The 48,823-nt window shown below is 69.4% G+C and carries 34 protein-coding genes and 1 pseudogene (1 of these 35 only partly in view); 24 read left to right on the top strand and 11 right to left on the bottom strand.

The window, feature by feature from the left end; translation table 11 throughout:
- Positions 1-296: 296 nt before the first annotated feature.
- On the top strand, positions 297-2,369 hold the full coding sequence (locus BLU84_RS22315) for a carbon starvation CstA family protein (protein WP_074872325.1): 2,073 nt from the start codon (positions 297-299) through the stop codon (positions 2,367-2,369).
- Positions 2,369-2,590 (top strand): YbdD/YjiX family protein, encoded by a 222-nt coding sequence (locus tag BLU84_RS22310; protein ID WP_074872322.1) that lies wholly within the window; start codon positions 2,369-2,371, stop codon positions 2,588-2,590. The genes BLU84_RS22315 and BLU84_RS22310 overlap by 1 nt, the downstream gene beginning before the upstream one ends.
- Positions 2,591-2,968: 378 nt before the next feature.
- On the opposite strand, the gene BLU84_RS22305 is transcribed toward BLU84_RS22310, so the two are convergent.
- The 4 genes from BLU84_RS22305 to BLU84_RS22290 all read right to left on the bottom strand — a co-directional run bounded on the left by BLU84_RS22305 (position 2,969) and on the right by BLU84_RS22290 (position 9,524).
- On the bottom strand, positions 2,969-3,643 hold the full coding sequence (locus BLU84_RS22305; protein ID WP_074872320.1) for a hypothetical protein: 675 nt from the start codon (positions 3,641-3,643) through the stop codon (positions 2,969-2,971).
- Between the two features lie 156 nt (positions 3,644-3,799).
- Complete coding sequence (locus BLU84_RS22300) at positions 3,800-5,059, bottom strand: DUF819 family protein (RefSeq protein WP_074872318.1); 1,260 nt, start codon at positions 5,057-5,059, stop codon at positions 3,800-3,802.
- Positions 5,060-5,359: 300 nt separating this feature from the next.
- Complete coding sequence (locus BLU84_RS22295; RefSeq protein ID WP_074872316.1) at positions 5,360-7,441, bottom strand: alpha/beta hydrolase family protein; 2,082 nt, start codon at positions 7,439-7,441, stop codon at positions 5,360-5,362.
- Positions 7,442-7,565: 124 nt separating this feature from the next.
- Positions 7,566-9,524 carry an OPT family oligopeptide transporter gene (locus tag BLU84_RS22290; RefSeq protein ID WP_074872494.1) on the bottom strand — a complete coding sequence of 653 codons (1,959 nt, stop codon included), beginning with the start codon at positions 9,522-9,524 and terminating at the stop codon, positions 7,566-7,568.
- A 460-nt stretch (positions 9,525-9,984) separates the two neighbouring features.
- On the opposite strand from BLU84_RS22290, the gene BLU84_RS22285 reads away from it, so the two are divergent.
- On the top strand, positions 9,985-11,763 hold the full coding sequence (locus BLU84_RS22285) for a peptide MFS transporter (RefSeq protein WP_074872314.1): 1,779 nt from the start codon (positions 9,985-9,987) through the stop codon (positions 11,761-11,763).
- A 202-nt stretch (positions 11,764-11,965) separates the two neighbouring features.
- Here the strand turns inward: BLU84_RS22285 and BLU84_RS22280 are convergent, their stop codons facing one another.
- The 7 genes from BLU84_RS22280 to rfbB form a co-directional block, all read right to left on the bottom strand.
- The gene (locus tag BLU84_RS22280) at positions 11,966-14,056 is read right to left on the bottom strand and encodes an alpha/beta hydrolase family protein (RefSeq protein WP_083383018.1); all 2,091 of its coding nucleotides are present in this window, start codon (positions 14,054-14,056) and stop codon (positions 11,966-11,968) included.
- A gap of 128 nt (positions 14,057-14,184) precedes the next feature.
- Positions 14,185-15,324, bottom strand: coding sequence for a hypothetical protein (locus BLU84_RS22275; protein ID WP_074872311.1), 1,140 nt, complete (start codon positions 15,322-15,324; stop codon positions 14,185-14,187).
- Entirely contained in the window at positions 15,321-15,854 is a 534-nt protein-coding gene (locus BLU84_RS26800) for a hypothetical protein (protein ID WP_139175194.1), read from the bottom strand. Before BLU84_RS26800 ends, BLU84_RS22275 begins: the two co-directional genes overlap by 4 nt.
- Positions 15,855-15,890: 36 nt before the next feature.
- Positions 15,891-16,808, bottom strand: coding sequence for a dTDP-4-dehydrorhamnose reductase (gene rfbD / locus BLU84_RS22265; protein ID WP_233431206.1), 918 nt, complete (start codon positions 16,806-16,808; stop codon positions 15,891-15,893).
- A 2-nt stretch (positions 16,809-16,810) separates the two neighbouring features.
- Positions 16,811-17,368, bottom strand: coding sequence for a dTDP-4-dehydrorhamnose 3,5-epimerase (gene rfbC, locus BLU84_RS22260; protein ID WP_074872305.1), 558 nt, complete (start codon positions 17,366-17,368; stop codon positions 16,811-16,813).
- Positions 17,369-17,420: 52 nt separating this feature from the next.
- Positions 17,421-18,305, bottom strand: a complete 885-nt coding sequence (gene rfbA / locus BLU84_RS22255) for a glucose-1-phosphate thymidylyltransferase RfbA (RefSeq protein WP_074872302.1) — start codon at positions 18,303-18,305, stop codon at positions 17,421-17,423.
- A 25-nt stretch (positions 18,306-18,330) separates the two neighbouring features.
- Positions 18,331-19,383 carry a dTDP-glucose 4,6-dehydratase gene (rfbB, locus tag BLU84_RS22250; protein ID WP_074872300.1) on the bottom strand — a complete coding sequence of 351 codons (1,053 nt, stop codon included), beginning with the start codon at positions 19,381-19,383 and terminating at the stop codon, positions 18,331-18,333.
- A gap of 207 nt (positions 19,384-19,590) precedes the next feature.
- Here rfbB and BLU84_RS28895 point away from each other — a divergent pair.
- From BLU84_RS28895 to BLU84_RS22155, 21 genes and pseudogenes are all read left to right on the top strand, one after another.
- A pseudogene (locus tag BLU84_RS28895) lies at positions 19,591-19,830 on the top strand (DUF6053 domain-containing protein); the annotation flags it as partial.
- A gap of 77 nt (positions 19,831-19,907) precedes the next feature.
- Positions 19,908-20,084 (top strand): DUF6053 domain-containing protein, encoded by a 177-nt coding sequence (locus tag BLU84_RS28890; RefSeq protein WP_425479435.1) that lies wholly within the window; start codon positions 19,908-19,910, stop codon positions 20,082-20,084.
- A 426-nt stretch (positions 20,085-20,510) separates the two neighbouring features.
- Positions 20,511-21,575: a sigma 54-interacting transcriptional regulator gene (locus BLU84_RS22245; protein WP_233431204.1), complete on the top strand. Its 1,065-nt coding sequence runs from the start codon at positions 20,511-20,513 to the stop codon at positions 21,573-21,575.
- A gap of 631 nt (positions 21,576-22,206) precedes the next feature.
- Positions 22,207-22,473 carry a hypothetical protein gene (locus tag BLU84_RS22240; RefSeq protein ID WP_074872297.1) on the top strand — a complete coding sequence of 89 codons (267 nt, stop codon included), beginning with the start codon at positions 22,207-22,209 and terminating at the stop codon, positions 22,471-22,473.
- Between the two features lie 64 nt (positions 22,474-22,537).
- A complete protein-coding gene (locus tag BLU84_RS22235; protein WP_074872295.1) occupies positions 22,538-24,424 on the top strand; it encodes a phage tail sheath family protein in 1,887 nt (628 codons plus the stop codon).
- Between the two features lie 31 nt (positions 24,425-24,455).
- On the top strand, positions 24,456-24,980 hold the full coding sequence (locus BLU84_RS22230; protein WP_074872293.1) for a phage tail protein: 525 nt from the start codon (positions 24,456-24,458) through the stop codon (positions 24,978-24,980).
- A gap of 10 nt (positions 24,981-24,990) precedes the next feature.
- Positions 24,991-25,758 (top strand): hypothetical protein, encoded by a 768-nt coding sequence (locus BLU84_RS22225; RefSeq protein WP_083383017.1) that lies wholly within the window; start codon positions 24,991-24,993, stop codon positions 25,756-25,758.
- Positions 25,755-26,615 carry a hypothetical protein gene (locus tag BLU84_RS22220; RefSeq protein WP_074872290.1) on the top strand — a complete coding sequence of 287 codons (861 nt, stop codon included), beginning with the start codon at positions 25,755-25,757 and terminating at the stop codon, positions 26,613-26,615. The genes BLU84_RS22225 and BLU84_RS22220 overlap by 4 nt, the downstream gene beginning before the upstream one ends.
- Positions 26,612-27,904 (top strand): Pvc16 family protein, encoded by a 1,293-nt coding sequence (locus BLU84_RS22215; RefSeq protein WP_074872288.1) that lies wholly within the window; start codon positions 26,612-26,614, stop codon positions 27,902-27,904. The genes BLU84_RS22220 and BLU84_RS22215 overlap by 4 nt, the downstream gene beginning before the upstream one ends.
- A 14-nt stretch (positions 27,905-27,918) precedes the next feature.
- Positions 27,919-29,997: an ATP-binding protein gene (locus BLU84_RS22210; RefSeq protein WP_074872285.1), complete on the top strand. Its 2,079-nt coding sequence runs from the start codon at positions 27,919-27,921 to the stop codon at positions 29,995-29,997.
- A complete protein-coding gene (locus tag BLU84_RS22205; RefSeq protein WP_074872283.1) occupies positions 29,994-30,272 on the top strand; it encodes a hypothetical protein in 279 nt (92 codons plus the stop codon). The genes BLU84_RS22210 and BLU84_RS22205 overlap by 4 nt, the downstream gene beginning before the upstream one ends.
- A complete protein-coding gene (locus BLU84_RS22200; RefSeq protein ID WP_074872281.1) occupies positions 30,269-38,620 on the top strand; it encodes an eCIS core domain-containing protein in 8,352 nt (2,783 codons plus the stop codon). The genes BLU84_RS22205 and BLU84_RS22200 overlap by 4 nt, the downstream gene beginning before the upstream one ends.
- Complete coding sequence (locus tag BLU84_RS22195; protein WP_074872279.1) at positions 38,617-39,471, top strand: eCIS core domain-containing protein; 855 nt, start codon at positions 38,617-38,619, stop codon at positions 39,469-39,471. Before BLU84_RS22200 ends, BLU84_RS22195 begins: the two co-directional genes overlap by 4 nt.
- Positions 39,472-39,478: 7 nt before the next feature.
- Entirely contained in the window at positions 39,479-40,141 is a 663-nt protein-coding gene (locus BLU84_RS22190) for a hypothetical protein (protein WP_074872277.1), read from the top strand.
- 36 nt (positions 40,142-40,177) lie between these two features.
- Positions 40,178-40,501, top strand: coding sequence for a hypothetical protein (locus tag BLU84_RS22185; protein WP_074872275.1), 324 nt, complete (start codon positions 40,178-40,180; stop codon positions 40,499-40,501).
- 3 nt (positions 40,502-40,504) lie between these two features.
- Entirely contained in the window at positions 40,505-41,635 is a 1,131-nt protein-coding gene (locus tag BLU84_RS22180; protein ID WP_074872272.1) for a hypothetical protein, read from the top strand.
- A 41-nt stretch (positions 41,636-41,676) separates the two neighbouring features.
- A complete protein-coding gene (locus BLU84_RS22175) occupies positions 41,677-42,219 on the top strand; it encodes a phage baseplate assembly protein V (protein WP_074872270.1) in 543 nt (180 codons plus the stop codon).
- Positions 42,220-42,229: 10 nt separating this feature from the next.
- The gene (locus tag BLU84_RS22170) at positions 42,230-42,595 is read left to right on the top strand and encodes a hypothetical protein (protein WP_074872267.1); all 366 of its coding nucleotides are present in this window, start codon (positions 42,230-42,232) and stop codon (positions 42,593-42,595) included.
- A gap of 20 nt (positions 42,596-42,615) precedes the next feature.
- Positions 42,616-42,972, top strand: coding sequence for a GPW/gp25 family protein (locus tag BLU84_RS22165; protein WP_074872264.1), 357 nt, complete (start codon positions 42,616-42,618; stop codon positions 42,970-42,972).
- A 42-nt stretch (positions 42,973-43,014) separates the two neighbouring features.
- Positions 43,015-45,543: a putative baseplate assembly protein gene (locus BLU84_RS22160; RefSeq protein ID WP_074872262.1), complete on the top strand. Its 2,529-nt coding sequence runs from the start codon at positions 43,015-43,017 to the stop codon at positions 45,541-45,543.
- Positions 45,540-48,823 carry the 5' portion of a putative baseplate assembly protein gene (locus tag BLU84_RS22155; RefSeq protein WP_074872259.1) on the top strand. It continues 157 nt past the right edge of the window, so the window shows 3,284 of its 3,441 coding nt (coding positions 1-3,284); the start codon lies at positions 45,540-45,542; the stop codon falls past the right edge of the window. The genes BLU84_RS22160 and BLU84_RS22155 overlap by 4 nt, the downstream gene beginning before the upstream one ends.

Raw genomic sequence — 48,823 nt, 5'->3', positions numbered from 1 at the left:
GCGCACTGGCCCGAAGCCCCTGTAGGAGCGGCGCGAGCCGCGACCGCGACCTCGCAGTTGCGTCGCAAGCGCCGTTTCGCGGTCGCAGCTTGCGCAGCTCCTACAGTCGGGCATCCAGCCAACGCTGCGGCGGCCCGCCCCACCCGCCCAGCCGCCCGGGATCGCACCGCCAACGGCCCGCATCGGGCGCCTAAGACCAAAGTATCAGCCGCTTTCGCGCGCCTTTGCCGCGCTGCGCATTGACCCGCCCCGGTCCAGGGGCGACGCTTCCGGGGGTCTTGTCCGGGAGGGTCGTCATGAAAAATGGGCTGGGTAAACTGGGCTGGGCGGCCCTGGCCGTGCTCGGGGCGTTCTGCCTCGGCGTGGTCGCGCTGCGGCGCGGCGAACACATCAACGCCTTGTGGATCGTCACCGCCGCGGTGTCGATCTATCTCGTCGCCTATCGCTACTACTCGCTGTTCATCGCCGACAAGGTGATGCAGCTCGACCCGACCCGGGCCACGCCCGCGGTCATCAACAACGACGGCCTGGACTACGTGCCGACCAACAAGCACGTCTTGTTCGGCCACCACTTCGCCGCCATCGCCGGCGCCGGCCCGCTGGTCGGCCCGGTGCTGGCCGCGCAGATGGGCTACCTGCCCGGACTGCTGTGGCTGATCGTCGGCGTGGTGCTGGCCGGCGCGGTGCAGGACTTCATGGTCCTGTTCGTGTCCAGCCGCCGCAACGGCCGCTCGCTCGGCGATCTGGTGCGCGAGGAGATGGGCCGCATCCCCGGCACCATCGCCCTATTCGGCGCGTTCTTGATCATGATCATCATTCTCGCGGTGCTGGCGATGATCGTGGTCAAGGCGCTGGCGGAAAGCCCCTGGGGCATGTTCACGGTGATCGCGACCTTGCCGATCGCGGTGCTGATGGGCGTGTACATGCGCTACATCCGGCCGGGCAAGATCGGCGAGATCTCCGTGGTCGGCCTGGTGCTGCTGTTGCTGGCGATCTGGTACGGCGGCAAGGTCGCCGCCGATCCGGTGCTGGGCCCGGCCTTCACCTTCACCGCGACCCAGATCACCTGGATGCTGATCGGCTACGGCTTCGTCGCCGCGGTGCTGCCGGTGTGGCTGGTGCTGGCGCCGCGCGACTACCTGTCGACCTTCCTCAAGATCGGCACCATCGTCGGCCTGGCCATCGGCATCCTGATCGTCATGCCCGACCTGCGCATGCCGGCGCTGACCCAGTTCACCGACGGCAACGGCCCGGTGTGGAAAGGCGGGCTGTTCCCGTTCTTGTTCATCACCATCGCCTGCGGCGCGGTCTCCGGCTTCCACGCGCTGATCTCCTCGGGCACCACGCCCAAGCTGCTGGCCAATGAATCGCACATGCGCTACATCGGCTACGGCGGCATGCTGATGGAATCCTTCGTCGCGATCATGGCCCTGGTCGCCGCCTCGGTGATCGACCCGGGCGTGTACTTCGCCATGAACAGCCCGGCCGCGCTGGTCGGCAGCGACGTGCACACGGTCGCGCAGACCATCACCAGTTGGGGTTTCAACGTAACGCCGGAAGTGCTCAACGCCACCGCCGAGGACATCGGCGAACACACCATCCTCGCCCGCGCCGGCGGCGCGCCGACGCTCGCGGTCGGCATCGCCCAGATCCTGCACAACGTGCTGCCGGGCGAGAACACGATGGCGTTCTGGTATCACTTCGCGATCCTGTTCGAAGCGCTGTTCATCCTCACCGCGGTCGATGCCGGCACCCGCGCCGGGCGCTTCATGCTGCAGGATCTGCTCGGCAGCTTCGTGCCGGCGCTGCGCCGCACCGAGGCCTGGGGCCCGAACCTGCTCGCCACCGGCGGCTGCGTCGCGATGTGGGGTTATTTCCTCTACCAGGGCGTGGTCGACCCGCTCGGCGGCATCAACACCTTGTGGCCGCTGTTCGGCATCGCCAACCAGATGCTCGCCGGCATCGCGCTGATGCTGTGCACGGTGGCCTTGTTCAAGATGAAGCGCGACCGCTACGCCTGGGTCACCATCGTGCCGACGGTGTGGCTGCTGATCTGCACCACCTTCGCCGGCCTGATCAAGATCTTCGACTCCAACCCGGCGGTGGGCTTCCTCGCCCAGGCCCGCAAGTACAGCGACGCCATCGCCCGCGGCGAAGTGACCGCGCCGGCCAAGAGCATCGAGCAGATGCACCAGATCATGGTCAACAGCTACGTCAACACCGGTTTGACCGCGCTGTTCCTGTTCGTGGTGTTCAGCGTGCTGGTGTACTCGCTCGGCGCGATCATGAAGGCCCGCGCCAACCCGCAGCGCAGCGACCGCGAATCGCCGTACGTGGCGCTCAAGCCGCACGAAATGGAGGGCGTGTGATGGGCACCGCACTGGTTCCGGTCGGCCAATACCAATCGTTCAAGCGCGCCTGGCGGCGCATCGTGCAGACCGCGCGGCTGTGCTGCGGGGTGCCGGACTACGACAACTACGTGCGCCACCTGATGGAGAAGCATCCGGAGCGGCCGATTCCGGATTACGCGACGTTTTTTCGCCAGCGGCAGGAAGCGCGGTATGGCGGGGGGCGGATTGGGTGCTGTTGAGGTCGTTGCGGCGCGGTACTTAGGAAACGACAAGGGCCGCCTTCGGGCGGCCCTTGTCTTTGAGGGGTGCACGCTTTTTTAGAGCGGCATGCCTCTCTCCTACCGTCATTCCCGCGAACGCGGGCTCTGCTTTACTTCGGCGGAGCCGAACATCCAGGACTTCACTGCAGCACAACTCTGAAGTCTCTGGATTCCCGCCTTCGCGGGAATGACGGTAGGAGAGGTTTGCGTTAGCCCCAGAAAACGACGCTGCCTCGCGATCTCCCTGTAGGAGCGGCGCGAGCCGCGACCGCGAAACCGCAGTGGCGTCGTAAGCGTAGTGTCGCGGTCGCGGCTCGCGCCGCTCCTACAGTCGGACATCCAGCGAGCGCACCGCGCCTATTCGCATTCCCAACGCGGAACCACGGCGAAGCGCGCGGACTCGAACGCCGGATAGACCGACAACGCCCGCTCGGCGACATCCTCATCGATCATCCCCGTGGAATCGTCCTCCACCGGCTCGGCAGCCGCCGCCAGCGCGCGCAACGCATTCGCCGCCGCTTCCGGCAGGTAACCGGCGGCGGCCGCAAAGTCGGCCAGCACGCAGTCGCGCGCCTGCGCCGGAGAAAAATCGTCCAGCAGATGCTCGAAGTCGAGCGCGCTTTCCACCAGCCGGGCGAATACGAACTGCTCGAAGGACGCCGCCTCCATCGCGCTGTCGCCGCGGTCGTGCCAGATCATGCCGGCCCCGGCCGCCTCGCCCGCGGCGGTGCGCATCAGGCAATAAGCATCGCCGGCGCCGGAGATCGCGAACGGCAGGAACGCGCGGCCGTCCTGGAAGCGCGGATGCAGCCATTCCTCGGCGATCCGCGCCGCCTGCGCCGCGTCGATCCATTCGAAGTCGTAGACGCTGGACAGCAGCGGCTGCGCGCGCAACGTGTACTCGCGCCAGTTCGCCTGCCAGTCCTCGCGGCTCGCGCCGTAGCGCGTGCATCCGTCGGCCAGCAACCGCGCCAGCATCGGCGGCAGGGCGATGCCGCAGTGCGCGGCCAAGGTTTCGAAGGTAGGCGTCATGCATGTGCTCCCCTATCGGCGAACAGTATGCGCCCAGCCGCGACGCTGTCTCGCGCGCCCCCTGTTGGAGCGGCGCGAGCCGCGACCGCGACACCGCGCTTGCGTCGTAGGTGCGGTGTCGCGGTCGCGGCTTGCGCCGCTCCTACAGGAGGGACTTCAAGCCGGCGACGCGCCGGCGAGCGAGCGCAGGGTGATGCCGACGAGATAGGCCAGGCCGGTGCCGGTCGCATAGCCCAGCGTGCCGAGCAAGGCGCCGACCGGCGCCAGCGAGGGATGGAAGGCCGAGGCCACCACCGGCGCCGAGGCTGGCCCGCCGATGTTGCTTTGCGAGCCGATGGCGAAATAGAACAGCGGCACTTTCAGCAAACGGCCCACGCCCCACAGGATCGCGATGTGCACGGCGATCCAGATGATGCCCAGCGCGAACAGCCAGGGCTTGTCGAGCAGCGCCAGGATGTCCATCTGCAGGCCGATGCAGGCGATCAGGAAGTACAGCAGCAGGCTGCCGATCTTCGACGCGCCGGCACCTTCGAGTTCGCGCGCGCGGGTGAAGCTCAAGGCCAAACCTGCGAAGGTCGACACCGCCACCACCCAGAAGAACGGCTCGTGCAGGCTCACCGTGCGCGCCCACGACACGTTGGCGCCGAACCAGGCCGAGAGCGGCCCGGCCACCGCATGCGCCAGGCCGACCACGCCGAAGGCGATGCCGATGATCATCGCCAGATCGGTCAGGCTGGCCACGCGTTCGTGCTGGGCGCGGAAATCCTCGATCCGGCGTTTGAGTTCCTCGATGCCGCTGACGTCGGCGCCGCTGCGCGCGTCGATGGCCTGGGCGCGGCTGGCCATAAAGATCAGCGCCGCCATCCACACATAGCCCACGCCGACGTCGACCACGGCGAACTGGCCGAAGGTGGTCGCGTCGACCTGGAAGATCTCCTTCATCGCCAGCATGTTGGCGCCGCCGCCGATCCAGCTGCCGGCCAGCGCAGCCATGCCGCCCCAGGTATCGCCGGCCACGGTTTCCGGGTGCACCTCGCGCATGACCACGAAGGCGACCACCGCGCCGAGCATCACGCTGAGCGAGGACACCGCATACATCAGCAGCAGCTTGGGGCCGAGCTTGAGCACGCCCTTGAGATCGATGGTCAGGGTCAGCAGCACCAGCGCCGCCGGCAGCAGCACGCGGCTGGCGACCGGGTTGTAGAGCTTGGTGTTGTTGCCGTCGACCAGGCCGATGGTGTTGTAGATGCCGGGAATGAAGTAGCACAGCAGCAGCGCGGGGACGAAGGTGTAGAACTTCTTCCAAAAACCGGTCTGCTGCGCGGAAGTCCAGAACACCAGGCCCAGGGTGGCGGCGATCAGGCCGAGGACGACGATGTCGTTGCTGATGAGCGCCGTGCGGGCGGTGTCGGGCATTCGGGGTTCCCCCTGGGCGTAGGCGACCTCGCTTTTACTTCGGAACGGCGCCGGCGGGCAAGGGCCGGTGGTGTTGGGGCGCGAGTTCAGGTGGCGGCTGTCGCGTAGCTGTCGCCCGAAGCCCCTGTAGGAGCGGCGCAAGCCGCGACCGCGAAACCACGCATACGTCGCAAGTGCGATGCCGCGGTCGCAGCTCGCGCAGCTCCTACAGTCGGATACGAATCTACGCTGAGATCGGATACAAACAAAAACACGAAGGCCGCCCGGAGGCGGCCTTCGTGCATGCACGGCACTGTGCGCTTACTGACCGATGTGCTGCTTCAGCCAGCCGTTGACCGTGTCGTGCCACAGCACGCTGTTCTGCGGCTTGAGCACCCAGTGGTTCTCGTCCGGGAAGTACAGGAACTTGGACTCGATGCCCTGGCGCTGCAGCGCGGTGAACACGCCGATGCCCTGCTCGACCGGGATGCGGAAATCCTGCTGGCCGTGGATGACCAGCATCGGCACCTTCCAGTCCTTGACGTGGTTGACCGGGTTGAACTTCTCGTACGCCGCCGGCTTGTCGAACGGCGTGCCGCCCTGCTCCCACTCGGTGAACCACAGCTCTTCGGTGGCGTAGCCCATCATGCGCTGGTCGAACACGCCGTCGTGGCTGACCAGGCACTTCCACGGCTGGTTCCAGTTGCCGGCGATCCAGTTGACCATGAAGCCGCCGTAGGACGCGCCCAGCGCGCAGGCCTTGTCGCCGTCGAGGAAGGAATACTTCTTCTGCGCCGCGGCCCAGCCCTTTTGCAGGTCTTCCAGCGGACGGTCGCCCCAGTGCTGGCTGATCGCGTCGGTGAAGGCCTGGCCGTAACCGGTGGAGCCGTGGAAATCGATCATCACCACCGCATAGCCTTGGCCGGCGTAGGTCTGCGGATTCCAGCGATAGCTCCAGCCGTTGCCGAAGCTGCCCTGCGGGCCGCCGTGGATCAGGAACGCGACCGGATACTTCTTGCCTTCCTGGTAATTCCACGGCTTGACCACGTAGCCGTAGACGCTGTCGCCGTTCCAGCCCTTGAACTCGAACTGCTCGAAGTCGCCGAACTTCACGCCCGGCAGGATCTCCGACGCGCTCGGGGTGATCGCGCGCTCCGGCTCGCCGTCGAGGCCGCCGACGAAGATCTGGTCGCCGCTCTTGAGCGTGTTGCGGGTGAAGGCGAAGGTCTTGCCGGCCAGCGTCGGCGAATTCACCGTGCCGTCGGCGATCAGGCGGGTGGCCTTGCCGCTGGCGATGTCGACGCCGAACAGCGGCTGCTGGCCGAGGTCTTCGGTGGTGGTGTAGATGGTCTTGCCGTCGGCCGACAGCACGATGTTGGAAGCCGAGCGATCCCACTGCGGCGCGATCTCGCGCGCCTTGCCGCTGGCCAGGTCGAGCTCCATCAGACCAAAGCGGTCGGCCTCGAAGCCCGGGCGCTTCATCGCGCGGTAGTACAGGGTCTTGCCGTCGGCGCTGAACACCGCGCCGGTGTCCCAGGCCGGGTTCGACGCGGTCAGGTTCTTGGCCGCGCCGCCGTCGGCGCCGACCAGGTACAGATCGAAGTTGGTCGACCACGGTTCCTTGGCGTCGGCCTTGCGCGCGCTGAACACCAGCGAGCGGCCGTCGGGCGACCAGGTGTATTCGCTGCTGTCGCCGAACGGACGCGACGGGACATCGCCGATGACTTCGCCGCTGATCAGCTTGGCGGACGAAGCGGTCTTGCCCGCGGCCGGCAGGTCGGTCACGAACAGGCGGTTCAGGCGGCCGTCGTTCCACGCATCCCAGTGGCGGATGAACATGCGATCGAACACCTTGCCCGTGGCCTTGCTCTTCTCGGCCGCGTCGAGCTTCTTCTTGCTGCAGGCCAGGTCGGCCGCGCAATCGACATAGGCCTCGGCGTTGAACGCCACGCGCTTGCCGTCGGGCGAAATCTGGAAGCCGCCGACGTCGCCGTCGAACGCGGTCAGCTGCTTCGGCGCGCCGCCGGCGAGCGGCAGCGAGTACAGCTGCGAGCTGCCGCCCTTGCTGCTGAGGAAGTAGACGGTCTTGCCGTCGGGCGAAAACGCCGGCGAATTGACGTTCCAGCCTTCCGGCGTGAGGCGCTTGGGCGGCGCTGCGTCGCGCGCGAACAGGTCTTCGATCCACAGCGAAGTGGCCGACTTGTTGGCGGCGTAGTCGACCGTGCGCTTGGCGAACACCAACTGGCGGCCGTCGGCCGACAGGGTCGGCGCGGAATAGCGGTCCATGCTCGCCATGTCGCGGATCTGCAGGCCTTGCGGCGCGGGCGGCGTGAGCGAGAGAGCCGGCGCGGATGCGCAGGCCAGCGACAGGGCCAGCGGCAGGAGGGCGTGGCGTGGCGTCATGGCGAACCTCTGAACGTTGAACGGTGATCGATACGGAAAACGGCGGCGCAGCGCGCGGCCGGCGTGCGATGGGCAGTGCGCAAACGCGACGGCCCGGCATCGCTGCCGGGCCGTCGCGCCGAACTCATTCTTGCGGATTGGCGGGAGAAATCGCCGCGTTCTTGCTGCTGCGGTAGAACAGCCACACCACCGCCGCCAGCACCGCCAGACCGACCAGCGGGCCGAAGTGCAGCGCTTCGGGCAGCGCCAGCACGTTGCGGTTGCTGGTGAGCACGATCGGGAACGCAATCGCGATGCCCATCAGCGCCTCGCCGGTGATCAGGCCGGCGGCGAACAGGGTGCCCGGGCGATGCACGCGATCGTGCTCTTCCTCGGTGCTGTTCGCGGTCAGGCCGCGGCGGCGGCCGACGATGTGCGAGAGCAGGCCGCCGAGGAAGATCGGCACCATCAGCTCCAGCGGCAGGTAGATGCCGATCGCCGCGGCCAGCACCGGCACGCGGAACTTGGCCTTGCGCGACTTCAGCCATTCGTCGAAGGCGATGATGACCGCGCCGATGCCGGCGCCGATGCCGATCATCGTCCACGGCAGCTCGCCGCCGAACAGGCCCTTGGCGACCGAGGCCATCAGCGTGGCCTGCGGCGCGGCCAGGGAGTTGGGATGCTCCGGCGTCGGCGCGCCGATGCCGTAGGCGGCGGCGAGCAGGTTCAGCACCGGCGCCATGATCAGCGCGCAGGAGAACGCGCCGATGCCGAGCATCAGCTGCTGCTTCCACGGCGTGGCGCCGACGATGTAGCCGGCCTTGAGATCCTGCAGGTTGTCGCCGCCGACCGCAGCCGCGCAGCACACCACCGCGCCGATCATGATCGCGGCGACCGCGCCGATGGGCGAGTCGCGGCCCAGCATCAACACCAGCACCGCCGAAGCGAACAGGATGGTGGAGATGGTGATGCCCGAGACCGGGTTGTTGGACGAACCGATCAGGCCGGCGAGATACGCCGACACCGATACGAACAGGAAGCCGGCGACGATCATGATGATGGTCATCGGCACGCTGACGAACCAGTTGCCGACGATGGCCTGGTACAGCAGCAGCAGCGGCAGGACGAAGCCGACCAGCGCGACCAGCATCCACTTCATCGGCAGGTCGCGGTCGGTCTCGGCGACTTCGCCGACGGCGGCGCTCTTGCGCGCCGCGGCCAGGCCGCTCTTGACGCCCGACAGCAACGACTTGCGCAGCGAGAACAAGGTCCACACGCCGCCGATCAGCATGGTGCCGACGCCGAGGTAGCGCACCTTCGCCGACCAGATCGCGCCGCCGACATCGGCCGCGCTGGCGCCGGCGATCTTCGCCGCCAGCACCGGATCGGAGTCGAGGAAGAACATGTGGTAGATCGGAATGGCGAACTGCCACGACAGGATCGAACCGGACACCACCACGATGCCGACGTTGAGGCCGACGATGTAGCCCACGCCGATCAGCGCCGGCGACAGGTTGGTGCCCATGTAGCCCAGGTACTTGCCCATGAAGCCGGAGATCACCGCGTTGTCGGGGATCAGCTTCATGCCGCTTTCGGCGGCGAGCTTGAGCAGCGCGCCGATGCCGCCGGCCAGGCCGAGGATCTTCATGCCCGGGCCCGGGTTCTCGCCGGCCTTGAGCACTTCGGCCGCGGCCTTGCCTTCGGGGAAGGGCAGCGGGTCTTCGACGATCATCGAGCGGCGCAGCGGCACCGAGAACAGCACGCCGAGCAAGCCGCCGAGGCCGGCGATGGCGAGCACCCACGAGTAACGGAAGTCCTGCCAGTAGCCCAGGATCACCAGCGCCGGAATGGTGAAGATGACGCCGGCGGCGATCGAGGAACCGGCCGAGGCGCCGGTCTGGACGATGTTGTTCTCCAGGATGGTGCCGCCGCCGAGCAGGCGCAGCACGGCCATGGAGATCACCGCGGCCGGGATCGCGGTGGCGATGGTCAGGCCGGCGAACAGGCCCAGGTAAGCGTTGGCGGCGGCCAGGATCACCGCGAGGAACACGGAGAGCAGGACGGCGCGGAAGGTCAATTGGGGCTGCTTGGCGGGTGAGGCCATCGGCGTCTCCATCGCGGGTGGTCGGGCGGTGCGGCGGCGTATGCGAACGCTCGTCCGGCGAGGCCGGGGGCGAAGCAATCCGCCGATGATCGCATCCGCTGCGCCCGCCTGTAAAAGTGCACTGCGGCAAACCGCGGGATTGGGCAAAAAGCCTGCGCGTTTGCATGAATAGGCCTATTCCCCGGGGTTTTCGGGAAATCCGGCGCCGCGGCCCGGTGCCGGGGCCCGCATTTGCAGGAGGGACTTCAGTCGCGAGGCTCTTGTTTCAGCCAGAACCGGACTTGCGGGCGCCGGATCGGAAAGCTTCGGGACTGAAGTCCCTTCCGCAAAATCGGGCTTGCCGGCGCCTGATCGGACAGCGTCGGCACTGAAGTCCCTCCCACAAAACCCGCCCATGCGGGCCCCGGCCGGCGCGGCCTATACTCCGCCCTCCCCGCCTGGCTCGTACCGGAATCCGCTAGTGCCCGCAGCAAGCCCCTCCGCTTCCGCGCCGCTCGCCGCGCGCGACGACGATTTCCTCGGCCATCCCAAAGGCCTGTACGTGTGCTTCTTCACCGAGATGTGGGAACGCTTCTCCTTCTACGGCATGAAGGCGCTGTTGCTGCTGTATCTGCTCAAGTACCACTTGTTCGGCGACAACGCCGGCTACGACCTGATCGGCGCTTACGGCGGCCTGGTCTATGCGGTGCCGGTGATCGGCGGCCTGCTCGCCGACCGTTACCTGGGCATGCGCAAGGCGGTGGTGCTCGGCGGCGTGCTGCTGGTGCTGGGCCACATGGGCATGGCCTACGAAGGCCACGCAGCGAAGATGATCGACGGCAAGGTCGTGCGCGACGAAGTGGCGATGCAGGTGTTCTATCTGTCGCTGGCGCTGATCATCGCCGGCGTCGGCTTCCTCAAGCCCAACATCTCCACCATCGTCGGCAAGCTCTACGCCGCCGACGATCCGCGCCGCGATTCGGGCTTCACCTTGTTCTACGCCGGCATCAACGTCGGCGCGCTGTTCTCCTCGCTGATCTGCGCGTTCCTGGGCGAAACCTACGGTTGGAAGTACGGCTTCGGCGCCGCCGGCATCGGCATGGTCGCCGGGCTGGCGACCTTCCTGTGGGGCCAGCGCTATCTGCGCGGCCACGCCGAGCCGCCGGATCCGGCGCGGCTGCGCGAGAAAGTCGAAGGCCTGTCGCGCGAGACCTGGATCTATCTGGGCAGCGCCGGCGGCGTGCTGATGTTGTGGGGCACGATCCAGTTCGCGTCGCAGGTCACGCTCAAGCTCGGCGACATCAGTTTCACCGCGGCGCTGGGGATCATGCTCGCCACCTTGCTGGTGTTCCTGATCTGGTTCTTCGGCTTCATCGCCCGCCAGTGCAGCAAGGTCGAGCGCGAGCAGATGCTGGCGCTGGTGGTGCTGATCCTGGCGGTGCTGATCTTCTTCACCCTGTACGAGCAGACCTACGGCTCGTGGGTGACCTTCAACGACCGGCTGATGACCAAGGACATGTTCGGCGTGGTCGCGGCGGCCGGCTACAAGCCGCCGCTGCCGTGGTCGTTGTTCTCGATGGCCGCCAGCCCGATTCTGATGGTCGCCGCGCTGGTGGCCAGCGACCGCGGCCGCCACGGCCTGGCCAAAACCTTGGTCGCGCTGCTGGTGCTCGGCCTGGGCCTGGCCACCGCTCACGACGTGGTGCTGGTGCCGCAGACCGCCGGCTCGCTGACCTACCTGGGCCCGTTCTTCCTGGTGGTACTGGCGCCGCTGTTCTCGTGGCTGTGGCCGTGGCTGGCGCGGCGCGGGCGCAACCCGAGCAAGCCGGTGACGATGTCGCTCGGCCTGATCTTCGCCGGCCTGTCGTTCCTGCCGCTGGTGGCCGCGGCCAAGATCGCCGGCGGCGGCGAGATGTCGAGCGTGTGGTATCTGGTGCTGGCCTATCTGGTGCTCGAAATCGGCGAGATGTGCCTGTCGCCGCTCGGCATGTCGGCGGTGACCCAGTTGTCGGTGGCGCGCGTGGTCGGGCTGATGATGGGCGCGTTCTGGCTGTCGACCGCGTTCTCGGAAGTGTTGGCCGCGCAGTTGGCGAAGATCGCCTCGGTCGAGATTCCCGAAGGCGGCACGATCGACATGGTCTCGGCGGCGGCCAAGTACGGCGAGTTGTTCTCGATGCTGACGTGGCTGGGGATCGGCTCGGGCGTGGTGTTCCTGCTGCTGTCGCCGTGGTTGAAGCGGTGGATGCACGGGGTGAAGTGACCGCGTCTGGTGCGGCCACGAAAAAGGGCGCCGCTGGGCGCCCTTTTTTGTTCGTGCGGATCGGGTTGGTGGGAATCGGGGTTCCGGCGCGATCTGAATCTGCGCGGTCGCGGCTCGCGCCGCTCCTACATGGGCTCCCTGTAGGAGCGGCGCGAGCCGCGACCGCGACACCACGCTTACGCCGCAACCGCCCTACCCCGGCTTACTTCTTCTCCGCCGCAGTCGCAGCCGCCGGCGCAGGCGCCGCCGTCTTCCCGCCCAGCGACTTCGACAGGAACGCCAGCAAGCGCGAATAGAACTCGCGCTTGTGCGCCGGCTCGTAGAAGCCGTGGCCCTCGGTCTTGTAGTACAGCGACTCCACCGGCACGCCCGCCTCGCGCAGCGCCTTCTCCATGCGCTCGCTGTGCAGCTGCGGCGCGCGCTGGTCTTCGCCGCCGGCGGCGAGGAACACCGGCACCTTGATCTGCGCGGCCAGCCGCGTCGGCGAGACCTTGTCCACCGCCTCAGGCGCGCCGATCCATTCGCGCAGGTAAGTCGCGCCCGAACGCGTGTCCTGGGTGTCGCCGCGGGTGTGCATCAGCGGCAAGTCGTACACGCCGACGTAGCCGGCCGCGCACTTGTACAGCGACGGCTCGCGCGCCGCGCCCATCAGCGCCGCATAACCGCCGTAGCTGGCGCCGTAGATGCACACGCGCCCAGCGTCGGCGATGCCCTGCGCGATCGCCCAGCGGGTGGCGTCGGTGACGTCGTCCTGCATCGTGCCGCCCCACTGGCGTCGGCCGGCTTCGACGAAGTCGTCGCCATAGCCGCTGGAGCCGCGGAAATTCACCTGCAGCACCACATAGCCGGCCGCGGCCAGCAACTGCGCGTCGTCATCGAACTGCCAGCGGTCCTGGATGTTGTACGGCCCGCCGTGCGGCATCACCACCATCGGCAGCGACTTGCCTTCGCTGCCCTTGGGCAGGGTCAGATAACCGTGCAACGCCAGCCCGTCGCGCGCGCGCAGTTCCACCGGCTTGACCGTCGCCATATTGGCCGGATCGAACCAGGTGCGCCGGCTGATCACATGCGTGGCGTTCTTGTTCTTGTTGTCGAACAGGAAGATGTCGCCGGGGTTGCGGTCGTTCCACACTTCCACCAGCGACAGTTCGCCGTCGGCGCTGGAGGAGGTGATGCGCACCGCATCGCCCGGGAACGCCGCTTCCAGGCTCTTGTACTGGCGCGCCTCGGGCGAGTTCTTGTCGAAGAACACCGTGCGCGGCTTGCCGTTGGCGAAGAACGCGCCGACCGGGACGCGGCTGTCGTTGCGGTAGATGATCCGGTCCGGATCGGCGACCGGGTCGCGCAGCAGTTCGCTGCGCTTACCGCTGGCGACGTCGTAGGCGACGATGGCGTCGGGCCCCTTGGCGTGCTCGGTGCGGAAGTAGGCGGTCTTGTCGTCGGCGGAGAAGCCGATCGGCAGGTCCATGCCCTCGACGCCGTCGTCGTCGCCGGCGATCTGCTTCCACGGCGCATCGGCGTTGGCGCGATAGAACAGCTTGCGCAGGCGGTCGCTGCCGAAACCGTAGGCGAAGCGGACCACGCCGGCGTTGTCGGTGGCGAAGCGGGTGTTGCGCACCGGCGACAGCGCGATCAGGTTGCGCTGGCCGGTGAACACGTCCAACCGCTCCGCGCGCGAATACGCGTCGGCGGTGAACGGCTGCACCGAGATCACCACCGAGCGCTCCTCGCCCGGCAGTTCGTCGACCAGGAACGCGGCCACGTCCTCGACCTTCTTGGGCTGGATGCGGGTACCGGCGCCGCGGCTGGCGACGCGGTAGCCGACCAGCACATCGGCGCCGCTGCCGTTGGCGTTGATCGCGTAGATCTCGCCGGTCGGGATCGGCTCGTCGCGCGAGCCGAGCTTCTGCGCCATGCCCATCAGCACGCGCGTGGGGCTGACCCACTGAAAATCGTCGACGTGGTTGTGTTTGCCCAGGCGGAAGGTGCCGGTGCGCTTGAGCCCGTCGCGGCTGAAGATCACCAGCGCGGTCTCGTTTTCCAGCGGCACCGATGCCGCGTAGAACTCGCCGGTCGGCGAGAGCTTGATGTCGCCGATGGTGTCGGGCTTGACGAAGCCCTCGATGTCGAAGGTGCCCGCGGCGGGCGCCTGGGCGTAGGCCGGCGCGGCCGACAGCGCCAGCGCGGCGGCCAGCGCCGGCCACAGCCGCGAACCGGAATATGCTGCGCGCGCGCCGATGCGCGCGACCCGGGCCGCCGCATCGCGGCCGGCCGATCGTGACCACAACTGCATGATCTGTCCCCCTGCTCCAGAGTGCTGAGTGATTGCGGCGGGGCCTGCCGCCCCGCGCACTCGGGCTTCCGCGCCCGTCGGGCGATCTTACGCAATGCCAAGGCGGTCGCAAAACCCGGCCGCGGCGGTCAGCCGGCGCGCAGGCTCAGGCGCGGGCCCTGCTCCGGGGCGTTCGGCTCCTGGAGGTTCGGCTCCTTGAGCTCCGGCGTTTGCGTCGGCGCAGACGGCGGCAACTGCGCCAGCGCGGCAGCGGCCGGCTGGCGCGCGGCCGTCTCGGCGTCCACGCGCACGTGGAAACGCGGCTCGCGGTCGCCGAACGGCGAATACATCAGGAACGCCTGATTTTCTCCCGCCGAGCCGGGCGCGCCGAACGCGATCTGGTCCAGGCGCTGGCAGGCCGGGTCGCGCTTGAATGCCAGCAAGCCGGCGGCGGCGATGTTCTCGCACTGCTGCGAAGGCCAGCGGCCGGTCGCCGCCGCGGCGTCGCGGATGCGCTCGAACGCGGCGCGGTCGGCGGGGTCGTTCAGCGTCGCTGGCGATGTCGGCGCGGCCGATGAGTTCGATCCGCTCGGCGCGGCAGGTTGCGGCGTCTTGTCGATGTAGCGGCGATAGTCGTGCAGATAAGCGTCGCGATGGGTGCTGCGCCCGTCGCCGTTCTCGTCCGGCGGCGGATGCGGCCGGGTGTAGGGCGTATCGGCCACGCGCGCGGCGATACGCGCCACGACCTGTTCGCGATCCAGTTCGCCGCGATCCCATTGCCGATACAACTGGGCCAGCTCGATCCCCTGCAGATAGCCGATGGAGTTGAACGGCATCGCGCTCTTGAACGCCGGCTCCTCGCGCAGGTCGCGGAAGATCGGGAAGGCGTTGAAGATCGCCTCGGCCTCCAGGCGCGAACGATAGGCGACGTAGTCGTCCTTCGACCCGCCGGCGAACGGCGTGACCCCGGTGTTGAAGCGGTCGTGGCCGATTTCGTGGGCGAGCGTGCCGAACATGCGCAGCAGGCCGTATTCGGTGGGGCCGTGTTTCTGGATGTTTTCCCACTCATTACGATCGAATGCGATGAACGGCGGATCTCGCGGGAAATACGCCGGCAAGCCGACCTCCTGGCTCATGTCGAACTCTCCGCCGTTGCGGAAAAATCCGGCGAAGTCGCTCACCGCGTTCGGCGAGGCCAGGATCCACGACCTGAGCGTCAGCGGGAGCTTCTGGAAGTCGTCGTTGTTCTTGACCTCCTGTGCGTCCCGCTCGAGCGAAGTCGCGCTCATGGCCTGGCAACTCGGGCGGGACGGATATGCACGGTCTTGACGCAGCGGTAGGTCGCCGGCTCAGTATCGAATCGCACGACCATGCCATTGGCTGTCGCCCGATACCATTTGCCGACGTCGGAGCCGTGAGCATCCTGGGTACCGGGCTGCTCGGTCGCCCCCGCCAGTTCGGCAGCCTCGATCGCGGTAAAACACGACGACAACTCGAATCCGATGTCGACGGCACCGGATTTTCCTCTGATCATGGCGAAGCTCAGCACCGTGCCATCGGCCAAACGCAGCGGCCCGTCGCCGCTGTATTGCTGGTCGGCGAACATCCGCATGGCGAAACTTCGATGCAACTCGGCGACCAGCCGGTCGCGTCCCGGTTGCCCCTCCAGCGGCCAGCGCAATATCGATGCGGCGCTGAGTTGCGATGCCCTGGCAGAGGGACTCCCGGCTGACGCATCGACACTGCGATTGGCCGCGCAAGCCGCCAGCGCCATCGAGAAACAAAGCGCCACCACCACTCTCGCAAAATACGGCCTCATCCGACCTCCCTGCCGCCGCCCGCGAATGGGAGCGACTTACGCAGAATCGCCCTGATCGAACGCTCGCCGCAAGCCCTCTTGCCAGCCAGGTACATCCAACGCGTACTCGTTGCGCAAGCATTGCGTATCGAGCACCGAGTATGCCGGCCGCTGCGCCGGCGTCGGATAGTCGGCGGTGGCGATCGCGGTCACCCGCGGCGCACGCGCGAGCAGGCCGCGCGCGACGGCTTCGGCGAAGATCGCCTCGGCGAAACCGTGCCAGGTGGTCTCGCCTGCGGCGGCCAGATGGCGCACGCCGGAATCGACGATGCCGCGTTCGAGGATCCGCGCCACCGCGTCGGCCAGCAGCCAGGTCGGGGTCGGCGAGCCGCGCTGGTCGGCGACCACGCGCAACTCGTCGCGTTGCGCGCCGACGCGCAGCATGGTGCGCAGGAAGTTCTGGCCGTGCGTCGCCGCGTACACCCAGGCGGTGCGCAGGATCAGATGGCGCGCGCCGCTGGCCGCGATCGCGCGCTCGCCGTCGAGCTTGCTGCGGCCGTAGACGTTCAGCGGCGCGGTCGCGTCGTCTTCGCGATACGGCCGCGCGCCGCGGCCGTCGAACACGTAGTCGGTGGAGAAGTGGATCAGGCCGATGCCGGCCTCGGCGCAGGCTTGCGCCAAGCGCCCCGGCGCGATCGCGTTGATCGCCTGCGCCGGTTCCGGCTCCGATTCGGCGCGGTCCACCGCGGTGTAGGCCGCGGCGTTGACCACGTGATCCGGCCGCAACCGCCGCAGCAGCGGCGCGATCGCCTCGGCATCGCTCAGGTCCAGCGTTTCGCATTCGCCGCCGTCGGCGAGCCGCCCGCTGCGCGTGGTCGCCAGCACCTGCGCGCAGGCCGCCAGACGCCGGCGCAGGTCAGTGCCGACCTGGCCGTCGCCGCCGACCACCAGCACCCGGCCCAGGTTCGCCGCCAGGCTCACGGCGCGTAGACCGGCAAGCGGTCCTCGGCCACCTCGCGCAGCAGCGGCGCGGCCTGGTCCTTGGCCGAGAGCAGCGGCTCGCTGAGTGGCCAGTCGACGGCCAGTTCAGGATCGTCCCAGCGGATGCCGGCGTCGGCCTGGGCATCGTAGGTCTCAGTGCACAGATAGGTGAATACCGCACGCTCGCTGAGTACGGCGAACCCGTGAGCGAAGCCCTCGGGGATCAGGAAATGGCGCTTGTTCTCGCCGCTGAGCACCGTCGCAGTCCAGCGACCGAAGTGCGGCGAGCCGCGGCGGATGTCGACCGCCACGTCGAAGACCTCGCCTTCGAGCACCGACACCAGCTTGCCTTGCGGCTTGGGCCACTGGTAGTGCAGGCCGCGCAGCACCCCGCGCGCGGACGAGGACACGTTGCCCTGGACGTACTGCGGGTGCAGGCCGGCCTCGGCCAGCTTGTCCCGATTGAAGGATTCGTAGAAATAGCCGCGGGCGTCGCCGAACACGCGCGGCTCCAGGATCAGGCAGCCAGGCAATTCGGTTTCGATGATCTTCATGGGAAATTATTGGCGATGCGGAGGGGCGCTGCGGACGATGCGATGCAGACGGTCAAGGCACTGGGCCGCGTTCGATCAAGCTCAGCAGGTATTGGCCGTAGCCGTTCTTGGCCAGCGGACGGGCCAGATCGGTGAGCTGGCCGGCGTCAATCCAGCCGTTGCCGTAGGCGATCTCCTCCGGGCAGCAGATGCGCAGGCCCTGGCGGGTCTCGATGGTCTCGATGAAGTTGGACGCTTCCAGCAGCGACTGGTGGGTGCCGGTGTCGAGCCAGGCGTAGCCGCGACCGAGTTGCTCCAGGTGCAGCGAGCCCTCGTCCAGGTACTTGCGGTTAAGGTCGGTGATCTCCAGCTCGCCGCGCGCCGAAGGCTTGAGCTGGGCGGCGAAATCGCTGGCGCGGCCGTCGTAGAAGTACAGGCCGGTCACCGCATAACGCGAGCGCGGCTTGAGCGGTTTTTCCTCCAGCCCGATCACCCGCCCGTCGGCGTCGAACTCGGCCACGCCGTAACGCTCGGGATCGCTGACCCAGTAGCCGAACACCGTCGCGCCCTCGCGCCGCTCGTCAGCGCGCTTGAGGATCGAGGTCAGGCCCGGGCCGTGGAAGATGTTGTCGCCCAGCACCAGGCAGCTGGGCTCGCCGGCGACGAAGTCGCGGCCGATCAGATAGGCCTGGGCCAGCCCGTCGGGGCTGGGCTGCACCGCGTATTCGATGCGCATGCCCCACTGCGAGCCGTCGCCGAGCAAATGCTGGAACAGCGGCTGCTCGTGCGGGGTGTTGATCACCAGCACCTCGCGGATGCCGGCCAGCATCAGCACGCTGAGCGGGTAATAGATCATCGGCTTGTCGTACACCGGCAACAGCTGCTTGCTGATCGCCTGGGTGATCGGATACAGCCGGGTGCCGGAGCCGCCGGCCAGGATGATGCCCTTGCGGTTCATTCGCTGGTTCCTGGTTGGGGGCCGCTCAGGCCTGTCCGATCCGCTCGAGCCGGTAGCTGCCGTCGAGCACGCGCTGCACCCACGCCTGATTCTGCAGATACCACTCGACGGTGCGCTCGATGCCTTGCTCGAACGTCAGCGTCGGCGCCCAGCCCAGTTCGTTCTTGAGCTTGGAGGCGTCGATGGCGTAGCGGCGGTCGTGGCCCGGGCGGTCGGCGACGAAGGCGATCAGCGACTCGCGCGCGCGGCCGTCGGCAAGCGGGCGGCGCGCGTCGAGCAGCGCGCAGATGGTCTTGACCACGGTCAGGTTGGGGCGCTCGGCGTCGCCGCCGACGTTGTAGGTCTCGCCCACGCGCCCGGCCTCGAGCACGCGCGCGATCGCCGCGCAGTGGTCGCCCACGTACAGCCAGTCGCGCACGTTCATGCCGTCGCCGTACACCGGCAGGCTCTCGCCGGCCAGGGCCTTGGCGATCACCAGCGGGATCAGCTTCTCCGGGAACTGGAACGGCCCGTAGTTGTTGGAGCAGTTGGTGGTCAGCGTCGGCAGGCCGTAGGTGTGGTGGAAGGCGCGCACCAGATGGTCCGAGGCGGCTTTGGAGGCCGAGTACGGCGAATTCGGCGCGTACGGCGTGGTCTCGCTGAACTTGCCGTTCTCGCCGAGCGAGCCGTAGACCTCGTCGGTCGACACGTGCAGGAAGCGGAAGCCGTCGCGGCCGGCGGGATCGAGCGACTTCCAGTAATCGCGCGCCTGCTCCAGCAGGCTCAGGGTGCCGACCACGTTGGTCTGCACGAACGCCGAGGGGCCGTCGATGGAGCGGTCGACGTGGCTTTCGGCGGCGAAGTTGACGATGGCGTCGGGGCGGTGCTCGGCGAGCAGGCGCTTGACCAGCGCGGCGTCGCCGATGTCGCCGTGGACGAAGACATGGCCGTCCGCGCCTTCCAGCGGCGCGAGGGTGTCGCGGTTGCCGGCGTAGGTGAGCAGGTCGAGATTGACGACCTTGACTCCGCGACGCACCGCGTCGAGAACGAAATTGCCGCCGATGAAACCGGCGCCGCCGGTCACGAGCCAGGTGGGCACGCAGGACACTCCTTGGGAATGGCGCCCTTTTGGAAGGGCGCCTTGGAACAACCATGCGGCGGCGCGCGGCGCGACCGGCACGGCGCCGCCGCCCGATCGCGCGTCGCCGCTGCGACGAAGCGCCGATTGTAAGCCCTTCCAGGCTCGCGTCCGAGCCCGCGACCGCCGTACAGACGGCCGGGCGACAGCTTGTGTGCCCCGGCACTTATGCTCCGCGCCAGCGGTTCCACCGCAAATGTGCCCCAGACTGTGAACGCGGCCGCCGCTGCGCTGGAGGCCGGCGCTGCCCTGCGCCCCAATGGGCGGGCGCTGGACGGGCGGGACCGTCATCGAGGCCGTCCGGAACCGTTCATGTCGGGCGGCGATGTTGCCGATGTGGGAGGGACTTCAGTCCCGATGCCCTCGGCTCAGGTCGCGGTGATCGGACACAAAGGCCTCGGGGCTGAAGCCCCTACCACAAGCGACGACCCGCGGCGCGAAGGCTGGCTTCTCGATGTACGGGACGAGGCGGTGATCTTGCTCGTGTGGGAGGGATTTCAGTCCCGACGCTTTCGGCTCAGGCCGCGGCGATCGGACACAAGGGCGTCCGGGCTGAAGCCCCTCCCACAAACTCTGGTCCGTCCTCGCACGGGCTTCCGCTTCGATACGCGGCACGATCTGCAGGAGCTCGCTTCGCCGGCGCAGCGAATGAGCGAAGGTGAGTGAAGCCACCGCCGACGCCGGCGCAGATTCGTATACGCACTCGCCAAGCGCCGACCGGCGCTTTCATTAGCAGTGCGCGCCATGCAGCCGAAGCGATTCGATTGCGGCCGCCATACCGCATCCGCAGGCCTGCGCCGACCGCGCAACGACGCGCGATGACGCTTGTGTTACCGCGGATCGGTGCAAAGCGTGTCCCCTTCGGGACCGTGACGCCGTTATCCGTAGTCGCACAGCCAGCGGCGTATGCTGCGCCGCGCTGCGTACCCGCAACGGGACGCGGCCGGCGAACGGGCGGTGGCCGCCCCCGCCCCGTCCGCTGCGTTAGGAACTAAGCAGGGGCTGATGTCATGGACCGACTCGACGCGGCCGGCCGGATCGCGGATAGCGCGCGGTCTTCGATGGCACTTTGGAGAAGCCGTCTGCTCATGAGCGAATTCACCGCAAGGAATGCGCCGCCTGCGCTCGACCGCAGCGCCGCGATGATCGGCGAATCCGAGCCGTTGCGCCGGGTGCGCGATCAGTTGCGGCGCTACGCCGGCTGCAACGCGCCGGTGCTGATCGAAGGCGAGACCGGCACCGGCAAGGAATTGGCCGCGCGCGAGATCCATTACGCCAGCGCGCGCAATCTGGGCCCGTTCGTGCCGCTGAACTGCGGCGCGCTGCCGGACGCGTTGCTGGAATCGGAACTGTTCGGCCATCGCCGCGGCGCGTTCACCGACGCGCGCAGCAGCGAGCCGGGGCTGGTCGAATACGCGCGCGGCGGCAGCCTGTTCCTGGACGAAATCGATTCGTTGTCGCCGCACGCGCAGACCGCGCTGCTGCGGCTGCTGCAGAACGGCGAGTTCCGCGCGGTCGGCGAGCGCCCGCTGCGCACCGCCGATGTGCGCATCATCGCCGCGACCAACGCCTCGCTCGCCGCCACCGTCGAGGCCGGCCGGTTCCGCCGCGATCTGTACTACCGGCTCAGCCCGCTGTATCTGGTGCTGCCGCCGCTGCGCGAACGCGGCGGCGACCTGCGCCTGCTCGCCCAGCACCTGCTCGACGACGCCGTGCGCCGCCTCGATGGCGCGCCGCGCGGCTGGAGCGACGACGCGCTGCAGGCGCTGGGTCGCCACGACTGGCCCGGCAACGTGCGCGAGCTGGAAAATCTGGTGCTGCGCCTGTGCATGCACTGCGACGAGCGCGTGCTCGACCTCGCCCAACTGGCCCAGGCCGTGCCGGCGATCTGGGGCGGCGCCGCGCCGACCCCCGCCGCGCAACCGCTGGCCGCGCGCGCGTATGGCCAAGACGACGAACGCGGCGAAAGCGGCTTCGCGGCGGCCAAGCGCCGCGCGATCGAACTGTTCGAATACGGCTACCTGACCGAACTGATGCGCCGCGCCGGCGGCAACGTCAGCCGCGCCGCCTTGCTGTCGGGCACCGAACGCCGCCAGCTCGGCAAGATGCTCAAGCGCTACGGCATCGAGCGCCACTGCCCCGACGGCGGTTGAGCTCGCGCCGCGGGCCACGCGCCGCAGGGCGCGACGCCGCCGGGTGTGCACAGAGCAGGCGCCTGATCCTAGCCGCAACGCCTGCGCTTCGATCTGGCGTGCACGCTTCGATCTGGCGTCTTCGCTCAGCCCTGACGCTTGCGCTTCGACCGGGCGCCCGCGGTTCGTCCTGGCGACGACGCTTCCGCTTCGCCGCTACGCATGCGCCCGCATGCAACGTCCACGCCCCGCCGACCTCCCACCACCGTCATCCCCGCGAACGCGGGGATCCAAAGACTTCAGCGCCCTGCCCCGCTAAACCCCACCACACATTCCAGCTCCGAAGCAGACCAATCCATCGCACCACCGCCAAAGCAACGCGCTGAACGAACGCTGCGCACGCACCGCTTCAACACTCGCGCACGCGCACCTCATCGCATACGCGTCTCCCCGCACCCGCCCCTGCGTCCCCCCGCACCCACCCACGCCGCATACCGGGTGCAACACGACCCAGCGCGCGCCGCGTCCCCCGCGCGCAACCCCTTGATTCGCCGCCCTGGCGCGCATCGCTGCAGTTGGCACGGCGATTGCAACGTGATGGGAACGGAATGTACCGGAACGGAACCCGCGCCAACGCAAGGGGAAGCTGGCCATGACGACAACCGCAAGCGTCGGCGACGACCGCGAAGTGGAAAGCGCGGTGCTCGCCTATCTCGACCGGCATCCCGGCGCGTCGGACACGCTCGACGGCATTGCCGAGTGGTGGCTGCCGCGCCAGCGCTACGTGACCGCGCGCCACCGCATCGAAGGCGTGCTCGCGCGCCTGGTCGCGGATGGCGTGCTGCAACGGCGACGGCTTGCCGACGGCACCGCGCTGTACGCCCTCGACCCGGCGCGCCGCGCCGCGCCGCCCGCATGACCGACCGCTTTTCGCAACCGATCGTCCCGCGATCGCCCAACCGCATCCAGCAAGGAGAAAGGCTATGCCAGCTGCGCTCACCTACCCGGGCGTGTACGTCGAGGAAATTCCCAGCGGCGTGCGCACCATCACCGGCGTCGCCACCTCGATCACCGCCTTCATCGGCCGCGCCGTGCGCGGGCCGGTGAACCAGGCCGTCGTCATCAACAGCTTCGGCGATTTCGAGCGCCGCTACGGCGGCCTGTGGCTGCAAAGCCAGCTCGGCTACGCGGTGCGCGATTTCTTCCTCAACGGCGGCAGCCAGGCGATCATCGTGCGCCTGTACGCGACCGGCGCGGACGGCATCGCCGCCGCCGCGGTCGCCGCGGCCACCGACGGCAACGACGCGGCAGCCGCCGCCGCAGCGGCCAAAGCTAAAGCCGCGACCTACACCGACGAGCCGGCCAAGAGCGCCGCCGCCGCGATCGCCAAGGCCGCCGACGACGCCTCCAAGCTGCAGGGCGCGACCGCGCAGAGCGTGGCCGCGGCCGCCACCGCGGCGATCGCGCCGACGCGCGCGCCGCTGACGCTGGGCGATCTCAAGCTCGAAGCGGCCTCGGAAGGCAAATGGGGCGGCAAGCTGCGCGGCGAAACCACCGCCTCGCCCAATGCAGACATCGCCCTGGCGCTGGGCGTGAACAAGACCGACCTGTTCAACCTGACCGTGCGCGACGCCGCGCCCGGCGGCGCCAGCGAAACCTACCTCAACCTCACCGTGGTCGAGAGCGCGCGCCGGATCGACCGCATCCTCGCCGCGGACTCGGCGCTGGTGCGGGTCAAGGGCGCGCCGCCGAACTCGATCGCGGCCGCCGCCGACGCGGTCACCGTCGCCGAACGCGCCACCAGCGCCGCGCAGGACGCGCTCGACCAGAAGGTCAAGGCCGGCGCGCCGGAGTCGGAACTGCAGCCGCTGCGCGAGGCGCGCGACGCCAAGCTCGCCGCCGCGGCCACCGCCGCAGCCAACGCCGACGCCGCGGCCAGCGACGGCGGCCATCTCAACGCGCAGAGCTTCCTGCCCGACAACGGCCTCTCGCTCAAGCTCGGCCTGTACGCGCTGGAGCAGGCCGACCTGTTCAACCTGCTGTGCATTCCGCCGTACAAGACCGACGACGGCGCCAATTTCGACGCCGAGCCGATCGTGCTGTCGGCGGCCACCGCCTACTGCGAACGGCGCCGCGCCTTCCACCTGATCGACCCGCCCAGCGGCTGGAAGGACAAGGACACCGCCAAGGCCAAATTCGACGAATTCGCCGATCCCAAGAGCCGCAACGCCGCGCTGTTCTTCCCGCGCCTGCGCCAGCCCAACCTGCTGCGCAACAACGCGCCGGAGAACTTCGCGCCCGGCGGCGCGGTGGCCGGCGTGTTCGCCCGCACCGACACCAACCGCGGCGTGTGGAAGGCTCCGGCCGGGCTCGACGCCAGCCTGGTCGGCGTGCCGCAGCTGTCGGTGCCGCTGACCGATGCGGAGAACGGCGAGCTCAACCAGCTCGGCATCAACTGCCTGCGCGCGATGCCGGTCAGCGGCCGCGTGGTGTGGGGCTCGCGCACCCTGCGCGGCGCCGACCAGCTGGCCGACGAGTACAAGTACATCCCGGTGCGCCGCACCGCGTTGTTCATCGAGGAAAGCCTGTTCCGCGGGCTCAAGTGGGTGGTGTTCGAACCCAACGACGAACCGCTGTGGGCGCAGATCCGCCTCAACGTCGGCGCGTTCATGCACAACCTGTTCCGCCAGGGCGCGTTCCAGGGCAGCTCGCCGCGCGACGCCTACTTCGTGCGCTGCGACAAGGACACCACCACCCAGAACGACATCGACCTGGGCGTGGTCAACGTCGTGGTCGGCTTCGCGCCGCTGAAACCGGCCGAGTTCGTGGTCCTGCGCCTGCAGCAGATCGCCGGCCAGATCGACGTCTGAGCCCTTCCACTTCGATCCAGGGAGCACCGAGATGGCCCAGTTCACCGTAAACGCGCAGCGCTTCGATCCGTACAAGAACTTCAAGTTCCGGGTCAAATGGGACAACAAGTACGTGGCCGGCATCAGCAAGGTCAGCGCGCTCAAGCGCACCACCGAAGTGGTCAAGCACCGCGAGGGCGGCGACCCCAGCAGCAGCCGCAAGAGCCCGGGACGCAGCGAGTTCGAGGCGATCACGCTCGAGCGCGGCGTCACCCACGACAAGGAGTTCGAGCAGTGGGCGAACAAGGTCTGGAACTACGGTTCCGGGCTGGGTTCGGAGACCTCGCTGAAGGACTTCCGCAAGGACCTCATCATCGAGGTCTACAACGAGGCCGGCCAGCTCGCCATCGCCTACCGCGTGTACCGCTGCTGGGTGTCCGAGTTCCAGGCGCTGCCGGACCTGGACGCCAACGCCAACGCGGTGGCGATCCAGCACCTCAAGCTCGAGAACGAGGGCTGGGAGCGCGATCCGGACGTGGTCGAGCCGGCCGAGCCGAGCTTCACCGAGCCGGCCTGAGCGCGCGCGCATGACCGCCGACGCCCGCCACTGGAACCACGTCCTGATCGGGGCCTGGGAACGCCTGCATCGCTTCGGCGCGAACGAACGCGCGCTGGGGTTGTTGCAGGCGGTGTGGCCGCAGCCCGATCCGGCGCAGTGGAGCCGCGCCAGCCTCGGCCAACGCGATGCCTGCCTGTTCGCGCTGCACGAGGCCTTGTTCGGCGGGCGCCTGCAGACCACCGCGGCCTGCCCTGCCTGCGGCGAACGGCTGGAGTCGCAGTTGCGCGTCGCCGAGCTGTGCGGCGAGCCGCCGCGCGAGCTGCCGCAACCGCCGGCGCCGCAGCGGCTGGAGTATCGCGACTACCGCATCGAATACCGCCTTCCCGACAGCGACGACCTGCGCCACCTGCCGCCGGCGCGCGGCGGCGAGGACGCGCTCGACGCCGCGGTCGCCGCGCTGCTGCGCCGCTGCGTGCTCAGCGCGCAGCGGCGCGGGCGTGAACTCGACGCCGATGCGCCGCTGCCGCCGGCGCTGGTCGAGCGGCTGTGCGAACGCATGGCCCAGGACGACCCGCTCGCCGATCTGCAACTGGCGGTGCAGTGCCCGGCCTGCGCGCACCAATGGTCGGCGGCGTTCGACATCGGCGCGTATCTGTGGGAAGAACTCGACGACTGGGTGCAGGATCTGTTGTCGCAAGTCCACGCGCTGGCGCGGCACTACGCCTGGAGCGAGCGCGACATCCTCGACCTGTCGCCGGTGCGGCGGCGTTTCTATCTCGATCTGGTGCAGGCATGAACGGCTTCCTGCGCCACATCGTGCGCCGCGCGCAAGGCCAGGTGCCGGTCCTGGAGCGGCGGCGGCCGTCGTTGTACGAATCGCGGCAGGAACCGGCGGCCGAAGCGAACGAAGCGATCGGAACGCAGACCGCAGCCGCAGCCATCGAAACCCGGCGCGCATTCGAACCGGAATCGGCGCGCACGACGCCGCGCGCGCCGATCCCCGTATCCGAACCTGCAGCCGACAAGGCCGCCCCGCACAACATCGCCACCCCGCCGCCTGCGTTGCCGCGCGCAACGACGACGCCCGCACCCACCCCGGCGCCCGCTACCCTGATCGAGTCGATCCAGACCCTGCGCGAAACCGTCGTCGCCGTGCCCGCAAACGCGACAGCGCCGAACCAAACGCCGCAGCCGCCGCGCCGCGACACCGCGCCCGCCGCGACGATCGACGCGCCAACCATCCGCCCGCAGCGCGACGCGACGCCATCGCCCGCCGCGCTGCGCAGCCCGCCGTCCGTCGCGACGCGCGCGAGCGCAGCCGACCCGCGACCCGCGCAAGCGCAAACGCCCGCGCCGGCGCCCGCGGCCGCGAGCGCTCCCGCACGCGCACCCGCGCCGCCGCCGCCGCTGCCCGCACCCGCGCGCCTGGCCGCTCGCGACGCCGCGCCGGCCGCAGTCGCGCACCCCGCGCGGCGCAATGCGCCCGCCGCGCCGGCACCGGCCGCGCCCGCGCCGGTGCAGGTCAGCATCGGCCGGGTCGAAATCCGCGCCGGCGCGCCGGCCGCAACGCCGGCCGCCACGCCGCGCCGCAACGGCGCGCCCGCGCTCGGCCTGGACGACTACCTGCGGCAACGTCACGGAGACCGTCGATGAGTAACGCACTGGCCATCGCCGCGGTGACCGCCACGCTCAAGGACCTGATCAGCGACAGCCTGCTGGGCCTGGACCTGTCGTCGATCGGCAGCATCACCGTCACCGCCACGCCGCCGGACCGGATCACCACCGGGCAGACCGAGCCCAACCAGCTCAATCTGTTCCTGTACCAGGTCACGCCCAACAGCGGCTGGCGCAACCAGACCCTGCCGACCCGCGACGGCAGCGGCCAGCGCCTGCGCAACGCGCCGCTGGCGCTGGACCTGCACTACCTGCTCACCGCCTACGGCGCCCAGGACCTCAACGCCGAAGCCCTGCTCGGCCTGGCCATGCTCGCGCTGCACGACACTCCGGGCCTGGACCGCGCGCGCCTGCGCAACGCGCTGGGCCCGCCGAATCCGCCGTTCGGCGATTTCTCCGCGCTCAACCTCGCCGACCAGATCGAATCGCTGAAGATCACCCCGCAATACCTCGGCGGCGAAGAGCTGTCCAAGCTGTGGACCGCGATGCAGGCGCGCTATCGCCCGTCGATGGCCTATCAGGTGTCGGTGGTGCTGATGGAAACCGAAGCCGCCGCGCGCGCCGCGCCGCCGGTGCTCAAGCGCGGCGCCGACGACCGCGGCCCGGCCGCGCGCGCCGCCGGCGCGCCGCGCCTGGAATCGATCCGCCCGGCCGCCTCGGAACTGCTGCGCGCCGCGCGCCTGGGCGATGCCTTGCGCATCGAAGGCCGCAACCTGCAGGCCGCCGACGCCGAACTGGTGTTCGAGCATCCGCGCGCGACCGCCGCGCGCACGCTGCCGGTCGCCGCCACCGCCAGCGCGCTGGCGCTGGAAGCGCAGCTGCCTGCCGCCGGCGTCGACGCCGGCGCGATGGCCGACTGGATCGCCGGCTTCTACGCAGTGCGTCTGCGCCTGGCGCCGGCGGACCAACCGACCATCGCCAGCGCGCCGATCGCGATGATGCTGGCGCCGCGCGTGGAGGTCAGCCCGCTCAACGCCGCGCCCGGCGCATTGGCGCTGACTCTGCGCTGCAGCCCGCGCCTGCTGCCCGAACAACACGCCGGCGTGCGCGTGCGCTTCGGCGGCGACGAACTGCTGGCCGACAGCATCCAGACCCCAGCCGATCCCGAACAACCCACCATCATCGAGGTCACCGTGCCCGCCGCCCTCGCCGTGGCCGGACGCTATCCGGTGATCGTGCGCGTGGACGGCGTGGAAAGCATCGCCGCGGTCGCCGACGACCAGGGCGTGTTCGGCTTCGATCCGCAGCAGACCGTGGTGATCGCGTGAGGAGCGCCGCGCCCATGCCCGACACCGCCCACCACGAGCGCGAACGCTGGATCGAGGACAACAACGATTACCTCGCCGCGTCCCTGCATTGGCTGCGCCTGCGCCTGCAACAGCTGGCCGCGCCGCCGACCGATGCCGCGCCCGCGCAGCGCGCGCCGGCGCCCGGCCGGCCGCAATGGCTGGGCCGCGCGGCGCCGCCGCCCGCGCCCGCGCTGCCGGCGCCGCAAGCGCTGGCCGAACGCATCGCCGACGCGCACGAACAGCGTCAGCGCGCCGCGCACGCCGATTCGCCGCCGGCCTTGCCGGCGCTGGCCGAACGGCTCGGATTGAGCCCGTTCGAAACCGACATCCTGCTGCTGTGCGCGGCGATGGAACTCGATCCGTCGCTACCGGCACTGATCGCCACCGCGCAAGGCGGCGGCGCCGGCGTGCCGACCTTCGCGCTGGCGCTGCAATTGTTCGACGACCCCAGCTGGGACGCGCTGGCGCCGCAGCGGCCGCTGCGCTATCTGCACCTGCTGCAGGTCGATCAGGCCGGCGCACCGGCGCTGACCGCCGCCGCGCTGCGCGCCGACGAGCGCGTGGTCGCCTGCATCAAGGGCTTGAACCTGCTCGACGAACGTCTATCGGCAGTGCTGAGCCCGTGCGAACCGGCGCCGTTGTCGCCGAGCCAGCGCGACAGCGCGCAACGCATCCTCGCCGCTCTGCGCGCGGCCGCGCCGGGCGCGTCGCTGCCGGTGGCGCAGCTGCTCGGCACCGATCCGGGCAGCCGCCAGGCCATCGCCTGCGAAGCGGCGCAGGCGCTGGGCCGCCACCTGTATCGCCTGCCGATGGAATCGCTGCCGGCGCAACGCGCCGACGTCGATCTGCTGGCGCGGCTGTGGCAGCGCGAAAGCCTGTTGCTGCCGGTGGCGCTGTACATCGACGCCGACGCGCTCGACGGCGGCGGCGAAGCCACCGCGGCGCTGCGCCAGTTCCTCGCCCATCCGCTCGGCCTGAGCTTCCTGGGCCTGCGCGAAACGCCGCTGGCGCTGGAGACCGCGCATTGCAGCGCACCGGCGCCGCTGCCGAGCGCGGCCGAACAGCACGCGGCGTGGTTGCAGCATCTGCCGCAAGGCGCGGGCGACGAAACCCAGCCGGACGCGCCCGAGCCGGCGCGCGAACGCGAAGCCGCCGAATTGTCCGGCCACTTCCAGCTCAACCTCGGCCAGATCCGCGCCGCGGCCGCCGCCGCGGCCGCGCGCGACGGCGACTCGGCCTGGGACGCCTGCCGCGAGCTGTCCACCGCGCGCCTGGACGCGCTGGCCCAGCGCCTGACGCCGAAGGCGCGCTGGCCGGACTTGGTGCTCAACGAGGAATCCACCGGCCTGCTGCGCCAGATCGCCGCGCAAGTGCGCGAACGCCACCGCGTCTACCAGCAATGGGGCTACGCCGAGCGGATGAACCGCGGCATGGGCATCAGCGCGCTGTTCGCCGGCGAGAGCGGCACCGGCAAGACCATGGCCGCCGAGGTCATCGCCAACGAGCTGCGCCTGGACCTGTTCCGCATCGATCTGTCGGGCGTGGTCAGCAAGTACATCGGCGAGACCGAGAAGAACCTGCGCAAGCTGTTCGACGCCGCCGAACAAGGCGGCGCGATCTTGTTCTTCGACGAAGCCGATGCCTTGTTCGGCAAGCGCAGCGAGGTCAAGGACAGCCACGACCGCTACGCCAACATCGAAATCAACTACCTGCTGCAACGCATGGAAGCGTTCTCCGGGCTGGCGATCCTGGCCACCAACATGAAGGGATCGCTCGATACCGCGTTCATGCGCCGGCTGCGCTTCGTGGTCAATTTCCAGTTCCCCGGCCCCGGCGAGCGCAAGCGCCTGTGGCGCGGCGCGCTGCCGTCCGGGGTGCCGTGCGAAACCCTGGATTACGACCGTCTGGCGCGCTTCAACCTGTCCGGCGGCAACATCCATTCCATCGCCCTCAACGCCGCCTTCGCCGCGGCCGGCGACGGCGGCGCGGTCGGCATGCCGCGCCTGCTCGACGCGGTGCGCACCGAATTGCGCAAGCTCGAGCGGCCGGTCAACGAGGCCGAGTTCCGATGAGCCGCGCGCCCGCCCCCGCCGCCGCGCCGTTGACGCTCAGCATCGAGCGCCTGCGCCTGGACGGCCCGGCCTTGTCGCCGCTGCAGACGCAGCAGTTGCAGCGCGCGTTCGCCGCCGAACTCACCCGCCTGCACCGGATCGAGCCGCTGGCGCCGCGCGGCGGCGCGCTGGCCAGCCTGCAGGCGCCGCCACTCGTCGCCGCCAGCGGCGACCCGGTGCGCCTGGGCGTCGAGCTCGCGCGCGGGCTGCACCGCGCACTGGCGCGCGGCCCATGAGCGAGCGCGTCGCCGCCGTCCGCCCCGCCGCACCGGCCGCCGCAGCGGCGCCGGCGCGCGCCGACGCGAACGCGCAGCGCGCGCCCGAACGCAAGCGCAGCGCTCAGGAATCCGGTCGCATCGAGCCCGACCGTGCCAGCGCCCGCACCGCCGCGCCGCTGGCGCCGCCGCCGCTGCTGCGCAGCGACGACGCCGCGCCCGACTTCGCCCGCATCGGCTGCGGCGGCGCGCGCATCCACGACGCCGACCTCGCCCGCGCCCGGCTCACCGCGCAACTGCTGCAAGAACTCGGCCGCGCCTTCGGCCTGGATCTGTCGCGGCTGGAAGTGCAAGTCGACGCCGACGCCGCCATCCGCATCCAGGCGCGCGGCGCCAACGCGCTGCAGGAAGACGCGCGGGTGCTGCTGCATCCGGGCCGCTACCGCCCGCACGAAGCGCAGGGCCGTTATCTGCTCGCCCACGAAACCGCGCACGCGGCCCAGCGCGCGCTGGCCAGCGCCGCGCCCAGCGACAGCGTAGCCGCCGCCGAAGCCGAGGCCGACGCCATCGGCGCCGCGTTCGCCCGCCGCGAGAGCCTGCCGCGCCCGCGCGTCGCCTTGCGCAGCGCGCGCGCCGCGGCCGACACCGGCAAAAGCGAAACCGCTGAGGCGGTCGAATCGCCGCCGCTGGCCGACTCGGTCAAGACCAGCCGCTCGCGCGAGCTCGAGTCGATCCGCGAGGCGCTCGACGGCTGGTGGGTGTCCGACGGCGACGTGTTCAAGGTCATGCGCATCCTCGACACCGCGCCGTTCGACGTCGCCGTGGCCATGGTCGGCGCGCTGGACGCCAAATACCGTTACTGGCTGGCCGACAACATCAACCCGCCGCATATGTACCAGCACCGCCGCTCGGTGCTGGCCTGCTACAAGGCGCTGGAGCCGGAGCGTTATGAGGCGATCGACCTCAAGGCCCTGCGCGCGCTGCCCGACGGCGGGCTGGACCTGGAGGAAACCCAGGCCCTGGTCTACATCGTCGGCAACCTGCCCGCGCCGGTCTGGGAAGAGCTGCGCGCATCGGAAAAAGGCGAAGCCATCGCGCGCCTGGTGCACGCGCCCGCGCCGACGCCGGAGGTCCTGGAAAAGCTCGCCAAGGCGCGCAAGCAGGCGGTCGACGACGAGGCCGCGCTGGCGCAAAAGCGCAAGCGCCTGCTCGCCCACGCCAAGGACGAAGGCGCCAACGACCTGATCGCGCAGATCCGCGAGCGCCTGCAGGCCCCGCGCGACGGCGACGGCGAGCCGCGCCATCCCAACGCCACCGACGCGATCGCCGCGTTGCAGATGCTCTACCCGCAGCTCGCCGACGACGCCCGCTTCGGCTACATCGGCGAACAGCTCGAACGCGACGGACTGGTCGACCTCATCATCGACCTGCTGCCGCCGAACGCTTTCATCGGCCAGTCCGCGCCGTGGCAGACCCAGACCCTGACCGCGCTGGTGCAGACCCGCCTGCCCTACCGCAACGAGCAACTGCTCGAAGACCTGCTGTCCTATCACCTGCTCGACTGGGCCATCCGCGACCACGAAGCGCTGTTCGCCTACCGCCTGCTGCAGACCCTGCCGATGCCGGCGCAGTACCGCTTCCGCCAGCGCGAAGGCGGAAAATACTACCTGCGCCTGATCGACAACCTGCCGCGCGACGCGACGACCGGGCTGAAACTGCCGGTGCTGGAGGTGCGCAAGGCCGCCGACAAGGACGAGTACGAGCGCATGCTCAAGCTCGGCGCGCAAGGCGCCAGCGAGCCCGGCGGCTGGCGCAGCGATACCGACACCTACTACTACGACGCCTCCGGCGCCCAGCGCCAGCGCCTGGACCAGGGCGACGCGCGCAAGCAACTGCAGGCGCTGGTGGCCAAGTTCAAGGACCGGCGCCGCGGCATCTACCGCGACGCCGAGGCGATCGAGCTGTACGGCGATCTGGTCAAGCTCGGCGCCGGCTCGCTCGAGCCGGGGCACGAAAGCGCGGGCGACGAAATCCTGCTGCAAGCCTACTTGCGCGAACTCGACAGCCTGGGCTACATCGACGAACTGTTCGGCGAGCTGCCCGAATCGTTCCTGTTCGACCAGGGCAACCGCGTCGCGACCTTGAAGATCATCCTCGCCCGCGACCCGCTGCGGGTGCGCGAGCAGGCGCGCGAGCTGGTCAGCCGCGGCCTTTTCAGCGACTGGATGGTCAAGGACTGGGAGGCCTACTTGGCGTTCCAGTGCGTCAAGGCACTGCCCGACGACGAACGCCAGGCCTTCATTCGCGACAATCCCGACACCTGGGCGCGGATCCAGTCCGAGATGGGCCCGGCGATGCGCCAGGCGCGCGACATCAACGCCTACGTCGGCGACCGCGAAGGCACCGACCGCGCCGGCGTGCTGGCCCAGCTCAACGATCCCGAATTCTGGACCAAGGCCAACGAAGTCGCCCTGCGCGGCACGCTGCGCATGGCGATGGCGATGTCCGAGCACCGCTACGCGTTCGAGCGCTCGCAGACGTTCGATGTGATCGGCAAGCAACCGCAGCTGGCGACGCTGATCGACGAGTTCCGGCTGTGGAACCCGGCGGCCAAGCGCGACCAGTACGAGCCGGAAATGCTCAAGGGCACGCGCTGGTACGAGGAAGGCGTGTTCGCCTCGCTGCGCAGCCTGTGGGGCGGATTGGTGACGTTGTGGAACATGGACGTGCTGTTCGTCGACGGCAAGATCGGCGCCCAGCTCGATCTCAACGACGTGCAGAAGTTCATGGGCGGCGACCTGATGGGCGCGCAGCTGGCCAAGCCGGCCAAGCGCGGCAGCAAGCAAGAGCCGATCGGCGCGCAGACCAACAAGCTGACCCTGCTGCTCGACCCGGGCTGGCTGGAGGGCGAAGGCAAGTCGGCCGAGCTGATCCTGCCGCAGTTGCTGATCGAATCGACCAACATCCAGCGCGACGGCAGCACGATCCAGACCGGGCAAGTCGATCTGCGCCAGCTGCACATCCGCGCCGCCTACGACTCGCAGAACCAGGGCCAGGCCGCGCAGGCGCAGGTCAGTCTGGAGTCGCTGGTCGCCAACGACGTGCTCTACGCCAAGAGCCGGGCGATGTACACCATCGCCAAGCTCAGCGTGACCGCGCTGCGCCTGGCCGCCGGCAGCGTCGACTCCACCCGCGGCGCGCCGCCGGCGCAGCGCAAGGGCCGCTACATCCCGTTCCCGCTGCTGGTGCTGATGGTGCTGCCGTGGCTGGCGCAGCTGGCGGCGGTGGGGCTGATGGCGGCCGGCATCAACCGCGTGCGCGGCCTCGGCGACCAGGGCCTGGAGCCGGACAACCGCTTCGGCAGCGACCTGACCAGCCGCATCCGCGCGATCGACATGAGCTTCGGCAGCCTGAGCGCCGAAGGCTTCGCCAGCAGCGGCGGCCAGCGCGTGGCCAAGGCCGAAGTGCAGGACTTCGCCATGCGCGTAGGCCTCAACAAGGCCACCCGCCTGCGCGCCGAACTGGCCTCCATCGCCCAGCGCAAGGCCGCGCTGCAAGGCCGCGGCGACGCCGCGCAGGCGCTGGCCGAACTCGATGCGCGCGCGGCCGAGCTGGAAGGCCAGCGCGCGCAGGTCGAAAAACAAGAGCAGGAATACCTCGCCATCCAGGCCAAGATCCGCGCCGGCGGCTTGACCCCGGCGCAGCAATCGCAGTTGCAGACCGACCTGGACCGGCTCGACTTCGAAGACAAGGGCGGCGCCTTCCTCGACATCGGCAAGGCCTCGGTGTCGGGCGTGGAAGGCACGGTGACCAGCGCCGAACCGATCGTGCTCAACCACATCCACGGCCAGGGCAGCAGCTCGGCGATGCTGGGGCTGCTGTCGAGCCCGACCGAAACGCCGCAGCGCACCGCCCAGCGCGCGCAGTTCGGGCTCAGCGAGCCGTCGCTGATCTCGCCCGACCGCCCCGGCGATTTCGTGCTCGAACTCGGCGACGTGCACACCGGCCGGCTCAGCATCGCCGGCGGCGTGCTCAGCGAGCGCGACCTCGACGCCAAGCTCAAGGAACTGGGCGATGTGTCCAAGCGGCCGGAGCTGCAGGCGCTGGCCGACAGCCTGACCGCGCTCAAGCCCAAGGCGCGGCGCTACCAGGCGATGGTGGCGATGGGCCTGTCCTCGCTGAGCGCGACCGAGCTGACCGAGTTCCGCGCGCTGCGCAAGCTGCTGACCGCCGATGCGGCGCTGATCGTGGAGTCCATCGATCTCACCCGCGCCCGCCTGGAAGTCGACCTGGCCAGCGGCCGCGTCGGCCTGGCCGCCCAGCACGCCGACATCGCCGGGCTGCAACTGCCGCAGCAAGGCATCGAAGTCGAGCGCATCGTCGCCGACGGCCTGCACGCCGGCGCGATTCCGGCCAACGGCCTGCTCGACTGGAGCGAGTGGAAGAAGCATCTGCGCGACGCCGACGTCGGCGTCGATTCGCTGCGCATCGACAAGGCGCGCAGCAAATACCACGGCCTGCTGTTCGAGAAGGCCACGCTCACCGGCGCCTATGCCAGCGTCAAGCAACGCGGCAACCTGGTCGAGGCCGGATTGAAGCAGCTCAACATCGTCGGTCTCGGCGTGGTGCCGCGGCTGGGCCTGCTGAACCAGCGCCTGCACGGCTTGCGCGAGAAAGCGCGCACCGCCGAGGAAGCGGAAAAGCCGGCGCTGGAAAAGGAAGTCGCCAAGCTCGCGACCCTGGTCGCCGAATTGCAGGCGCTGGCCGACCAGCGCCAGGACGCCTACCTGCGCCTGCAACGCGCCAAAACGCCCGAGGAGATCAAGACGGCCAAGGACGCGGTGGCCGAAGTCGACGGCGTGATCGCCTACGACCTGGCCCAGTACGGCGTGGCCAACACCGAACTCGACGAGTTCGGGGTCAAGGTCAGCGGCGCCGGCGATCTGCTGTCGGACGCGCTCGGCGGCGGCATCCATCCGCTCGACGTGCTCGAACGCGGCGGCGTCACCGTGACCGGCACCGGCGGCAACAACCAGCGCCTGTTCAAGCGCTTCGCTCTGCAGCAGATCCAGACTGCCGGGCACCAGCCCAACAGCGGGCTGGAAGGCGACGCGGGCTCATTCGAGATCGGCGAGACCCGGCTCGACATCAGCGCCAAGAAGGAAAAAGACAAGGTCACCGTCCAGGTGCCGAAGTTCGAAGTCGACTCGCTGAGCCTGCAGCAGTTCCTGCTGACCTCGAGCGAAGGCGAATCGGTCACCCAGATGTGGTCCGATGGCGCCAGCGGCATCGAAGGGTTGAAGTTCTCCGGCTCGGTCGAGCTGGTGTCGCGCGTAGAGGGCAGCCGCGAACTGGCCGACTACCGTTTGTCCAAGGCGCATATCGATTCGTTCTCGCTGGACAAGCTGTACGGCAACGGCCTCGGGCTGAAGCTGTCCGAGCGCAAGGTAGACATCGCGATCGCTTCGGGTTCGATCAACGGCGTGCATGCCGACGGCATCGACATCGACCTGCCGGCGGACAAGGACGCCAAGGTCAAGCTGACCTCGACCCGCAAGGGCAAGCCGGTGTCGCTGGGCATCGACTCGATCGACAACCTTGTGGTCAGCAAGGCCCTGGTCGACACCTGGGCCGGCCACGGCCGGCTCGACGCGCGCGCGATCCGGGTCGACCTGCTGCAGGACGGCGCCATCGCCGCCAAGATCGGCGACCTCGACCTCACCGACACCTACGTGCGCGGCCCCAACGGCTGGGTCCACCTCACGCTCAAGGACTTCGGCGCCGGTGTGCGCTACAAGGACGGCGCGCTGGACATCGACGACATCCACTTCGGCAGCCTCACGGTGTTCGGCGTGCACTGGAAGGTCGGCGAGTCCGGCTTCGTCGAGTCGGGCAAGCCGACCACGCTGACCGACTTCAAACTCAAGGGCCGGATCGAAACCCGCGAAGTGCCGGCCAAGGCCAAGCCCGGCCAGACCGCCAAGACCGAGCGCGAGATCGGCAAGCTGCGCATCGACAGCCTGCACGTGGGCAAGGTCGAGTCGGAAGAGCTGACCTACCAGGACGCCGAGAACCGCGTCGAACTGCGCCGCGCGGCCTACAGCGACGCGGTCGAGATGATGCCGTTCCAGCCGCTGTACTTGCAGAACCTGGACGTCACCGGCCTGGAGTGGACGCCGGAAAAGAAGCTCAGCGCCGGCAAGATCGAAGCCCAGGAATACGCCGGCTCGGCGAACTACAGCGCGATCGGTTCCGCGCTCAAGGCCGGCATCGGCCTCAAGGGCCGCGGCATGAGCGTGGAAGTGATCGGTCCCGGCGAGTACGCGGTCGACGTCGGCAAGATCGAGAGCACCGGCGGCTATCTGCGCAAGGACAAGCTCAATACCCGCTTCGGCAGCAAGGGCATCATCGGCAAGGTCGCCATCGGCCCCGACTACACCGAGGCCAGCGGCGTCGAGGTGTCCGCCGCGACGCTCGTGGAAATGCACTACACCGACGCGCCGAAGAAGATCGACCTGGATGCGGTCAAGGTCGAGAAGATCGTGCTCGGCAAGGCGCGCCAGAACTATCGCCTGGACCCCGACCCCGCCCATCCCGGCCAGACCGTCAAGACGCCGACCACGCTCGCGGTTAGCGATCTCGACCTGTACGGCGTGGTCGCCAACGGCTTCCACTACCACGGCGAATCGGAAGGGCTCAACGGCGACGGCGTCAAGGAGACCTCGACCCAGGACGTGTCCGCGACCAAGGCCGAGCTCGGCCACCTGCGCGTGGGCCGCTTCGACAGCAACGAGCTCGACGGCACCTCCTCTCTCACCGGCGTCAAGGTCGAGGCGCAGCCCAGCCGGCCCGGCAAAGACCCGTTCGCGATCCAGGGGCTCAGCGCCAAGCTGGTCGACACGCTCGGCAGCGCGACCACGATTAAGAAGCTCGTCGCCAACGTCGACGGCGGCCCGCTGACCGCCGACAGCATCAAGTTCAGCACGGTCAAGCTCGGCACCAAGACCCTGCCCGACGGCAAGACCGTCGACATCGTCCACACCGGCATTGACGGCAGCTTCGTGCTGAACCGGCTGGGCCTGATCAATCCGAACCTGACCCTCACCGACGCCAAGGGCAAGGAAACCTACATCAAGGGCTACGGCACCGCGCTGGAAGCCAAGGGCATCAAGCCGCGCTTCCAGCCCAACGGCACCGTGTCGCTGCCGATCGACCAGGTGCTCGCGACCGGGCTCAGGATCAGCAACAACAAGGACAGCAACACCATCCGCCTGCCGCTGCTGCGGATCAGCAACATCGCCGCCGGCATGCGCGGCATGGGCACCCAGGAAGGCATCGACTTCCTCGCCGCCAAGATCGGCGAGATCCACGTCGAGGGCGTGGAAGTCAGCATCGTCAAGGAACACAAGAAGGAACTCACCGACGCCGAGTTCAAGCAGGCCACCGACGATTTCAACGAGGAACAGGCGGCGGAGAAGAAGGAACCCTCCGGCAAGCTCATCGTCGAGCCGCTGTCGGGGCTGAGCGGAACGATCAACGGCGAATACAAATTCGACGGCTGGTTAGACCCGGACATCGACGTCAGCATCAACGGCGGCATCATCAATTTCAGCGGCATGACCAATTACGCCGTGCGCCTGCACACCCGCAACGTGACCCGCGGCGGCGTCACCGGGCCCGAGGACATCATCACCCTGGGCAACGACATCGACCTGAAGGTGCTCAAGGACTTCAAACGCAAGATGCCGGGCTTCTACGGCGACACCGGACCGGACAACTACGGCCAGATCAATCTGCGCGAGACCATCGAAGGCCTGGCCAACGAACCGGCCGCCAAGCCCGAACGCACGTTCGAGGCCTCCACGCCGCTCAACGACTTCATCGGCTTCACCGGCGAGCTGGCGCTGGGCAACGGCCGCATCGGCCGCGACAAGAACGGCGACGGCAAGCTCGGCGACGGCGACACCTGGGTCGACATGCACCGCGACAACGACAGCCAGAACACCGTCAAGCTGCACAAGTCCGACATCGGCACTCTGGTCGACGTGGAGATGCCGCAGCTGCATTTCGCCGGCGCCGGCTTCACCGCCGGCAAGACCCGCGCCTTCCGCACCAAGGACGGCAAGACCGTCGAAAGCCAGACCCGCCTGGGCCGCACCGCCGGCATCACCCTCAACACCCTCACGATCAAGATCGGCGGCCTGGCCGCGATGACCATGACGGTGACGCTGAAGATCCAAAGCGGAACCATCACCGACATCCGCATCGGCGACCCGACCTTCAGCGATGCCGCCGGGCTGTCGACGGTGGCCGCGCCCGACGCCAAGGAAGTCGATCGCGACGCCACGCCGCTGGGAGCTGCACCATGAGCCGACGCCTGTCCGTTCCGCCCGCACGCGGCGCGCGCGCACAGCGCAGCGCCGGCCCCGGCGCGGTGTTGCCGCCGCCGCAGCGCGCGTTCTTCGAGCGCGCGTTCGGCCAGGACTTCTCCAACGTGCGCCTGCACACCGATCCCAACGCCGGCGCCTATACCCAAGCGCTCGGCGCCAAGGCGGTGACCAGCCGCGAGGACATCGCCTTCGCGCCCGGCCGCTATGCGCCCGGTTCGCTGCCGGGCCGCACCTTGCTCGCGCACGAGCTGGCGCATGTGGTGCAACAACGCCAGGGCGGTTCGGCCGATGCCAGCGAGGCGCGCGCCGGCGCGGCCGCGAACCGCGTCGCCGCCGGCGGCGCGGCGCCGGCGGCCTCGCTCGGCGGCGCCGAGCCCGGCGGCCTGCACTGCGATCCCGACGAACAAGCCAAGCCGCCCACGCCCGAAGGCCCGCAGCCGCTGCCGCCGTTCCGCCTGCCGCCGCTGGTGCCGCCGATGCAACTGCAGCCGCCGCAACTGGACTGGCTGAAGATGCGCTCGACCTTCGACTCGCGCGGCCTGTCGATGAACGACCGCGACGGCGCCTCGATCCTGGCCGAATGGCAGCGCGGTTCGCGCCTGCTCGACACGCTCGGAATGGACGACAACTTCAAGTTCTGGTTCATCGACAAACCCTGGCTGCTGAACCTGGGCATCTCGATGCAGCTCGACCAGATCAACGCGCGCGACCACCCCAACGCGATGGACCGCGCCGATCGCGAATGGAAGAACGCATACCCGGACGAATTCCGCACGCCGATGATCCCGATCTTCGATCTGGACTGGTTCCGCAAGGGAAACAAGAAGTGACGCCGACATGAGTGGATATCCGCGTTCTCCCAAGATCCTGCGCGGCGGCCTGGTCCTGCTGGACCCGGACAGCGGCAACGTGCTGCGCATCATCGCCCTGCAGTACAACCCCGAAACCATGACCCGCAGCCTGCAGGTCAAGGCCACCGGCGCCGACAGCGGCGGCCACAGCGAAGCGCTGCGACTGAAGGGACCGGCGGTGGAGACGATCAAGCTCGACGCTGAGATCGACGCCACCGACGGCCTCGACAGCGGCCAGGGCACCGCCGGCAGCCTCGGGCTGCATCCGCAACTGGCGTCGATCGAAGCGTTGGCGCATCCGGCCAGCGGCGAGCTGTACGCGGCCAACGCCGCCGCCGGCGCCGGCATGCTCGAAATCGCGCCGGCCGCCGCGCCGCTGTGTTTGTTCGTGTTCGGGCCGAACCGGATCGTGCCGGTGCGCCTGACCGAACTGGGCATCGTCGAGGAAGCCTTCGACACCGAGCTCAATCCGATCCGCGCCAAGCTCAGCCTGGGCCTGCGCGTGCTCAGCGTCGACGACCTGGGTTTCGACGGCAAGGGCGGCGGTTTGTTCATGAGCTATCTGCTGGCCAAGGAGAAGTTGGCCGGGCTGGCCGCGGCCGGCGATTTCCAGGCGCTGGGCATCGCCGGCGTTCCCGTCGTTCCCTGAAGACTCCACCGCTGCACACTGCGCGAGCGCACGATCATGGCCAATTACGATTTCCCGCCAACCAGCCGCTACTACGACGTAGAAACCACAGCGCGCACCGAGGCCGACGGCACTGTCGTTCCTTACCTGCGCCGGCGCTTCCTGCCGGCGCTGGACGGGTTCGTGCTGCTGCACGAGCACCGCGTGGTCGAAGGCGAGCGGCCCGACCACATCGCTGCGGCCGAACTCGGCGACCCGGAAGCGTTCTGGCGGCTGTGCGACGCCAACGCGGCGATGCACCCGGACGAGCTCACCGCCGAAGTCGGCCGCAGTGTGCGCATCACCCTGCCGCTGGGCATGCCCGGCCCGGGACGGGAGTGAGGCATGCTCAAGGGCATCCATCTGACCTTGATGATCGGCCCCGCGGTGCCGATACCGGCGCCGCGCGCGGTGCTGGACGCGCTGCAGAGCGCGACCATCACCAGCGCCAAGGACAAGGCCGGCTTCCAGTTGGTGTTCGCCGCCGACAAGGGCTCGACCCTGCTCGACGTGCTGCTGCCTGCCGGCTACCTGGATCCGATCACCACCCGGGTGATCCTCGCCGTGACCCTCGGCGGTTTTCCGCACGTGCTGATGGACGGCGTGGTGACCCGCCAGGAACTGGCGCCGAGCAGCGAGCCGGGGCAGTCGACGCTGACCATCACCGGCGAGGATCTGAGCGCGCTGATGGACCTGATCGAGATCAAGCGCCCGTTCCCGAACATGACCGACACCTTGCAGGGCTACGCGGTGTTGGCGCCGTACATGGCCTTCGGCGTGGTGCCGCTGGTGATTCCCGGCTTCATTCCGGAACTGCCGATCCTGACCAAGAAGATCAAGTCGCAGACCGGCACGGACCTGGATTTCCTCAAGAAGATCGCCAGCAACAACGGCTTCGTGTTCTACGTCGAACCCGGCCCGCTGCCCGGGCAGAGCATCGCCTACATGGGCCCGAACATCCGCGTGCCGGTGCCGCAGCCGGCGCTGAACATCAATATGGACGCGCATACCAACGTCGAGTCGCTGAGCTTCTCGCTCGACGGGCTGGCCAAGGAAACCATGCTGGTGACCATCGGCGATCCGGTCACCGGGCGCATTCCGATTCCGATCCCGATCCCGTCGGTCAACATCTTCCAGCCGCCGCTGGGCGCGCGGCCGACGCCGCCGCTGAAGATGGTGTATTCGCGCGACGCCGGCGGCGACGACTCGGCCGCTTTCACGGTCAAGAAGATGCTCGGCCGCATGCTCAAGGGCGCGGCCAACGCGATCACCGTGTCCGGCTCGCTCGACGTGCTGCGCTACGGCCACGTGCTGCGCTCCAAGGCGATGGTCGGCGTGCGCGGCGCGGGACTGGCCTACGACGGGCTGTATTACGTCGACAGCGTCACCCACAAGATCAAGCGCGGCGAGTTCAAGCAGAGCTTCCAGCTCAGCCGCGACGGTTTGATTTCGCTGACGCCCCGTGTGCCCACATGAGCACGCACGAGCACGCATGAGACCGACATGAGGACACCGACATGAGCGACGGATCCCGCGGCACCCAAACCTATCCCGGCCTGTATCGCGGCACCGTGCTGCCGATGCCCGACCCGGAATTCCGCGGCCGGCTGATGCTGAACATTCCCGATGTGCTGGCGTTCGTGCCGAGCACCTGGGTCGAACCGTGCACGCCGCTGTCCGGCCCGACCGGCCCCGGCATGGGCGTGTACATGGTGCCGCCGCCGGGCGCCGGCGTGTGGGTGATGTTCGAACAGGGCGACCCCGACAAGCCGGTGTGGATCGGCTGCCGCTTCGACACCCAGGCCGATCCGCCGGCGATGTCCAAGCTCAGCAATCCGGTCGATCCCAGCATCATCGTCTCGACCATGCTGCAGAACCAATTGGTCATCAGCGACCTGCCGCCGACGCCGATCACCGGCGGCATCGTGCTGCAGAGCACCACCGGCGCGATGTTGGTGGTCAACGACAGCGGCATCTACATCGACAACGCCAAGGGCGCGTCGATCTGGCTGGTCGGGCCGACGATCACGTTCAACAAGACCGCAATGGCCATCACCTGAGGACGCCGCGATGCCTGGATTCCTGCTCCACGCCAACGCCGCGATGACCTGCCAGCACGCCGCCGGCCAGGCCAAGATCGCGCCGGTGCAGACGCGCGTGCTGGTGTCGGCGCAACCGGTGGCGACGATTCCGCCCGGCGCGCCGACCATCGCGGTGATGGGTTGTCCGTTCACTCTGCCCAACGGCAAGCCGCAGCCGTGCGTGACGATCAAATGGGCGATGCCTTCGGCGCGGGTGACGATCATGGGCCTTCCGGCGATGGTGACGCCGCCGCCCGGCCCCGGCACCGGCCCGGGCATCTGCCAGAGCGTCGAACAGATCCCGCAGGGCGCGCCCATCGTCGGCGCCGTGCAGACCCGCGTGTTGGCGACCTGAGCCGAGCCAAGGAGCCCGCCATGCATCTCGACTTCCCCTTCCGCATCGACGGCCGCGGCCGCAGCGCGCAGACCGACCATGCCGGCTACGTGCGCGACCTGATCGAGCAGTTGGTCTTCACCCAACCCGGCGAACGCGTCAACCGCCCGGATTTCGGCAGCGGCCTGATGCAGTTGGTGTTCGCCGGCAACAGCCCGGAGCTGGCGGCGACCGTGCAGTTCACCCTGCACGCGGCGCTGCAGCGCTGGCTGTCGGATCTGATCGAAGTGCGCGAGCTGCGTGTGGAAGCCAACGACGCCACCCTCACCGTCAACCTCAGTTACGCCTTGCTGCGCACCGGCGAACCGGCCAGCGCCAGCTTCGTGCGTCCCATCTGAACGCCGCCGCATGAGCGCCTCCGCATACGCCAGGACACCGCCATGAATCTCTCCTGCCGCAACGACCCGCGCCGCGACGCGGTCCGCGCCTTCCAGGGCCGGGTCGGCCTGGACTTCGTCGAAGTCTCCGCCGATCAACTGACCTTGCGCGTGTGCTTCCTCGGCAAGCTGCCGCCGGAACTGGCGCGCGACGGCGAAGGCCTGGAGCGGCATCTGCGCATCGAAGGCGGCGCGCGCATCCGCGACATCCGCATCCTCGACGCCGACCCGCATCTCAGCGGCGAGCCCGATCTGGACGACTGGCTGGTGCTGCGCCTGGACCGCTACGGCGACCATTCGCGCTATCGCCTGCGTTTGCTCGACATCGCCGGGCTCGACCCGATGTACGCCAGCGCCGAGTTCTCGTTCAAGGTCGGCTGTCCGTCGGACCTGGACTGCAAGCAGGCGCCGGCCTGCATCGACGCGCCGCCGCCGGAGCCGCCGATCTCGTACCTGGCCAAGGACTACGCCAGCTTCCGCCGCCTGATCCAGGACCGCCTGGCGTTGATCGCGCCGGACTGGCCGCTGAGCCACGTGCCCGACATCGGCGTTACTTTGACCGAGCTGTTGGCGTACGCCGGCGATTACCTGAGCTACTTCCAGGATGCGGTGGCGACCGAGGCCTACCTGGGCACCGCGCGCCAGCGCATCTCGGTGCGCCGGCACGCGCGCCTGGTCGATTACTTCCTGCACGAAGGCTGCAACGCGCGCGCCTGGGTCGCGATCGAAACCGATCAGGACGTGTTCCTGCCGACCGCGGCGATGGCTTTCCTCAGCGGCGTGGATCCCGCGCTGGGGCTGCCGACGGTGCTCGGGCCTACGTTGCTGAGCGAACACCCCACGCTGGCCTGCGAGCGGTTCGAACCGATCCTGCCGGCGGACTGCGACGCGCTGGCGGTGCGCGTCGCCCACAACCGCATCGCGTTCTACGACTGGGGCCGCGAAGACTGCTGTCTGCCGCGCGGCGCCACCCACGCCGTGCTGCGCGACGCCTGGCTCGATGGCGAAGGCGATGCGCGCGCGCTCGACCTGCATCCGGGCGACGTGCTGCTGCTGCGCGAAGTGCGCGGCGCCCGCAGCGGCCTGGAAGTCGACGCCGACCCGGCGCGGGTGTGGCCGGTGCGGCTGGTGCGGGTGGAACGCGATGAAGATCCGGTGTTTCCCGTCGTCGTCGGCGAGTCCGACGACGACACCAGCGGCCCGGCCCGGCCGACGCCGCTGCTGCGCGTGCATTGGCATGCCGACGACGCGCTGCCGTTCCCGCTGTGCCTGTCGGCGCTGGGCCCGGCGCCGGTGTGCGCGCGTCTGCGCGATCTGTCGATGGCGTTCGCCAATGTGGTGTTGGTCGATCACGGCCGCAGCGTCGGCGCGGTCGATCTGGGCCGCGTGCCGCAGGGCGAGAGCGAAGCCGAATGCCTGTGCGAGCACCAGCCCGGTGAGGTCCAGCGCACGCCCGGCCGCTTCGACTGGCGCCTGCCCGACGCGCCGCTGACCCACGCCGAAGCGGCGCCGCCGCCGAGCCGCGCGGCCAGCGCCAGCCTCGACCAGGATCCGCGCGCCGCGCGTCCGGCGCTGCGCCTGCACGACAGCGCCGGCCACGCGTGGACGGCGGTGTTCGACCTGCTCGCCAGCCGGCCCGACGACCGCCACGTGGTCGCCGAAATCGACAACGACGGCCGCGCGCGCCTGCGCCTGGGCAACGGCGAACTCGGCCGCCGCCCCGACCCGGGCCTGGAGTTCGCCGCGCGCTACCGCATCGGCAACGGCCGCGCCGGCAACGTCGGCGCGCACAGCATCAACCGCATCGCGCTCGGCGACGGCGAATGGAACGGCCTGCGCCTGAGCATCGACAACCCGCTCGCCGCCGCCGGCGGCAGCGAGCCCGAATCGCTGGCGCAGGCGCGCCTGCTCGCGCCCGGCGCGTTCCGCAGCCAGCTGCTGCGCGCGATCACCGCCGACGACTACGCGCGCATCGCCGAACGCGATGCGCGCGTGCAGCGCGCCAACGCCGAACTGGTGTGGACCGGCAGCTGGTACGAGGCCGATGTCGCGCTCGACCCTTACGGCGAAGTGCCGGCCGACGCTGCGCTGATCGCGCAGAGCCAGGCCGCGCTGGAACGGGTGCGGCGCATGGGCCACGACCTGCACGTGGAGACCGCGGTCTACGTGGCGCTGGACCTGGCGCTGGAGGTCTGCGCCCTGCCCGGCTATGAGCGCGGCGAAGTCGAGGCGGCGCTGCTCGACCGCTTCAGCGCCGGCCGCCGCCGCGACGGCGCGCCGGGCTATTTCCATCCCGACCGGCTCGGCTTCGGCCAGAACCTGCGGGTCAGCGCGCTGGTCGCCGAGGCGATGGCGGTGGCGGGCGTGGAATGCGCGCGGGTGACCCGCCTGCAGCGCCTGTTCGCCGCGCCCAACCGCGAACTCGAAGACGGCGTGCTGCGCCTGGGCGCGCACGAGATCCCGCGGCTGGACCGCGATCCCAACTATCCCGAACACGGCAAGCTCGCCATCAGCGTCGGAGGTGGCCGATGAATTCCCTGTCCTGCGGTTGCGGCGGCGCCTGCGGCGACGGCGCTTGCGGTTGCTGCGACGGCGTCGCCGCGGCCACCCCGGTCGATGTCGCCAACCGGCCGGGCCTGCCCGCGCTGAACTATCGCGTCGGCACCCACGGCCGCTTCATGGCCAGCATGACCGCGCGTCTGCCGAGCATGGAAGTGGAGACCGCCGGCGACGACGGCCAGCCGCCGCGCACGCTGCGGCCGCTGCAGGCGCTGACCACGCGCGACCCGGCCGACCCGGCCATCGCCTTGCTCGACGCCTGGGCCACGGTCGCCGACGTACTGACGTTCTACCAGGAACGCATCGCCAACGAAGGCTATGTGCGCACCGCGACCGAGCGCCGCTCGCTGGTGGAGATGGCGCGTCTGGTCGGCTACGCGCCGCGTCCGGGCGTGTCGGCCAGCGTGTTCCTGTCCTACACCGTCGACGACAACCAGGCCGAGCCGGTCGACCTGCCGGTCGGCACGCGCGCGCAGAGCCTGCCCGGCCCCGACGAGACCCCGCAATCGTTCGAGACCGACGCGCCGCTGCAGGCGCGGCGCGAATGGAACGACTTGCAGATCCGGCGCGAACGCCCGCAGGCCATCGACAGCGGCAGCGTGCTGTCGCTCGGCACGGTCTATGTCGATGGCGCCGACAGCGGCGTGCAGAGCGGCGAACTGCTGCTGTTCCAGTTCGGCGCCGGCGCCAACGCGGTGTATCAGGTCCGCCGCGTCACCGCGGTGGAGGCCGACTTCATCGCCAAGCGCAGCGCGATCTCGCTGCAGCCGCTGCAACCGCTGCTGGCGCAGGCGCTGCCGCCGCTGGCGGTGCTGATCGGCAAGCTCGAACAATTGCAAAGCCAGGGCAACGGCAGCTCGACCGCGCTGGCGCGGGCGCGCGCGCTGCAATCGGCGGTGCGCCTGGGCGCGCCGCACTGGCCGCTGGCGCAATGGCATCAGCGCATCGCCGAGGGCGTGTCCGGCGCGGCGCTGACGCCGCTGGACGAATTCGACGACGCGATCAAGCGCGTGCAGCTGCCGTTGGCCGCGGTGCTGACCCAGGCGCTGTCGCTGCTCAAGCTGCTGATCGTGCGGCTGAAGTGGCGGATCGGCCAGGGCGAAGGCGATGCGCGCGCGGTCGAAAACGCCGAAACCCTGCTGGGCCAGATCGAGCAAGGCGTGCAGGTCGCGCCGTTGCAGGACTGGGACGGCCTGCTCGGCAGCGGCGCCGAGGAAGAAGAATCGATCCAGCTGATCCAGGAATTCGGCGAGTCGATCCGCAAGCTGCAGCCGTCCGCATCGGCCGTGGCCACCTCCTCGCCCGACCGCTTCGTCGACGGCCTGCTGCGCAAGCCGGTGGTCCAGGCCGCCAGCCCGCAGCGGCTGCGCCGCGACCTGCGCAGCGCTTTCGATTACGGCGCCGACCTGCAGCCGCAGCTCATCACCGAGTTCGCTCCGCGCCTGAAGGACAGCTATTACCAAGCCTGGCGCGGCGCCCAGGTGGACACCCAGATTCCGTACCAGCACCTCACCGCGCTGTATTCGCTCGGCGCCGGCGAAGCGCTGTTCGGCGCCGCCAGCGGGCGGCCGATGCCGGAGATCGTCAACAACAAGGTGCCGGCGGTGCAGAACTGGGGCGACTGGCTGTACGCGGGCGATGAAAACAACAGCAACGCCTTCCTCGGCAAGTCGCTGCCGCTGCTGGCGCAGGGCGATCTGGTCCTGGTCGCGCGGCCCGGCGACAGCGGCCTGCCGGATTACCGCATCCTCACCGTCGCCAGCGCGCGCACCGGCCCGCGCAACGCGTACGGCATCTCCAGCGAGAGCACCGCGCTGGAGTTCGGCATCGACGGCGTCGCCACCAGCTGGCGCAAGGTCGAAGCCGGCAAGGACGGCACCGCCGACATCGCCGAGCTGCGCCGCACCTGGCTGCATCCGCAGCGCAAACAGTTGCAGCCCTCGGCCGAGCCGATCCTTAACGACGTGTCCGGCGCCGTCCTGGAACTGGGCCCGCTGCACCAGCAACTGCAATCGGGCCGCTGGGTCGTGGTCGAAGGCGAGCGCAGCGACATCGCGGGCGTGCGCGGCGTGCGCGCCAGCGAGCTGATGATGGTCGCCGGCCTCGAGCACGGCTACGACCCCTACCTGCCCGGCGACCGACCGCACACCACCCTGCATCTGGCGACTTCGCTGGCCAACACCTACTACCGCGACGGCCTGCGCATCCACGCCAACGTGGTCCCGGCCAGCCACGGCGAGAGCCGCAGCGAAGTGCTCGGCAGCAGCGATGCGCGCCAGCCGATGCAGCGCTTCGCCTTGCGTCAGCCGCCGCTGACCTGGCGCCCCGCGCCGACCGCGGCCGGCGCGGCGAGCACGCTCAAGGTGTTGGTCGACGGCGTGCAATGGCAAGAAGCCGCCAACCTGGCCGCACTGAACGCGGACGCGCGCGCTTTCGTCACCCTCACCGGCGACGACGGCGTCACCCAGGTGATCTTCGGCGACGGCGAACACGGGCTGCGCCCGCCCAGCGGCTTCGAGAACCTGCGCGCGCAGTACCGCAACGGCATCGGCGCCGGCGGCAACGTGCGCGCCGGGCAGATCTCGCTGCTGGTCAGCCGCCCGCTCGGGATCAAGGACGTGGTCAACCCGCTGCGCGCCTCCGGCGGCGCCGACCGCGAAAGCCTGGAGCTGATCCGCGAGAACGCGCCGCGTTCGCTGATGGCGCTGGACCGGCTGGTGTCGCTGTCGGACTACGCCGACTTCACCCGCATGTTCGCCGGCATCGCCAAGGCCGACGCGGTGCGCTTGGGCGACGGTACGCGCGAGCTGGTCCACCTCACCGTCGCCGGCGTCGACGACATGCCCATCGACGAGGACTCCGACCTCTACCGCAACCTGCTGACCGCGCTGCGCGAACTCGGCGACCCCGCGCTGACCGTACAGGTGGCGATGCGCGAGCGCCTGGCGCTGGTGCTGCAGGCCAAGCTCAAGCTGCTGCCCGGCTATCAATGGGAACCGGTGTCGCAGGCCGTGCGCGAGCGCCTGCTCGACCGCTTCGGCTTCCACGCCCGCGCCATCGCCCAGCCGGCGCTGCTGTGCGAACTGGTCGCGGCGATGCAGTCGGTGCGCGGCATCGACTGGGTCGACGTCGACAGCTTCGGCGCGATCCCCGAGACCACGCTGGACTGGCACACCCAGCAGCGCCGCCTGATCACCCAGGACGAAATCACCGACACCGTGCGCTGGATCCTCGACGGCGATTCCGACGAGAA

The organism is Lysobacter enzymogenes (assembly GCF_900106525.1).
GTDB classification, from domain to species: domain Bacteria; phylum Pseudomonadota; class Gammaproteobacteria; order Xanthomonadales; family Xanthomonadaceae; genus Lysobacter; species Lysobacter enzymogenes.
The sequence above is the reverse complement of the archived record's forward strand: the minus strand, read 5'-3'. Positions and strand labels throughout refer to the sequence as shown.

What these genes read in the sequence shown, in the direction of transcription:
- BLU84_RS22170 (WP_074872267.1), top strand. Translation starts at nt 42,230, where the DNA reads ATGCCTGGATTCCTGCTCCACGCCAACGCCGCGATGACCTGCCAGCAC.
- BLU84_RS22190 (WP_074872277.1), top strand. Translation starts at nt 39,479, where the DNA reads ATGAGTGGATATCCGCGTTCTCCCAAGATCCTGCGCGGCGGCCTGGTC.
- BLU84_RS22305 (WP_074872320.1), bottom strand. Translation starts at nt 3,643, where the DNA reads ATGACGCCTACCTTCGAAACCTTGGCCGCGCACTGCGGCATCGCCCTG.
- rfbC (WP_074872305.1), bottom strand. Translation starts at nt 17,368, where the DNA reads ATGAAGATCATCGAAACCGAATTGCCTGGCTGCCTGATCCTGGAGCCG.
- BLU84_RS22300 (WP_074872318.1), bottom strand. Translation starts at nt 5,059, where the DNA reads ATGCCCGACACCGCCCGCACGGCGCTCATCAGCAACGACATCGTCGTC.
- BLU84_RS22275 (WP_074872311.1), bottom strand. Translation starts at nt 15,324, where the DNA reads ATGAGCGCGACTTCGCTCGAGCGGGACGCACAGGAGGTCAAGAACAAC.
- BLU84_RS22235 (WP_074872295.1), top strand. Translation starts at nt 22,538, where the DNA reads ATGCCAGCTGCGCTCACCTACCCGGGCGTGTACGTCGAGGAAATTCCC.
- BLU84_RS22280 (WP_083383018.1), bottom strand. Translation starts at nt 14,056, where the DNA reads ATGCAGTTGTGGTCACGATCGGCCGGCCGCGATGCGGCGGCCCGGGTC.
- BLU84_RS22215 (WP_074872288.1), top strand. Translation starts at nt 26,612, where the DNA reads ATGAGTAACGCACTGGCCATCGCCGCGGTGACCGCCACGCTCAAGGAC.
- BLU84_RS22195 (WP_074872279.1), top strand. Translation starts at nt 38,617, where the DNA reads ATGAGCCGACGCCTGTCCGTTCCGCCCGCACGCGGCGCGCGCGCACAG.
- BLU84_RS22200 (WP_074872281.1), top strand. Translation starts at nt 30,269, where the DNA reads ATGAGCGAGCGCGTCGCCGCCGTCCGCCCCGCCGCACCGGCCGCCGCA.
- BLU84_RS22210 (WP_074872285.1), top strand. Translation starts at nt 27,919, where the DNA reads ATGCCCGACACCGCCCACCACGAGCGCGAACGCTGGATCGAGGACAAC.
- BLU84_RS22165 (WP_074872264.1), top strand. Translation starts at nt 42,616, where the DNA reads ATGCATCTCGACTTCCCCTTCCGCATCGACGGCCGCGGCCGCAGCGCG.
- BLU84_RS22185 (WP_074872275.1), top strand. Translation starts at nt 40,178, where the DNA reads ATGGCCAATTACGATTTCCCGCCAACCAGCCGCTACTACGACGTAGAA.
- BLU84_RS22180 (WP_074872272.1), top strand. Translation starts at nt 40,505, where the DNA reads ATGCTCAAGGGCATCCATCTGACCTTGATGATCGGCCCCGCGGTGCCG.
- BLU84_RS22205 (WP_074872283.1), top strand. Translation starts at nt 29,994, where the DNA reads ATGAGCCGCGCGCCCGCCCCCGCCGCCGCGCCGTTGACGCTCAGCATC.
- BLU84_RS22240 (WP_074872297.1), top strand. Translation starts at nt 22,207, where the DNA reads ATGACGACAACCGCAAGCGTCGGCGACGACCGCGAAGTGGAAAGCGCG.
- BLU84_RS22295 (WP_074872316.1), bottom strand. Translation starts at nt 7,441, where the DNA reads ATGACGCCACGCCACGCCCTCCTGCCGCTGGCCCTGTCGCTGGCCTGC.
- BLU84_RS22160 (WP_074872262.1), top strand. Translation starts at nt 43,015, where the DNA reads ATGAATCTCTCCTGCCGCAACGACCCGCGCCGCGACGCGGTCCGCGCC.
- BLU84_RS22245 (WP_233431204.1), top strand. Translation starts at nt 20,511, where the DNA reads ATGAGCGAATTCACCGCAAGGAATGCGCCGCCTGCGCTCGACCGCAGC.
- BLU84_RS22310 (WP_074872322.1), top strand. Translation starts at nt 2,369, where the DNA reads ATGGGCACCGCACTGGTTCCGGTCGGCCAATACCAATCGTTCAAGCGC.
- BLU84_RS22230 (WP_074872293.1), top strand. Translation starts at nt 24,456, where the DNA reads ATGGCCCAGTTCACCGTAAACGCGCAGCGCTTCGATCCGTACAAGAAC.
- rfbA (WP_074872302.1), bottom strand. Translation starts at nt 18,305, where the DNA reads ATGAACCGCAAGGGCATCATCCTGGCCGGCGGCTCCGGCACCCGGCTG.
- BLU84_RS22225 (WP_083383017.1), top strand. Translation starts at nt 24,991, where the DNA reads ATGACCGCCGACGCCCGCCACTGGAACCACGTCCTGATCGGGGCCTGG.
- BLU84_RS26800 (WP_139175194.1), bottom strand. Translation starts at nt 15,854, where the DNA reads ATGAGGCCGTATTTTGCGAGAGTGGTGGTGGCGCTTTGTTTCTCGATG.
- BLU84_RS22290 (WP_074872494.1), bottom strand. Translation starts at nt 9,524, where the DNA reads ATGGCCTCACCCGCCAAGCAGCCCCAATTGACCTTCCGCGCCGTCCTG.
- BLU84_RS22175 (WP_074872270.1), top strand. Translation starts at nt 41,677, where the DNA reads ATGAGCGACGGATCCCGCGGCACCCAAACCTATCCCGGCCTGTATCGC.
- BLU84_RS22220 (WP_074872290.1), top strand. Translation starts at nt 25,755, where the DNA reads ATGAACGGCTTCCTGCGCCACATCGTGCGCCGCGCGCAAGGCCAGGTG.
- BLU84_RS22315 (WP_074872325.1), top strand. Translation starts at nt 297, where the DNA reads ATGAAAAATGGGCTGGGTAAACTGGGCTGGGCGGCCCTGGCCGTGCTC.